General features: G+C 61.9%; 42 protein-coding genes and 3 pseudogenes (1 of these 45 running past the window's edge). 31 read left to right on the top strand and 14 right to left on the bottom strand.

Annotated elements, in window-relative coordinates; genetic code table 11:
• Positions 1 to 67 precede the first annotated feature (67 nt).
• Together groL and groES are read right to left on the bottom strand one after the other, a co-directional pair.
• Entirely contained in the window at positions 68 to 1,723 is a 1,656-nt protein-coding gene (groL, locus tag NKH80_RS24425; RefSeq protein ID WP_352649698.1) for a chaperonin GroEL, read from the bottom strand.
• Between the two features lie 62 nt (positions 1,724 to 1,785).
• Positions 1,786 to 2,082 (bottom strand): co-chaperone GroES, encoded by a 297-nt coding sequence (groES, locus tag NKH80_RS24420; RefSeq protein ID WP_006203049.1) that lies wholly within the window; start codon positions 2,080 to 2,082, stop codon positions 1,786 to 1,788.
• A 218-nt stretch (positions 2,083 to 2,300) separates the two neighbouring features.
• Between groES and NKH80_RS24415 the strand changes: the two genes are divergently transcribed.
• Entirely contained in the window at positions 2,301 to 3,236 is a 936-nt protein-coding gene (locus NKH80_RS24415) for a bifunctional helix-turn-helix transcriptional regulator/GNAT family N-acetyltransferase (protein WP_352703374.1), read from the top strand.
• A gap of 40 nt (positions 3,237 to 3,276) precedes the next feature.
• Here NKH80_RS24415 and NKH80_RS24410 read toward each other — a convergent pair whose 3' ends face one another.
• Together NKH80_RS24410 and NKH80_RS24405 are read right to left on the bottom strand one after the other, a co-directional pair.
• Entirely contained in the window at positions 3,277 to 3,681 is a 405-nt protein-coding gene (locus NKH80_RS24410) for a BBE domain-containing protein (RefSeq protein ID WP_352994044.1), read from the bottom strand.
• Positions 3,682 to 3,822: 141 nt separating this feature from the next.
• Entirely contained in the window at positions 3,823 to 4,665 is an 843-nt protein-coding gene (locus NKH80_RS24405) for an FAD-binding oxidoreductase (protein ID WP_352994041.1), read from the bottom strand.
• Positions 4,666 to 4,809: 144 nt separating this feature from the next.
• On the opposite strand from NKH80_RS24405, the gene NKH80_RS24400 reads away from it, so the two are divergent.
• The 5 genes and pseudogenes from NKH80_RS24400 (at position 4,810) to NKH80_RS24380 (ending at position 12,231) form a co-directional block, all read left to right on the top strand.
• Positions 4,810 to 5,718, top strand: a complete 909-nt coding sequence (locus tag NKH80_RS24400; protein ID WP_352703370.1) for a LysR substrate-binding domain-containing protein — start codon at positions 4,810 to 4,812, stop codon at positions 5,716 to 5,718.
• 156 nt (positions 5,719 to 5,874) lie between these two features.
• Positions 5,875 to 6,354, top strand: coding sequence for a MarR family winged helix-turn-helix transcriptional regulator (locus NKH80_RS24395; protein WP_352703393.1), 480 nt, complete (start codon positions 5,875 to 5,877; stop codon positions 6,352 to 6,354).
• Complete coding sequence (locus NKH80_RS24390) at positions 6,351 to 7,529, top strand: HlyD family secretion protein (RefSeq protein WP_352703368.1); 1,179 nt, start codon at positions 6,351 to 6,353, stop codon at positions 7,527 to 7,529. Before NKH80_RS24395 ends, NKH80_RS24390 begins: the two co-directional genes overlap by 4 nt.
• A gap of 304 nt (positions 7,530 to 7,833) precedes the next feature.
• A pseudogene (locus NKH80_RS24385) lies at positions 7,834 to 9,368 on the top strand (DHA2 family efflux MFS transporter permease subunit).
• Positions 9,369 to 9,543: 175 nt separating this feature from the next.
• Positions 9,544 to 12,231 (top strand): EAL domain-containing protein, encoded by a 2,688-nt coding sequence (locus NKH80_RS24380; RefSeq protein WP_352901447.1) that lies wholly within the window; start codon positions 9,544 to 9,546, stop codon positions 12,229 to 12,231.
• A 43-nt stretch (positions 12,232 to 12,274) separates the two neighbouring features.
• On the opposite strand, the gene NKH80_RS24375 is transcribed toward NKH80_RS24380, so the two are convergent.
• Complete coding sequence (locus NKH80_RS24375) at positions 12,275 to 12,790, bottom strand: CAP domain-containing protein (protein WP_352881544.1); 516 nt, start codon at positions 12,788 to 12,790, stop codon at positions 12,275 to 12,277.
• Positions 12,791 to 12,916: 126 nt separating this feature from the next.
• Positions 12,917 to 13,372: a MarR family winged helix-turn-helix transcriptional regulator gene (locus tag NKH80_RS24370; RefSeq protein WP_352508890.1), complete on the bottom strand. Its 456-nt coding sequence runs from the start codon at positions 13,370 to 13,372 to the stop codon at positions 12,917 to 12,919.
• A gap of 62 nt (positions 13,373 to 13,434) precedes the next feature.
• On the opposite strand from NKH80_RS24370, the gene NKH80_RS24365 reads away from it, so the two are divergent.
• Positions 13,435 to 13,749, top strand: coding sequence for an SgcJ/EcaC family oxidoreductase (locus NKH80_RS24365; RefSeq protein ID WP_352881547.1), 315 nt, complete (start codon positions 13,435 to 13,437; stop codon positions 13,747 to 13,749).
• 413 nt (positions 13,750 to 14,162) lie between these two features.
• On the opposite strand, the gene NKH80_RS24360 is transcribed toward NKH80_RS24365, so the two are convergent.
• A complete protein-coding gene (locus NKH80_RS24360) occupies positions 14,163 to 14,528 on the bottom strand; it encodes a winged helix-turn-helix transcriptional regulator (protein WP_352508892.1) in 366 nt (121 codons plus the stop codon).
• Between the two features lie 106 nt (positions 14,529 to 14,634).
• On the opposite strand from NKH80_RS24360, the gene NKH80_RS24355 reads away from it, so the two are divergent.
• Positions 14,635 to 15,339 (top strand): glutathione S-transferase family protein, encoded by a 705-nt coding sequence (locus NKH80_RS24355; protein WP_352508893.1) that lies wholly within the window; start codon positions 14,635 to 14,637, stop codon positions 15,337 to 15,339.
• 141 nt (positions 15,340 to 15,480) lie between these two features.
• Positions 15,481 to 16,305, top strand: a complete 825-nt coding sequence (locus NKH80_RS24350; protein WP_352508894.1) for a DUF2189 domain-containing protein — start codon at positions 15,481 to 15,483, stop codon at positions 16,303 to 16,305.
• 6 nt (positions 16,306 to 16,311) lie between these two features.
• Here the strand turns inward: NKH80_RS24350 and NKH80_RS24345 are convergent, their stop codons facing one another.
• Positions 16,312 to 16,944: a LysE family translocator gene (locus NKH80_RS24345; protein ID WP_254817423.1), complete on the bottom strand. Its 633-nt coding sequence runs from the start codon at positions 16,942 to 16,944 to the stop codon at positions 16,312 to 16,314.
• Between the two features lie 230 nt (positions 16,945 to 17,174).
• Here NKH80_RS24345 and NKH80_RS24340 point away from each other — a divergent pair, with 230 nt between their 5' ends.
• Both NKH80_RS24340 and NKH80_RS24335 read left to right on the top strand, forming a co-directional pair.
• Positions 17,175 to 18,035, top strand: a complete 861-nt coding sequence (locus tag NKH80_RS24340) for a TIGR01459 family HAD-type hydrolase (protein ID WP_352994034.1) — start codon at positions 17,175 to 17,177, stop codon at positions 18,033 to 18,035.
• 9 nt (positions 18,036 to 18,044) lie between these two features.
• A complete protein-coding gene (locus tag NKH80_RS24335; RefSeq protein WP_352994032.1) occupies positions 18,045 to 19,028 on the top strand; it encodes a bifunctional riboflavin kinase/FAD synthetase in 984 nt (327 codons plus the stop codon).
• 79 nt (positions 19,029 to 19,107) lie between these two features.
• Here the strand turns inward: NKH80_RS24335 and NKH80_RS24330 are convergent, their stop codons facing one another.
• A complete protein-coding gene (locus NKH80_RS24330; protein ID WP_254817426.1) occupies positions 19,108 to 19,662 on the bottom strand; it encodes an HdeD family acid-resistance protein in 555 nt (184 codons plus the stop codon).
• Positions 19,663 to 20,013: 351 nt separating this feature from the next.
• Here NKH80_RS24330 and NKH80_RS24325 point away from each other — a divergent pair.
• Together NKH80_RS24325 and NKH80_RS24320 are read left to right on the top strand one after the other, a co-directional pair.
• Positions 20,014 to 20,918 (top strand): annotated as a pseudogene (locus tag NKH80_RS24325) (alpha/beta hydrolase).
• 199 nt (positions 20,919 to 21,117) lie between these two features.
• Entirely contained in the window at positions 21,118 to 21,924 is an 807-nt protein-coding gene (locus NKH80_RS24320) for a MipA/OmpV family protein (RefSeq protein ID WP_502899876.1), read from the top strand.
• 16 nt (positions 21,925 to 21,940) lie between these two features.
• On the opposite strand, the gene NKH80_RS24315 is transcribed toward NKH80_RS24320, so the two are convergent.
• Positions 21,941 to 22,375, bottom strand: coding sequence for an RES family NAD+ phosphorylase (locus NKH80_RS24315; RefSeq protein ID WP_352479905.1), 435 nt, complete (start codon positions 22,373 to 22,375; stop codon positions 21,941 to 21,943).
• Between the two features lie 2 nt (positions 22,376 to 22,377).
• Positions 22,378 to 22,752: an Xre family toxin-antitoxin system antitoxin gene (locus tag NKH80_RS24310; protein ID WP_352479906.1), complete on the bottom strand. Its 375-nt coding sequence runs from the start codon at positions 22,750 to 22,752 to the stop codon at positions 22,378 to 22,380.
• 358 nt (positions 22,753 to 23,110) lie between these two features.
• Between NKH80_RS24310 and ileS the strand changes: the two genes are divergently transcribed.
• Positions 23,111 to 26,101 carry an isoleucine--tRNA ligase gene (gene ileS, locus NKH80_RS24305; RefSeq protein WP_352994028.1) on the top strand — a complete coding sequence of 997 codons (2,991 nt, stop codon included), beginning with the start codon at positions 23,111 to 23,113 and terminating at the stop codon, positions 26,099 to 26,101.
• A 195-nt stretch (positions 26,102 to 26,296) separates the two neighbouring features.
• Entirely contained in the window at positions 26,297 to 26,977 is a 681-nt protein-coding gene (locus tag NKH80_RS24300) for a hypothetical protein (RefSeq protein ID WP_352649680.1), read from the top strand.
• Positions 26,978 to 27,048: 71 nt separating this feature from the next.
• On the opposite strand, the gene NKH80_RS24295 is transcribed toward NKH80_RS24300, so the two are convergent.
• Positions 27,049 to 27,501 (bottom strand): nucleoside deaminase, encoded by a 453-nt coding sequence (locus NKH80_RS24295; protein ID WP_352739164.1) that lies wholly within the window; start codon positions 27,499 to 27,501, stop codon positions 27,049 to 27,051.
• A gap of 76 nt (positions 27,502 to 27,577) precedes the next feature.
• On the opposite strand from NKH80_RS24295, the gene NKH80_RS24290 reads away from it, so the two are divergent.
• From NKH80_RS24290 to NKH80_RS24270, 5 genes are all read left to right on the top strand, one after another.
• On the top strand, positions 27,578 to 29,500 hold the full coding sequence (locus NKH80_RS24290) for a pseudouridine synthase (RefSeq protein WP_352994025.1): 1,923 nt from the start codon (positions 27,578 to 27,580) through the stop codon (positions 29,498 to 29,500).
• Positions 29,481 to 30,035, top strand: coding sequence for a 16S rRNA (guanine(966)-N(2))-methyltransferase RsmD (gene rsmD / locus NKH80_RS24285; RefSeq protein WP_352994023.1), 555 nt, complete (start codon positions 29,481 to 29,483; stop codon positions 30,033 to 30,035). The genes NKH80_RS24290 and rsmD overlap by 20 nt, the downstream gene beginning before the upstream one ends.
• A 98-nt stretch (positions 30,036 to 30,133) precedes the next feature.
• Positions 30,134 to 31,498, top strand: coding sequence for a M16 family metallopeptidase (locus NKH80_RS24280; RefSeq protein WP_352994021.1), 1,365 nt, complete (start codon positions 30,134 to 30,136; stop codon positions 31,496 to 31,498).
• Positions 31,499 to 31,664: 166 nt separating this feature from the next.
• Complete coding sequence (locus NKH80_RS24275; protein WP_502900993.1) at positions 31,665 to 32,915, top strand: M16 family metallopeptidase; 1,251 nt, start codon at positions 31,665 to 31,667, stop codon at positions 32,913 to 32,915.
• Entirely contained in the window at positions 32,912 to 33,775 is an 864-nt protein-coding gene (locus NKH80_RS24270; RefSeq protein WP_352994016.1) for a patatin-like phospholipase family protein, read from the top strand. Before NKH80_RS24275 ends, NKH80_RS24270 begins: the two co-directional genes overlap by 4 nt.
• A 165-nt stretch (positions 33,776 to 33,940) precedes the next feature.
• On the opposite strand, the gene NKH80_RS24265 is transcribed toward NKH80_RS24270, so the two are convergent.
• Positions 33,941 to 34,477 carry a dihydrofolate reductase family protein gene (locus NKH80_RS24265; RefSeq protein WP_352994014.1) on the bottom strand — a complete coding sequence of 179 codons (537 nt, stop codon included), beginning with the start codon at positions 34,475 to 34,477 and terminating at the stop codon, positions 33,941 to 33,943.
• Positions 34,478 to 34,731: 254 nt separating this feature from the next.
• Positions 34,732 to 36,492 carry an adenylate/guanylate cyclase domain-containing protein gene (locus tag NKH80_RS24255; RefSeq protein ID WP_352994055.1) on the bottom strand — a complete coding sequence of 587 codons (1,761 nt, stop codon included), beginning with the start codon at positions 36,490 to 36,492 and terminating at the stop codon, positions 34,732 to 34,734.
• 498 nt (positions 36,493 to 36,990) lie between these two features.
• On the opposite strand from NKH80_RS24255, the gene NKH80_RS24250 reads away from it, so the two are divergent.
• From NKH80_RS24250 to NKH80_RS24200, 11 genes and pseudogenes are all read left to right on the top strand, one after another.
• A complete protein-coding gene (locus tag NKH80_RS24250; RefSeq protein ID WP_352823994.1) occupies positions 36,991 to 37,809 on the top strand; it encodes a DNA adenine methylase in 819 nt (272 codons plus the stop codon).
• Entirely contained in the window at positions 37,806 to 38,342 is a 537-nt protein-coding gene (locus tag NKH80_RS24245; RefSeq protein ID WP_352823993.1) for a hypothetical protein, read from the top strand. The genes NKH80_RS24250 and NKH80_RS24245 overlap by 4 nt, the downstream gene beginning before the upstream one ends.
• Positions 38,321 to 40,438 carry a DEAD/DEAH box helicase family protein gene (locus tag NKH80_RS24240; protein ID WP_352994010.1) on the top strand — a complete coding sequence of 706 codons (2,118 nt, stop codon included), beginning with the start codon at positions 38,321 to 38,323 and terminating at the stop codon, positions 40,436 to 40,438. The genes NKH80_RS24245 and NKH80_RS24240 overlap by 22 nt, the downstream gene beginning before the upstream one ends.
• Positions 40,439 to 40,618: 180 nt before the next feature.
• On the top strand, positions 40,619 to 42,547 hold the full coding sequence (locus NKH80_RS24235; RefSeq protein WP_352823991.1) for an AAA family ATPase: 1,929 nt from the start codon (positions 40,619 to 40,621) through the stop codon (positions 42,545 to 42,547).
• Between the two features lie 53 nt (positions 42,548 to 42,600).
• Positions 42,601 to 42,894 carry a hypothetical protein gene (locus NKH80_RS24230; RefSeq protein WP_352994007.1) on the top strand — a complete coding sequence of 98 codons (294 nt, stop codon included), beginning with the start codon at positions 42,601 to 42,603 and terminating at the stop codon, positions 42,892 to 42,894.
• A gap of 180 nt (positions 42,895 to 43,074) precedes the next feature.
• Positions 43,075 to 43,290: pseudogene (locus tag NKH80_RS24225) on the top strand (LacI family DNA-binding transcriptional regulator); the annotation flags it as partial.
• A 204-nt stretch (positions 43,291 to 43,494) separates the two neighbouring features.
• A complete protein-coding gene (locus NKH80_RS24220; protein ID WP_352994052.1) occupies positions 43,495 to 44,751 on the top strand; it encodes a DUF6600 domain-containing protein in 1,257 nt (418 codons plus the stop codon).
• Positions 44,752 to 44,960: 209 nt separating this feature from the next.
• On the top strand, positions 44,961 to 46,016 hold the full coding sequence (locus tag NKH80_RS24215; protein WP_352994004.1) for a LacI family DNA-binding transcriptional regulator: 1,056 nt from the start codon (positions 44,961 to 44,963) through the stop codon (positions 46,014 to 46,016).
• Between the two features lie 69 nt (positions 46,017 to 46,085).
• Positions 46,086 to 47,339, top strand: a complete 1,254-nt coding sequence (locus NKH80_RS24210) for an ABC transporter substrate-binding protein (RefSeq protein ID WP_352690737.1) — start codon at positions 46,086 to 46,088, stop codon at positions 47,337 to 47,339.
• Positions 47,340 to 47,634: 295 nt separating this feature from the next.
• On the top strand, positions 47,635 to 48,564 hold the full coding sequence (locus tag NKH80_RS24205) for a carbohydrate ABC transporter permease (RefSeq protein WP_352837649.1): 930 nt from the start codon (positions 47,635 to 47,637) through the stop codon (positions 48,562 to 48,564).
• A protein-coding gene (locus NKH80_RS24200) for a carbohydrate ABC transporter permease (protein ID WP_352617427.1) crosses the window boundary here: on the top strand, positions 48,564 to 49,184 show its 5' portion. 237 nt of this gene lie beyond the right edge of the window; the window shows 621 of its 858 coding nt (coding positions 1-621); it begins with the start codon at positions 48,564 to 48,566; its stop codon lies beyond the right edge, outside the window. Before NKH80_RS24205 ends, NKH80_RS24200 begins: the two co-directional genes overlap by 1 nt.

Raw genomic sequence — 49,184 nt, 5'->3', positions numbered from 1 at the left:
ATGCCGCCACTCAAGCCCGCTTGCGGGCTTGAGCAACGTGAGTTCATGGGCGTGCTTTATGGACTTCTTAGAAGTCCATGCCGCCCATGCCGCCCATGCCGCCGCCGCCCATGCCGCCAGGCATGCCGCCGCCAGCCGACTCCTTCTTCGGAGCCTCCGCGATCATGGCTTCGGTGGTGACCAGCAGGCCGGCGACCGAGGCCGCGTCCTGCAGAGCCGTGCGCACAACCTTGACCGGATCGACGATACCCATGGCGATCATGTCGCCATATTCGCCGGTCTGGGCGTTGTAGCCGAACGTCGCGCCCTTGTTCTCGAGGATCTTGCCGGCAACGATCGATGCTTCCGCACCGGCGTTGGACGCGATCTGGCGGGCCGGAGCCTGCAGCGCGCGACGCACGATAGCGATGCCCGCGGTCTGGTCGGAGTTGGCACCGGTTGCCTTGATGGTCAGCGAGGCGCGCAGCAGTGCGACGCCGCCGCCCGGAACGATGCCTTCTTCGACGGCCGCGCGGGTCGCGTTGAGGGCGTCATCGACGCGGTCCTTCTTTTCCTTGACTTCCACTTCGGTCGCACCGCCGACGCGGATCACGGCAACGCCGCCCGCCAGCTTGGCGAGACGTTCCTGCAGCTTCTCCTTGTCGTAGTCCGAGGTGGTCTCCTCGATCTGCTGCTTGATCTGGGCGACGCGGCCCTGGATCTCGGCCTTCTTGCCGGCGCCGTCGACGATGGTGGTGTTCTCCTTGGAGATCGACACCTTCTTGGCGCGGCCGAGCATGTTGAGGCCGACATTCTCGAGCTTGATGCCGAGGTCTTCGGAGATGACCTGGCCACCGGTGAGAATGGCGATGTCTTCCAGCATGGCCTTGCGGCGATCACCGAAGCCCGGCGCCTTGACGGCAGCGATCTTCAGGCCGCCACGCAGCTTGTTGACGACCAGCGTGGCAAGGGCCTCACCTTCGACGTCTTCGGAGATGATGACCAGCGGCTTCGAGGTCTGCACGACAGCCTCGAGGATCGGCAGCATGGCCTGCAGGTTGGAGAGCTTCTTCTCGTGGAGGAGGATGTAGGCGTCTTCCAGATCCGCAACCATCTTTTCGGCATTGGTGACGAAGTAGGGCGAGAGATAGCCGCGGTCGAACTGCATGCCTTCGACGACTTCGAGCTCGGTCTCGGCGGTCTTGGCCTCCTCGACGGTAATGACGCCCTCATTGCCGACCTTCTGCATCGCTTCAGCGATCATCGAACCGACCGAAGCATCGCCATTGCCGGCGATGGTGCCGACCTGGGCAACCTCTTCCGAGGTCTTGATCTTCTTGGCGTTCTTGATCAGCGTCGCGACGACGTCGGCGACGGCGAGGTCGATGCCGCGCTTGAGGTCCATCGGGTTCATGCCGGCGGCAACCGCCTTGTGGCCTTCCTGGACGATCGACTGCGCCAGAACGGTCGCGGTCGTGGTGCCGTCGCCGGCGATGTCGTTGGTCTTCGAAGCAACTTCGCGGACCATCTGCGCGCCCATGTTCTCGAACTTGTCTTCAAGCTCGATTTCCTTGGCGACGGTGACGCCGTCCTTGGTGATGCGCGGTGCGCCGAACGACTTGTCGATGACGACGTTGCGGCCCTTGGGACCGAGCGTGACCTTCACCGCGTCGGCGAGGATGTTGACGCCGCGCAGCATGCGCTCACGAGCGTCGCGGGAGAATTTTACGTCTTTGGCAGCCATTTTTAGCTCCTGGCAGGGGCTTGGATTAAGCCCGAAGATTTAAATGAGGGTGAGGCCGATATTCAGCCGATGATGCCCATAATGTCGGATTCCTTCATGATCAGAAGGTCTTCGCCATTGAGCTTGACTTCGGTGCCCGACCACTTGCCGAACAGGATGCGGTCGCCGGCCTTGACGTCCAGCGGGACGAGCTTGCCGGCCTCGTCGCGGGCGCCGGAACCGACGGCGATGATCTCGCCTTCCTGCGGCTTTTCCTTAGCCGTATCGGGGATGATGATCCCGCCCGCGGTCTTGGATTCGGATTCGACCCGACGAACGACCACGCGGTCATGAAGCGGGCGGAACTTCGACTTTGCCATTTTTTATTCCTCGATGAGAATGGTGAGAACAGTTCCTCCGTCCGGCGGCGCCGGACATGTGGTTAGCACTCATCTTGGGGGAGTGCTAACGTGGCGCTGAAATAGGCTGGCAACTCGCGCGAGTCAAGGCATCCGGTGAGCATCCTCAGGACAATTGCTTCAAACGGATACTTGACTAAGTCAACTAAATGGCTGATCTTGCCGGACAGGAGGATGCCATGACCATTCATCATCACCCAGGCAAGGAGCGGATCGACGCGGTGCGGGCCTTCAACCGCTTCTACACCCGCCAGATCGGGCTGCTCGACGAAGGGCTGCTGAAAAGCGACTTCTCGCTGACCGAAGCCCGGGTGCTCTATGAGCTGGCGCATCGCGATGGCCTGACCGCCACCGAGCTTGCGCGCGATCTCGGCCTCGATGCCGGTTATCTCAGCCGGCTGCTGAAGAAGTTCGAGGAGCGTGATCTGGTCGAGCGTGCCACGATCGAGGCGGATGCGCGGCGCTCGTCGATCGCGCTGACCAAGGCCGGGCGGCAGGCCTTCGCGCCGCTGAACCAGGGTTCGCACGAACAGGTCGCGGCTTTGCTCGAACGGCTTTCGGCTGCCGAACAGGACAGGCTGGTCAGGGCCATGCAGACGGTGCAGCGTCTGCTGGGCGGAAGTGCCGAGCCCAAAGTTCCCTATATGCTGCGGTCTCTGCAAGTCGGCGACATCGGCTGGATCATCCATCGCCAGGGCCTGCTCTACGCGCAGGAATATGGCTGGGACGAAACCTATGAAGCGCTGGTCGCCGAAATTCTCGGTGCCTTCGTCAAATCCTTTGATCCGAAATGGGAACGCAGCTGGATCGCCGAGCGGGAAGGGGAGGTCGTCGGCTCGGTCTTCGTCGTGCGCCAGTCGGACGCGGTGGCGAAGTTGCGCCTGCTCTATGTCGAGCCTTCGGCGCGCGGTCTCGGCATCGGCAGGCGGTTGGTCGAGGAATGCATCGGCTTTGCTCGAACCAAGGGTTACAGAACACTGACGCTGTGGACCAACGACGTCCTCACCTCGGCGCGCCGCATCTACGAGGCGGCCGGGTTCAAGCTGACCGACGAGGAGCGCCACCATTCCTTCGGCAAGGATCTGGTCGGCCAGAACTGGAATTTGGAGTTATAGCAGCGCCGCAGAATTTCGAGCATCGGCCTGCGGCGGTCGCTCAGGTCGCGGGCTTAATGTTTTGGTTCAAGCGAAAGAGATTGGTGGGGTCATACTTGTTTTTTAGCGCGGCCAGCCTCGGATAATTCTCGCCGTAAGCCGCCAGAACCCGATCAATGCCCTCTTCGCCGAGATTATTGGCGTAGACGCCGCCGGTCGAGAACGGTCTCATTGCATCCCACAGGTCACGCGCCCATCGGATGTGCGTTTCGTCGTCAGACGGATTGTCCCAGATCGATATCGGGAAGCAATCGTAAAGAGCATCTCGGTTGGCATAGGGCGTTCCGTCCATCGGTACTCGCGAGATGGCGCCGCCAACCTGCTGCAGGACCAGAAGCGACTCGCGGGGTGCGGTCATGTAAGCCGCAAGCATGGCATCGATCGCCTGATCTGCGATTTCGCGCATGAACTGCGCCTTCCAGTAGTAGCGCCGCCCGCGCGGAAAGAGGCTATCCCCGGCCGATTGGATTTGAACATAGGGGACAGGAGCAATCTGGCACTCAACCGGCGTGCCATATTCTCTCAGAGGTTGAATGATTTGCTGGCCCTAGTCGAGTGGGCCGATGTAGCACGCCGATATGCTGAAGAAGCGTTCGCCCGAGGGCGCCGTCACAAGTGCTGCATCCAGGCTCAGCTCATCCGGGGCGCCGCTCGAGAATGCATGATAGAACCGCATCGCATCGCGTGCCTCTTCGTAGCGGTATAGCATCGATCCCGCGATGAGGAGCGGACCCACGGGATGGAGCTTGTATTCGAAGGTCGTGACTATTCCGAAATTGCCGCCGCCGCCCCGGATGCCCCAGAACAAATCTGCATATTCGGCCGCGTTTGCCGTGAGCAACCGGCCGTCCGCCGTCACGATTTCGACAGCGACAAGGTTGTCGCAGCTCAGTCCATGTTTGCGGCCAAGCTTGCCGAACCCCCCGCCGAGTGTCAGTCCGGCTATGCCGGTATCCGCGTTGACACCCATGGTCGTCGCAAGACCATGGACCTGAGTGGCTGCGTCGAACTCGCCCAGGTTCAAGCCGGCTTCTGCGCGCGCAACACGGCGGATCGGGTCGACTTCGATCCGCTTCATGCGGGACACATCGATCACCACGCCGCCGTCGCATACCGAACTGCCGGCGACGTTATGGCCACCGGCGCGGACGGCGACGAGGAAGCCTTGCGATCGGGCGAAGTTGACCGCCGTGACGACATCGCTGGATTCGGCGCAATAGAACACAGCCGCCGGCCTCTTATCGACCATGCCATTCCAAACTCTGCGCGCCTGGTCATAGCCAGGGTCGTCCCGAAGGATCAGATCGCCGCGAATCGCCTGCCTGAGCCGAGCGATGTCCGGCGCCTGCAACGTCGGCTCGGAACCGTCCATAAGCTTGAACATGCTCATCGACCCTTCGTGATCCGGCACGGTTGGACAGGCCGCTTTCGTTCACCGACATGCGCCGGACCACAATGATCTCATGCGGCGCCATTCGCTGCAAAATCGAATATCTCAGTCGCTGGATGAGCTAAATTCATCTAAACTGCGTGGATGAGAAAACTTCCGCCGCTCGGATCGCTTCGCGCCTTCGAAGCCGCTGCCAGGCTGATGAGCTTCAGGAAGGCCGCGACGGAACTCGGAGTGACGCCGACGGCCATCAGCCACCAGATTCGATTGCTGGAGGAGGTCTGTGGGCAACTGCTGTTCCGGCGGCGCCCACGACCGCTCGTGCTCACAGGCGTGGGCGAACGGCTGTTCCCGGTAATTTGCAGCGGCTTCGACGCTTTCGCTGCGGCAATCGCATCAGCCTCGGCCGGTGTTGGCCAACGCCCGTTGCGCGTGACGAGCCCAAATGCATTTGCCAGCCGATGGCTTGTTCCGCGCCTGTCGAAGTGGCGCGAACAGCATCCGAACATTCCATTGGAGATCATCGGGACAGACGCCGTTCTGGACCTGCAAGCCGGTGACGCCGACGTTGCGATCCGCTATGCGCGCAGGATGCCGCGGGACGTTCCCGCGCAGGAAATTTTTCGGGACGCATTCTTTCCGGTATGCAGCCCGGATCTGTTCGCAGGAGGCGACCGACAGATCGAGCGCGCCGCCGATCTGCTGCAATACCCGCTCATCCATTTCAATTGGACGAACCGCGACCCGGAAGCGCCGACCTGGCAGCGATGGCTGGCGATCGCACGCTCGATCGATCCCAGCATCCCCAATGCGAACCGGGCATGGGACTTGAGTTTCCGCGAAGAGCTGCACGCGATTGACGCGGTAGCGGCAGGCCAAGGCATCGCTATCTGCAGCGATGTGGTCGTCAGTGGCGAACTCGAGGCTGGCAGGCTGGTCAAGGCACATGATCTCTCTCTGCCAGGCTATGGCTATTACCTTGCCGGCGTAGCCAATCACCCCCGACAAGCGCATGTCGAAGCCTTTTCCGCCTGGATGAGATCGATAGTCTGAGCATCTGAACGCCGATCTTCCGCATGCTCGTCACAAGCGCCCGGCGTAATAAATCGCTAACCACTATCGCCCTGCACTGACTGCAATGCACATTTGTCACCCTCTGGCACAATCGGGCTCCTTGAATTATGAGCACGCTTATTATATATGTCGCTCATGGTTTCCGACGGCATCGACAGATTGGGCTTTTTGATCCACGACGTGCAGCGCCTGATGCGCAAGCGCTTCGAGGCGCGCGCCAGTGGTTTCGGCCTTTCTTCGGCGCAATGGCGGCTTCTGGTACGTGTCGCCAAGGAGGCGGGTGTCGCGCAGGCGCGGCTTGCCGAGCTTCTCGAAATCGAGCCGATCAGCGTCTCGCGTCTTGTCGATCGAATGGAGGAGGGCGGCTGGATCGAGCGCCGTCCCGACGCAACCGACAGGCGAGTGCGCATGATTTTCCCGACCGCCAAGGCGAACGCGGCCTATGCCCACGTCAAGAGCCTTGCCGGCGAGGTCTATGAGGAATCGCTCGTCGGCGTTTCGCCGGAAGATCGCCGCGTCCTGGTCAAGGCGCTGGAGATAATGGTGCAGAATCTTGCAGATGGTGAGACGCCGCCCTCGGAAAAAGTGAAGAATACGGAAGGCGCAGCAACATGAACGCGGTAGCCAAACTAGATGAGAATGCGGCCAAGCTGGAGATGGAAGCTCCCGCGAAGCCGGCGGCAGCTCCGGTAACGGTCGCTCCGCAGGTAGCTCCGGCGCCGGTGGTGCCGAAGAAGAAGCGCCGTGCCGGCCGCTTCCTTTTGATGTTTGTGCTGCCCGCTGCGTTGATCGCCGCCGGCAGCTATGTCTGGGTGACCGGCGGCCGCTATCAGGAGACCGAGAACGCCAATCTGCAGCAGGCCAAGGTGTCGATAGCCGCCGATACGGCGGGCCGCATCGTTCAGGTCGACATTTTCGACAACCAGTCTGTCAAGCAGGGCGACGTGTTGTTCGCCATCGACCCCGAGCCCTATCGGATCGCGTTGGCCCAGGCCGACGCGGCGGTGGCCGGTGCGCGGCTCAATGTCGAGCAGCTGCGTGCGGCCTACAGCCAGGCGCTGGCGCAGGGGAAGTCTGACGAAAGCCAGGTCCAGTACGCGCAGTCGCAATATGACCGCGCCGCCGACCTTGCCCAGAAGGGCATCAACGCCAAGTCGTCGCTGGACGAAGCCAAGAACGACCTCGACAAGGCCAAGCAGCAGCTGGCCGTAGCCCAGCAGGGGATCGTCAGCGCCAAGGCGGCACTTGGCGGCAATCCCGACATCGAAACCGACAAGCATCCGACAGTAATGGCGGCGCTCGCCGCACGCGACAAGGCGGCCTACGATCTGGTCCAGACCAAGGTCAAGGCGCCTGCCGACGGCATCATCAGCCAGGCCGCTTCGTTCAAGGTCGGCCAGTATGTCGGTTCGGGCACGCCGCTGTTTTCGCTGGTCGAGACCGGCGACACCTGGGTCGACGCCAATTTCAAGGAAACCCAGCTCACCAACATGAAGCCAGGCCAGAAGGCCGAAATCGTAGTCGATACCTATCCGGGCAAGACCTTCGAAGCCACCGTCAAGGCGATCGGCGCCGGCACCGGGGCCGAGTTCTCGCTGCTGCCTGCGCAGAACGCCACCGGCAACTGGGTCAAGGTCACGCAGCGCATTCCGGTCCGCCTGGAATTGGCCGATGCCGACGCCAAGACGGCGCTGCGCACCGGCATGAGCGCGACGGTCACGGTGGACACCGGCGTTTCCCGCGGGCTGCCGAGCATTTTCCGCGGCGCCACGGCAGGCCAGGCCAAGTAAGGAGGCCGAACAGCGGCCGCATAGCAAACAGTGAGATGGATGCAGGATTGGTCCGAAGAAGGCGCAGGAAAAGTTGAATGCGTAAACGGACTGCGCTGTAGCCTGCCTGAGCAGACAACTCCGCGCAGGATCTTCGGTCCTCAGGTTTCCGGGCGGCGGGCGCCCGCTTGTCGAGACGCTCAGTTGATGTAACCCCCACATCGATGCTCGCGTCCCACCGCGATGAGGGTCTCTCTACGGCGAGGGCCTCGCCGTCCGGAAACCTAATGTACACGTTTTTGTTACCTGCTGGAAGTTTTACGTCATGAGCAGCCCAGAACCCTTTCGCGAAGTACCGCACCGCGGCCTGATCACAGTCGCGCTCATGCTTGCGACGATCATGCAGGCGCTCGACACGACGATCGCCAACGTTGCGCTGCCGACCATGACCGGCGATCTCGGCGCCTCCCCCGACAACATCAACTGGGTGCTGACCTCCTACATCGTTGCCGCGGCGATCATGACGCCGGTGACCGGCTGGCTGGCCGACCGCTTCGGTCGCAAGGAGCTGTTCCTGACGGCCGTGGTAGGCTTCACCGTCTTCTCCATGCTGTGCGGCATCGCCTGGAGCCTGGGGACCATCGTTTTATTCCGGCTCATGCAAGGCGTGTTCGGCGCCGCCATCGTGCCGCTGTCGCAAACCTTCCTGCTCGACATCAACCCTAGGGAACGCCACGGCCAAGCCATGGCCATCTGGGGCGCCGGCATCATGCTGGGACCGATCCTTGGCCCGACGCTGGGTGGCTGGCTGACCGAGAACTTCAACTGGCGCTGGGTGTTCTTCATCAACCTGCCGGTCGGCATCATCGCCTTCCTCGGCATGGCGGCGTATCTTCCCAGCGTCGCCCGGCGGGTGCGCAGCTTCGATTTCTTCGGCTTCACCATGCTCTCGCTCGTGTCGGCGCGCTGCAGCTGATGCTCGATCGCGGCGGCGAGGTCGACTGGTTTTCCTCGATCGAGATATGGATCGAGCTCGGTCTTTCCATCACCGGCTTCTGGGTGTTCACCATTCATACACTGACGGCCGAGCACCCCTTTATCGACCCGAAGATCTTCCTCGATCGCAATTTCGTCACCGGGCTGGCGTTCATCTTTGTCATGGGCGTGCTCATCTTGGCGAGCATGTCGCTGCTGCCGCCAATGCTGTCGACCATCTTCGGCTATCCGACCCTCACCATCGGCATTGTCCTGGGACCGCGCGGTGTCGGCACGATGATCGCGATGCTGTTCGTCGGGCGGATCATGCACAGGATCGATGCCAGGATCCTCGTCGTCATCGGCTTCCTGCTGACCGCGCAGTCGCTCTACACGATGTCCAGCTTCTCGCCGCACATGGACGACTGGCTGATCCTCAGTTCCGGCGTCATCCAGGGCCTGGGAATGGGCATGGTGTTCGTGCCGCTGTCGACTGTAGCCTTCGCCACGCTCGACGCACGCTTCCGCACCGATGCCACGGCGTTGTTCAGCCTGGTGCGCAACCTTGGCTCGTCGATCGGCGTGTCGGTGGTGACGGTTCTGCTGGTACGCAACACGCAGATCAACCATGCCGAGCTTTCGGCCTACATCAATCCGTTCAATCCCAACCTCTGGGCGGCATCGCCGGCAGCGGCGGGCGGCGATGCGACGGCGCTGTCACTGATGGATCGCATGGTCAATGTCCAGGCGATGATGATCTCCTACGTCAATGACTTCAAGCTGCTGATGATGATGACACTGCTTGCCGTCCCGTTTGTTTTCCTGCTGCGCAAGCCAAAGGCCGCACCGCCCGCCGGTGGGGCGCCTGCCGCGCATATGGACTAAGCCTCAGGGCTTACGGCAACCGCGACCGGCTCGAGGCTTCCGTTGGCTGTCCCGGTCGCGTCGGCGTTGAGCTGGGTTCACCTGCCATTAGTATATCCGGACCAATATGCACTCGCTTTTGGGTTGAAGGCGAGCCTCCATTGCTTGCCTCAAGCATCAGCGGGAGGAATTGTGTTTGGCCACGAAATCATCCAGGCAAACCGCCGAAGCGCCCGAGTCCGCCAATCTGACGACGCTGGCAAAACTGGCGACCACCTCGTACGAAGTCCTCGAGCGCGAACTTCGCTCCACGATTGCGGCGCTTCAGGACCAGGCATTGCGGTTCCAGACCGCGATAGAGAACATCTCGCAAGGCATCTGTTTCTTTGACGCCGATGAACGGCTGATCCTGTGCAACCGACGCTACGCGGAAATCTATCGCCTTGCACCGGAGCAATTGCAGCCGGGTGTGGCGCTGCGCGAAATCGTCGAGCGGCGCGTCGCTGTCGGGACCTCGGCAATGAATGCGGACGCCTATCTGGGGTTGGCCCGGGCGGTCAATTCGGGCACGGCTTCGGGGAACTGGACAGCTGAGCTCGCCGATGGCCGGACAATTCAGGTCTGCCATCAACCAATGCCTGACGGCGGCTGGGTGGCCACGCACGAGGACATCAGCGAGCTCAGCGCCAATCGCTTGGTCGTTGACGAGCGTATCTCCTTGCAGATGCTGATCGACCTGGTGCCTGACTACATGTGGGTGAAGGACACCGAGAGCCGCTTCGTCGTCGCGAACCGAGCCATTGCGTCCGACAGCGGTCGGGACAGTACGAGCGACATGATCGGTCTGAGCGACTTCGACCTTCATGCGCCGGAACTTGCGCAGAAATTTCGCTTCATCGAGCAGCAACTGATGCGCGACGGACAACCGATGATCGACGAGGAAGAGTTCGTCATCGATGCGTCAGGCACCGGCAAATGGTTCCTGTCGACGAAACTGCCGTTGCGCAACGTTCAAAACAACATTTTCGGCCTCGTCGGCATTGCCCGCGACATCACTGCGCGCAAGCAGGCCGAAATCCTGCGCGACGGGCAGGCGCATATCCTCGAGATGATCGCAAAGAGCGCTCCCCTCGAAGATGTGCTCGAGCGGCTCATGCGTCTGGTCGAATCCCAACTGGCGGGGATATTCGGTTCGGTCTTGCTGCTCGACAAGGATGGCAGCCACTTGCGTCACGCCGCCGCGCCCAGCCTGGCGAGAGACTACACCGACGCCGTCGACGGCGCCGCGGTCGGCCCCGGAGCAGGGTCTTGCGGAACCGCAGTCTATCGGCGCGAGCCGGTGATCGTCGCTGACATCATGCGCGATCCGCTTTGGCAGGATTATCGCGAACTCGCGCGGCCGCACGGTTTGCGTTCATGCTGGTCGACCCCGATCCTGTCGCATCAGGGCGCCGTGCTTGGCGTCTTTGCGATGTATTCGATGACGGTGCGCGAACCGACCGAGGCCGAGACTCGCCTCATCGATTTCACCACGCGCATCGCCGGGATCGCCATCGAACGCAAACAGGCCGAAGACCGGATCCACTTCATGGCCAACCATGACGTGCTGACCGGGCTTCCCAATCGCGCCTTGTTGGAGGATCGGCTTTCACAGGCGGTCTTGTACGCCCAGCGATACGATCGCTGGGTGACGGTGGTGTTCATCGATCTGGACAATTTCAAATTCGTCAACGACACGCTCGGCCACAATGCCGGCGACGAGCTTCTGAAGACCGTCGCTAGTCGCATGGTCGACTGCGTAAGGGCGACCGATACCGTCGTGCGGCTTGGCGGTGACGAATTTGTCATCGTGCTGTTCGACCAGCCGGCGAACGTTGATCTCGTTTCCGAGACGTTGCAAAAGCTCAGGGCTGCACTCGCCGAGCCGGTTCGGCTCGGAGCACATCTGGTGCGGGCGACGGCCAGCATCGGCATTGCCAATTATCCCAAGGATGGAACGGATCCCGATACGCTGCTGGCAAATGCCGATGCGGCCATGTATCGCGCCAAGGAGTTCGGCCGCGACAATTTCCAGTTTTACGCTCCCGAGTTCAACACCAGGGCGCATGAAAAATTCGTGCTTCAGGAAGAGTTGCGAAACGCCTTGGCGCGTTCGGAATTCACGCTGCTCTACCAGCCGCAGGTGGACCTTCGGTCAGGTCGGATTTTTGCGGTCGAGGCGCTGATACGCTGGAACCATCCAACGCTTGGCACGGTAATGCCGACGATGTTCATCCCGACCGCCGAGGAGACAGGTCTGATCGTACCGATCGGCGACTGGGTTCTGCATGAGGCGTGCCGGCAGAACAGAGCCTGGCAAGACGCTGGACTGCCGCCCTTGACCGTTTGCGTGAATGTGTCGGCGCGGCAATTCAGGGAGCGCAACCTGATCGATCGCATCGTCAGCGCGCTGAAGGACAGCCGCCTGGAGGCTAGGTATCTCGAGCTGGAGGTGACCGAGAGCCTTATCATGCAGGATATCGAGCTGGCGGTCGCCACCATGAACGCCCTGCAAAGCCTGGGTGTCCAGATCTCGATCGATGATTTCGGCACCGGCTATTCCAGCCTCAGCGCTCTCAAGACCTTTCCCGTGGCGCGGCTGAAGATCGACAAGTCCTTCATCAAGGATCTCGCCGCCGACGAGAACGATCAGGCTGTGGCCAGCGCGGTGATTTCATTGGGGCAAAATCTCAACCTGAGGGTCATCGCCGAGGGCGTTGAGACAGATGATCAGGTCGCTTTCCTGCGCAGGAACAATTGCGACGAAATGCAGGGCTATCATTTCAGCAGGCCGGTTTGCGCGCAGGACATCGAGGAATTGCTCGGCGGCGGCCGCAAAGGCTGACGGATCGGTCGCCAGCAGGCTTCCGCCGACCAAATGGCGGAAGTTATCTGCCGAGCACAAGGCACCAGTAGCGAAGCGTGCTGTCGCGGCCGTCGCGCACATAGGCGAGACCGAAGCGGGTGAAGCGCGGGTCGAGCATGTTGCGGCGGTGGCCTGGCGAATGCACCCAGATATCGAACAGCTTCTGCTGGTCGAAGCGGCCTTCGGCGATGTTTTCGGCGGCAGCGCCGGCAATGCCATTATCTTTGACGCGCGAGGCAAAGTCCTTGCCCCAGCCGGTGGTGTGGTTCATTCGGCCGCCGCGCGCCATATAGCCGGCCTGCTGCAGCGCTGCCTGCTCGAGCTGCGAATCGGGGACAAGCGGCCCGAGACCCGCCGATGCGCGGATGCCGGCCAGCGTGCCAGCGGCGGAGGCAGAGACACCGGCGCCTTCGCCGGTGGGCAGCACGGTGGCGCAGGCGACGAGCCCGGCAAGGGCGCCAAGGCCGGCAGCTCTGAGCAGCACGCGCCTGCTTAGGCTTGGTTGGGCCCCATAATTTTCGATTTTCGTAACGGTCATGCCCGCCTGACATAAGCGCGATCATGGCTTTTGCCGGGCGGGGCGGTGAAAATGCGTGATGATGGTTTCCGGCTCGATACCAGTCAGGCACGGACAGACAGTTTCTTTTGCCCCATCTCTGCGGCTTCACGAGCGCTGGCGAGGTATCCTCGGTTGCAAATTTTCTCTGGGGGATATCGCTTGCAGTGACGACCGGAGCGATTCGTACGCCTGAGCACCAAGCAGCCTCCGGTATTGGTCTTCGAGACGCTGATTGAAATCGTGGACGGTCCGGATCACCGCAAGCGCCGCGTCAGTTGCAACGATTAATTTGGCCCGTCGGTCGTTCGGATCATGCGAGCGCCGAACATAACCGAGGCGCTCCAGTTCATCGATCAACTCACCCATCGATGCTTTGCCAATGCCCGCACGCTCTGCGAGGACGCTGGGTCGGGTCCCCTCCGCGTCGATGTTGGCGAATAAAGCGCCGTGTTTGGGCTTGATTGCCGAATGGCCGCTCTCCCGGAGAACCTGGACCAAAGCGCTCGCCGACGATTGATAAGCATAGAGAAGCAGAGACTGCGTGTATGGCGGATTATCCATCTTTCCAAACTTATATGGTGCCCATATAGTATGGCAACCGAACTATATGACAGGAGGTCAGCATGGCTGCCGGCAACGTCCGAACTGAAGGGGTGGAAAGTGTCGCGCACAGGCTGATCGAAGCTTGGAATCGTCACGATGCTCGCGCCTTTGCCGCCGTATTCGCGGCAGATGCCGAATTTACAAACGTCTTCGGTATGCAGGCGACTGGACGTGACAAGATCGAGCAGTTCCATGCCCCAATTTTTGAGAAGATGTTCAAGCACAGCCACCTATCCGCGGAAAGCGTGCGGAACAGGCTTGTTCGCCCTGATGTTGCCACGCTCGACCTGCGGTGGTCCATGACTGGCGCACTCGATCCGATGGGAAACGAATGACCGCCTCGGCTCGGATTAATCAGCGTAGTGGCGACGCGGGATCACGATGAATGGTTGATTGCAACGATGCACAATATGGAACTTGGAGACGATCAAATGGCAAAGTCTCAGGAGAAACTTCAAGAGGATAAGTAGGCTCTTCATTCACGTCAGAGTCGAAAGCGACAGCCATCCAGCATGGTCAGCCGATCTGATCGGGCAATGAGATCGAACGGCGGGTCAGGTGAATCGGGATTGGCGAGCCATGCTACAGGAGTTGGTGCTGGATGGCCCGCGCCTTGCCCGGTTTGGCCGGCCACAATGGCGCGCCATATAAGCCGGTCGCTTGGTCTTGCGGGATCTAATGTATGAACGGCTTGGCGCGCGCTGGGCTCTCGCCGGCAGTTCTTTGCGGCGCGGTGATCGCCGGTCGGCTATTCCGCCGCCACGAGTTTGGTTTCCGGCGTCGATGAAACCCGGCCGGCCCGATCGTCTTCGGTATGTTCCCACCAGTCGCCCAGGGCGTCGATAAGCGGCACAAGCTTGAGGCCGGGCTCCGTGAGGTCGTAATCCACGTGTAGCGGATAGCCGACATGCGCCGTTCGCCGCACGATCCCGGCTTCCTCCAGCTTGCGCAGTTCCAGCGCCAGGATGCGGTGCGACACTGCCGGGTTGTCACGCCTCAAATCGCTGAAGCGCTTGGTACCATCCTTGAGATAATAGAGCAGCAAGGTGGGCCATCGACCGCTGAGCACACGCATGGTCTCCTCGATCGGGCAGCGTGAGACGACATCTTTCATGGCGGGGACCTGGTTACAGAATAGTGCCTAATTTACATGGGGCGACCAGCGTTTAGGGTCAAGTTTCGCTGCGCAGCGTGACCCCTAACATGGAAGAGACAAAGAAATGGAACCTATTCTCCTTTACGGCTTCCCGCTGGGAAGTTCGATGGGGCTTGTCGCTGCTTTTGAACGCCTCGGACAACCCTATCGCCTGTGTCGTGTCGACATGCTCACTGAGATGAAGAACGAGGCCTATGCCAGCATCAACGGCCGTCAGGAAACGCCGGTGTTGATCACGGACGAGGGCAGGGTACTCACCGAGACCATGGCGATTGCCGCCTGGCTCGAAGCCCGCGATACGCAACGCCGTATCAGCTTCGATCCTCGCTCGCCGGAGGCCGACCGGATGCACCAGCTGGTCGCCTTCATAAACACCGGCTTCACCGCCGCCTTCACCCCGCTCTGGGCGGCATATGAAATGGAGTCGGCCGAACCGGTGCTGCTGGCGACTTTACGTGATTTCGGCCGCAAGGTCGTTACCAACCGCCATAACCAGCTTGAGGCGATGATCCTCGACACGGATTTCCTGATCGGCGAGCGGCTGACGCTTGCCGACACCACGTTGATCGGCGTGGCGCGCTGGGCGGAATTCCACCAGGCGGTCGACGGCGCCGCTTACCCAAAGTTGGCGGCGCTACGCCGCCGCATCGAAGCCGATCCGGCCGTGCAATACGCGCTCGCTGTCGAGGCTGGCGAAAAGCTCGCCGGGTCAGGCGCTTGCTTCGGTCACTTGCCGCTGGCCGAGGTGATCGATCGCTTCGCGGCGTAACTGTTCGCTCAGCGCCCGGCGCCCTGGCGCCGGGCGCTGGCGACAAGCACGCCCAGATCGGCTATCATGTCACCGTTCTTGAAGTGGCAGCTGCAGGCGGCCATCCTGGCGGTGACCGCCCCGACACACGGGAGAAAGGTTATGGCCGGCTTTCATGTCATGGCTGATGCACGTGGAATGCATGTACAGCCCACGGTGCGCCGCATCAGCACCGAGGATCTGATTGATGCGCTCCGTCTCGGCGTCGAGGATTTCTGGGCCAAGCCGTCGCATTATGTGTTCCTGTGCCTGATCTATCCGGTGGTCGGCCTGATCCTGACGCAGTGGACCTCGGGCTCGAACGCCATCCAGCTCATCTATCCGCTGATGTCCGGCTTCGCTTTGGTCGGTCCGTTCGCGGCTATCGGCCTTTACGAAATCAGCCGCCGGCGCGAGTTCGGCATGGATACATCCTGGTGGCATGCGCTCGATGTGCGCCACTCGCCGGCGCTCCCCGCGATTGCAGTCATCGGTATCATGCTGCTGGTACTGTTCCTGCTCTGGCTGTTCACCGCGCAGTCGATCTACACCGGCCTGTACGGCAATCAGCCTCCGGCCTCTATTGCCGGCTTTATTCGCGAGGTGCTGACGACCAGCAAGGGCTGGAAGCTGATCCTGCTCGGCAACCTGGCCGGGTTCGCTTTCGCCGCGATCGTTCTGGCGACGACCGTCGTCGCCTTTCCGCTGCTGCTGGACCGCGATGTCGGCGCGGTCTCGGCAGTCGAGACGTCGGCGCGCGCCGTCCTGACAAACCCGCTACAGATGGCGCTGTGGGGCCTGATGGTCGCCGTGCTCCTGGTCATCGGCTCGATCCCGCTATTTGCCGGGCTTGCCGTCGTCATGCCCATCCTTGGCCACGCGACCTGGCATCTTTATCGCAGGGTGGTCGAACCGGAGCGGGCGGAGCAGGTCAGGCGGCCGATGTAGGACCGATCAGCGTTGCGCGTCGGTTGCCATCTTGACGGCCAGCGCGGTCAGCACCGTGCCCATCATCCAGCGCTGGATCACCATCCATAAGGGCCGCCCGGCGAGGAAAACCGCGATCGAGCCGGCCGTCACCGCGATGATGGCGTTGACGGTCAGGCTGATCGCGACCTGCGTGGCACCGAGCACCAGAAGCTGCGACAGCACGTGGCCCTTGCCGGGGCTGATGAATTGCGGCAGCAGCGACAGATAGAGCACTGCCACCTTCGGGTTGAGCAGGTTGGTCATCAGGCCCATCGCGAACAGCTTGCGCGGCCTGTCTTTCGGCAGTTCGCGGATCTGGAAGGGCGAGCGCCCGCCGGGCTTCACCGCTTGCCAGGCGAGCCACAGCAAATAGAGCGCGCCGGCAAGGCGCAGCACGTCATAAGCGAACGGCACGGCAAGCAGCAGCGCGGTGATGCCGAACGCCGCCGACAGCACATAGAACAAGAAACCGAGCGCCACGCCGCCCAGCGAGATCAGCCCGGCCTTCGGCCCCTGCGACAGCGAGCGCGAGATCAGATAGATCATGTTCGGGCCGGGCGTCAGCACCATGCCGAGGCAGACCAGCGCGAAGGCAAGGTGGTTGGCGGGTTCAGGCAAGAGCGCATCTCCGGATGGGGACACTCACCACATGCTTCCATCATCCGCAAGGGCATGAGGGCAGGAGCCTTTGCGCCAGCGCGCCGGGCCGCCTGCCTTAGTTCCCGGACGACAATCTTGCGGACACAACGAAAGCTGGTGACAGGGCGAAGCGCTTCGGTTAATCCGGGCCGGCCGCTACGGACCGTCGGTCGCGGCGCTTGCAAGCATCATGGTACAGGGACAACGGCATGGCGGATTCGCCCGACATCATCGGTTCGCTCGCAGACTTGTCGGGAGCCTATTCAGCCATACTATGCGACGTCTGGGGCGTCGTGCACAATGGCGAATGGCATTTCCCGGCGGCGGCTGCCGCGCTGATCGCTGCTCGCGCGGCGAAAATACCTGTCGTCCTGATCACCAACTCGCCGCGCCGCAGCGCCGACGTGGTGGCGCAGATGAACGCCATCGGCGTTCCTCCCGCTGCCTACGACCGTGTCGTAACATCCGGCGACGTTACCCGCGATCTGATCGCCGAAGGGCCGCGAAAGATCTTCCATATAGGCGCCGATCGGGATTTCACGCTCTATGAGGGCCTCGACGTCGAGCTCGTCGAGGAGTTCGAAGCATCCGGCGTGGTCTGCACCGGCCTGTTCGACGACGAGGTGGAGAAGCCGGAAGATTATGCCGATCTTCTGCGGCGGCTGCGTGCCAGGAACTTGCCCTTCATCTGCGCCAATCCCGACATCGTCGTCGAGCGAGGCGAACGCATGATCTGGTGCGCAGGCGCTTTGGCCCGCGAATACGCACAGCTTGGCGGACGCACGCTGATCGCCGGCAAGCCGTACGCGCCGGTCTATGACGTCGCCATGAAGGAGGTCGCCGTCATTCTCGGCCGCCCGGTCGAGCGTTCGCAAGTTCTGGCCATCGGCGACGGCATGATGACCGACATCAAGGGCGCGGCCGACAATGGCTTCGACGTGCTCTACGTATCGGGCGGCATCCATGCCCGCGATTACGGTGAGACGTTGCAGCCGGATCCGGCCAGGCTCGCGGCCTTTCTGGAAAAATACGGCTACAGGCCGGTCGCGGTGATTCCCAGACTGCAATAGGTTCAAGCCATGACGGCAATGTTCGAACGCATTTCCGCAACCGCACCGCTGCCGGCCCATCTGCGCGGCGGCGTAGTGGCTATCGGTAATTTCGACGGCGTCCACCGCGGCCACCAGGCGGTGCTCGAACGCGCGCGCGCCGAAGCGGAGCGTCGCGGCGTACCCGCCCTGGTGCTGACCTTCGTACCGCATCCGCGAAAGGTTTTCAGGCCGGACATGCCGTTGTTCGTGCTGACACCGCCGCCGATGAAGGCGCGGCTGTTGTCGCATCTGGGCTTTGCGGCGCTGGTCGAGCAGCCGTTCACACGCGAGTTCGCCTCCTTGTCGGCGGAGGCTTTCGTCACCGGCGTGCTCGAGCGCAAACTCGGCATAAGCCACGCCGTCACCGGCTTCGATTTCCATTTCGGCAAGGACCGCCAGGGCGGTCCGGCCTATCTGATGGCTGCCGGCGAGCGCCACGGCTTCGGCGTCACGCTAGTCGATGCGTTTCGCGACGAAAGCGCCGAGGTGGTGTCGTCGAGCCGCATACGCACGCTGCTGTGCGAGGGCAATGTGGCCGAGGCCGCCGGCTTGCTCGGCTACCGTTTCACCGTCGAGGCGGAGGTGATAGGCGGCCAGCAGCTCGGCCGGACACTCGGCTTTCCGACCGCAAACATGAGGCTTTCGCCGGAAGCCACCCTCAAGGAAGGGATTTATGCCGTCCGCTTCCGCCGCGCCGACGGTTCCCTTCATGATGGCGTCGCCAGCTTCGGCCGCCGGCCGACGGTCGACGACAATGGCGCGCCATTGCTGGAGACCTTCGTCTTCGACTTTTCCGGCGACCTCTATGGCGAGATTTGTGCCGTGTCCTTCTTCGGCTACCTGCGCTCGGAGGTGAAGTTCGACGGGCTTGACGCGCTGGTCGCCCAGATGAAGCGTGACGAGGCCGAGGCGAAGGCACTGCTCGCCGGCGTCAGGCCGCTTTCCGGGCTGGACGCGGCCATAGCTTTTTAGAGCATGGTCCCGAACCGAACGTCAGCGAAGGCAAAAAGTGGGAACCGGTTTTCCGACTAAGATCATGCTCAACCAGAATTTATCTCTTCAGCGCCAGGCCGACGGCAATGAAGGTCCAGCCTTGGAAAATCAGGTCGACGGCCAGGAACAGGCCGAGCACCCACACGCTGTTGAACGGCCAACCCATGGCGATGACCAGTCCCGCCAGCGCGCTGATGACGCCGGCCGTGACGACCCAGCCCCAGCCCGGCTGCGGCCGGTGGCTGTAGCCGACCCAGGCCCTGAGCACGCCTGAGGCAAGCAGCGCGACCGCCAGGAGGAATGTCAGCACCGCCGAGGCCAGCAGCGGATTGTAGAAGGCGAAGAACCCGGCGACGGCGTAGAGAAGGCCGCTGAGCAGCCAATAGAAGAAGCGTCCCCATGTCTTCACGCCGAAGGCATGGATGATCTCGACAATGCCGGCCATCAGCATCAGCCAGCCGACGACATAAACCGAGGCGACGGTTGCGATGAACAGATTGCCGAAAGCAATGCCGCCGAAGATGAGCAGCAGCACCCCGAGCGCAACGAACCATCCCCACTTCGCCCGCGTCTGGCCAATGGCGTCTTTCATGGCATCGCTGTGCACGGTCATTGCCCTTCTCCGTCAAGGTTGCCTAGCTTCTTTGTTCCGAAAGGTAGCGCCGATCGCCTTGCCCGTCCAGCGAGCAGGCTGTGAGCGCCACACTCCCGAGCGATCCGCTTGCCAGACCTTCGCTTTTTATCCGAAGCGGCCAAATACCAGATGGAATATTCGATCGTGTGCAGGGGTGGGCCAGCGCTAAAAGATGACAAGCGGGTTTACGGGCGACCCCCGTCGTCCCGTGTATTCGCCATGGCGCAAGTGAAACGAAAAATTGCCAGCGCTGGCATTGGCCCCTTTATCGATGACGTGCGGCTGCTGCTGTATACCGTTTTCTACGCTTGATGAGGCTGGGGAAGCAAAATGAGCGATATGGACGAACACCGCGATCTGCTGGAGATCAACGCCATCCGCAGGCTGTTGACGTCAAAACCACGAACGGTCCGCTGGGACGAACGCCGGGCACGGCTCGACGAAGTCGGTTCGGTCTGGCCGGTCGCGGAGGACATCCGATGCGAGCATGTGGTTTTCGATGGCCTCGAGGGAGAGTGGTCCCTGGCGCCTGGCAGTGACAGGGATAAGATTCTGCTCTTTTTCCACGGTGGCGGCTACTGCTCCGGCTCTCTTAAAAGTCACGTCGAATGGTGACCGAGGCAGGCCGGGCAATGGGAATGCGCACCCTCGCGATCGCCTATCGACGCGCGCCGGAACATCCTTTCCCTGCGCAACATGAAGACGCACTCACCGCATGGCGCTTTCTGAGGCGGCAGGGCATTGCGCCGGATCGCACCGTGGTTGGGGGAGACAGTGCGGGCGGCAACCTCACCCTGTGCCTGGTCAGTATATTGCGCACGGCAGGCGAGCGGTTGCCGCGATGTCTTTGGCTGTGTTCGCCCTGGACGGACCTTTCGATGTCCGGCGCGACACTATCAACAAAGGACGCAATCGACCCTATCATCCACCGGGCGTATTTGGGGGAACTGGCAACCGCCTATGTTCCCAATGGCGTTGATCGGCGCGATCCGCTGATCTCGCCTTTGTTCGCCGATCTGAGCGGATTTCCCCCAATGCTTATACAAGTCGGTTCGGCCGAGACGCTGTTGTCGGACGCAACTCGGCTCGCGGAAGCCGCTGGCGCGGCTGACGTCAAAGTACGTCTCGAAATTTGGCCGCATATGATTCACGCTTGGCCGGTTTGGAATGCGGGGCTGGGTGCCGGTCGGCGCGCTCTTCACAGCGCGGGCGTGTTTGCCCGCGAATATTTATAACCCCTGCCGAGGCAGCTGCTGGCGCATTCCAAACGTCTTGATCTGGAATCTTGGTGCGCCAGTATAATTCGCTGCAATGCGGAAAACAGCCCGGCCAATGCCGCCAACGTTACGGACATTAAGTCAAATTTTACCGAACTGGCGCCATGGCTTGGATAAAGGCTGATAGTGTTGGTCAACGCGTTCGACATATGGAGTAATGATGCGGTCTGTCCCGACGGTCTTGGCCGCATTCATGCTCGGCACCTGCGGCGTTGCCAAGGCAGGCGAGGGCACCTTCGGCTGGATGTCCGGAGACTGGTACCTGACGGTCGGCGCCACCGGCATGGTTGCCCCGAATTTCGAAGGCGGCAAAAAGTACCTGCTCAGCGCCTCGCCGATCATCTCGCTCGGCAAGGCTGGTCCCGCGGCGCGCTTCACCTCGCGCAACGACAATATCTCGTTGGCATTGATCGACGATGGCGGCATCCGAACCGGCCTGACAGGCAAGTTCCTGTTTTCCCGCGACGGTGGTGACGCCGACGAGTTGAAGGGCCTCGGCCCGGTGCGCTGGGGCGGCGAGGCTGGCGGCTTCTTCGAATTCTATCCTTTGGATTGGCTGCGTGCCCGCGCCGAATTGCGGCATGGCATTCGCGCCCATAACGGCTTTGTCGCCGACATCGCCGCCGACGCCTTTTACGATGTGACGCCCGATGTCAGGATTTCGGGCGGGCCGCGCGTTTCATTCGCCTCATCGGACTATTTCGACGCCTATTACGGCGTTGATGCCGAGGAGTCCCTGGCCTCGGGGCTCAGCGAATATCATCCCGGTGGCGGGGTGAAGTCGGCGGGCCTGGGCGGCGCGGTGACCTGGAAGGTGACCGAGCCGATGACGGCCAGTCTGTTCGGCGAATATTCCCGCCTGATGGGCCCGGCCGGCGATTCCAGCCTGGTCAAGGAGCGCGGCGATCGCAACCAGTTCACGATCGGCGTGTCGACAACCTACCGCTTCGATTTCTCGATGTGAGCGGGCGGGCGTCGGCTCATTTGATCAAACGGCTGTCGAACGGATAATGGTATAGGCCCGCAATCGTAATGCGTGACGCATCGTCATGGGTCGGGTTGAGCAGATAGTTGTTTGCCTTGCGCATTATGATCGAAGGAATTTTCATGAGCGCGTAACGATTGGCCGAGAGAAAGTCCGTGCCCTGTCGCCGGGTCGATTCCATGTCCTTGTCCCAGCCGTCCTGGATAACCGGTTCGGTCATTTCTATTCCGTCCGGAACGTCGATTTCGATAAGCTGGTAGGTTTCCGGAACGGTTTCGCGCGTCGCATGCACCAGTATCTCCAGCAGTGCCGTCGAAGGGTGGTCGGTGCAATAGACGATGGGCATTCCGCGCCTGTTCCATCTTCCATCAACGAGCGTTCCGCCACGACCCGAGAGATCCGCGAAACTGGAGATGCGCCAGATGCGCATCGTCAGGCAAGCATGCCAAAGTCGATACGGATAAGCTCTTCGGAAACGACGTGGGCGCCGGTCTCTGTCTCAAGGAGATCGATCGGCCTTGCACCATCCAATGCTATGATCTCGCTTCTCAGCCAACGCTGGGCTTTCTCATGGCTACCGAATACCCGATCCGCCTGCTCGGCGATGCGTTCAAGGCGCAGGGCGCGGTCGGATTCAGCTGGCGAAAGCGGCTCGGCATGTTCCTTGCGACGCGCCAGCGTGCGGCGGGGGGCAACGATACGATAGAGTTCTTCGCTACTGAAACCCAGACTGCGCAGATGATCGATCTTGTCCGTAGGGACGGAAAAGTCGCGTGTTGCGCGAATTGCCCTTGCTGCGACCGACATGAATTGTTTCCTTGGCACTGCAGGCCATTTGCCTACAAATGTATGCGCAATTGGCACCTAACGCAAGGAAGCATCAGAGTTCGGGCTTTTCAATATCGCCTGTCTCGGTTAAAAGCCCAGCCATGACGAGCTTTTCGCGCCTTCTCGCGACTGCGATACGAATTACAGGCCCGGTGTTCCGGGCGGCTTGACCGCCGCCGGGGCCGCCGGGAATCTTGCGCGCGGCCTCTCGCGCTTTTTCCAGATCATCAACGCATATCGCCCAAAAGTGGGTCCGGTTTTGGGAAGACGATATGCGTCAAAGCGAAGAACTTCAACGCCCGGCTCTTTTGCCGCCGGCAACGCATATGGCAGACGAATGACTGATACCGAGACCGCCGAGACGATCGACTATTCCAAAACGCTCTACCTGCCGCAGACGGATTTCCCGATGCGCGCCGGTTTGCCGGAAAAGGAACCGCTGCTGGTCAAGCGCTGGCAGGACATGGACCTTTACCGCAAGTTGCGCGAAGACGCAGCCGGCCGCGAAAAATACGTGCTGCACGACGGCCCGCCTTACGCCAATGGCAACATCCATATCGGCCACGCGCTGAACAAGATCCTCAAGGACGTCATCACCCGCTCGTTTCAGATGCGCGGCTATGACTCGAACTATGTACCCGGTTGGGATTGCCACGGCCTGCCGATTGAATGGAAGATCGAGGAGCAGTACCGCGCCAAGGGCAAGAACAAGGACGAGGTGCCGGTTAACGAGTTCCGGCAGGAATGCCGTGAGTTTGCGGCGCACTGGATCAAGGTGCAGGGTTCCGAATTCCAGCGCCTCGGCGTCGTCGGCGACTTCGACAATCCCTATACGACGATGGCTTTCCACGCCGAGGCGCGCATCGCCGGCGAGCTGCTGAAATTCGCCATGTCCGGCCAGCTCTATCGCGGCTCCAAGCCGGTGATGTGGAGCGTCGTCGAACGCACCGCGCTGGCCGAGGCGGAGGTCGAATACCAGGACTATGAGTCGGACACGATCTGGGCGAAGTTTCCGGTCGTCAGCCTCGCTCGCCAGGTCATCAACATCGAGGATGGACAGCCAGCCCTGGATCCCAAGCTGACGCAGACGTCGCTCGATCTGCTTGATGCCAGCGTCGTCATCTGGACGACGACGCCGTGGACAATCCCCGGCAACCGCGCCGTCAATTACTCGCCGCGCATCAACTATGGTCTCTATGAGGTTACGGCGGCCGAGAACGCCTTTGGTCCCCAGCCCGGCGAAAAGCTGATCTTTGCCGAGAAACTTGCAGACGACGCTGCCGCGAAGGCCAAGGTCACCCTGAATCGGCTTCGCAACGTTGGCGCCGAAGAGCTTGAAAATCTTACGCTTTCGCATCCCCTCAAAAGTCTGGGTGGCGGCTACGATTTTCCCGTGCCCATGCTCGCCGGCGATCATGTCACCGACGATGCCGGCACCGGATTCGTCCACACCGCGCCGGGACACGGCCGCGAAGACTTTGACGCCTGGATGGATGCCGCCTCTGACCTTCGCCAGCGCGGCATCGACACTGCGATCCCCTTCACCGTTGACGATGCCGGCTTCTTCACCAAGGACGCGCCGGGCTTCGGCCCGCACCGCGAGGGTGGAGCGGCGCGCGTCATCGACGACAATGGCAAGAAGGGCAACGCCAACCAGGCTGTCATCGACGAGCTGATCAAGCGCAACGCGCTGTTCGCGCGCGGCCGCCTGAAGCACTCCTATCCGCATTCCTGGCGCTCGAAGAAGCCGATCATCTTCCGCAACACGCCCCAATGGTTCGTCTATATGGACCAGGAGCTTGGCGACGGCACGACGCTGCGCGGCCGCGCGCTGAAAGCCATCGACGATACCCGCTTCGTGCCCGCCGCCGGCCAGAACCGCATCCGCGCGATGATCGAGGAGCGCCCCGACTGGGTGCTGTCGCGCCAGCGCGCCTGGGGCGTGCCGATCGCCGTCTTTGCCGATGCCGACGGCAACGTGCTGCGCGACGAGGCAGTCAACCAGCGCATCATGGACGCCTTCGAGAAAGAAGGCGCCGACGCCTGGTTCGCCGCCGGCGCCAAGGAGCGGTTCCTCGGCAATCACGATGCCTCGAAATGGCAGCAGGTCATGGACATCCTCGATGTCTGGTTCGATTCAGGCTCGACGCATGCCTTCACGCTTGAGGACCGGCCCGACCTGAAATGGCCGGCCGACCTCTATCTCGAAGGCTCCGATCAGCATCGCGGCTGGTTCCACTCCTCGCTGCTCGAAAGCTGCGGCACCAGGGGCAGGGCGCCCTATGACACCGTCGTCACCCATGGCTTCACCATGGATGAGGAGGGGCGGAAAATGTCGAAGTCGCTCGGCAACACCGTCGTGCCGCAGGACGTCATCAAGCAGTCCGGCGCCGACATCTTGCGGCTGTGGGTGGTGACGACCGATTATTGGGAAGACCAGCGGCTCGGCAAGAACGTGCTGCAGACCAATATCGACGCCTACCGCAAGCTGCGCAACACCATCCGCTGGATGCTGGGCACACTCGCCCATGACGACGGCGAGGAGGTGCCGCTGGACAAGATGCCGGAGCTGGAGCGGCTGATGCTGCACCGGCTCGCCGAACTCGATGAAGTCGTACGCTCGGGCTACGACGCGTTCGAATTCAAGCGCATCACCCGCGCGCTGCTCGACTTCATGGTGGTCGAGCTATCGGCCTTCTATTTCGACATCCGCAAGGACGCGCTTTACTGCGAAGCGCCTTCCAGCGTGAAGCGCAAGGCTTCCGTGCAGGTGGTGCGCCATCTCTTCGACTGCCTGGTGAAATGGCTGGCGCCGATGCTGCCCTTCACTATGGAAGAGGCTTGGCTCGACCGTCATCCGGATGCGGTCTCCGTGCATCTCGACCAGTTCCCGAAAATCCCGGCGGACTGGAAGGACGAGGCGCTGGCGGAGAAGTGGCGCAAGGTGCGGCAGGTCCGCCGTGTCGTCACCGGCGCGCTGGAAATCGCCCGCGCGCAGAAGGTCATCGGCTCTTCGCTGGAAGCGGTGCCGGTCGTCACCCTCGACGATGCCGCGCTCGAAGCGTCGATCGCCGATGTCGATATGGCCGAGATGGCGATCACCAGCGATCTGGTAATCGTGCACGGCAAGGCGTCGGCGGGCAGCTTTACCCTCGACGACATCAAGGGCGTCGCCGTGGTCGTCGAGAAGGCGGAGGACCGTGGCCTGGTGAAGTGCGCGCGCTCCTGGCGCTACACCGCCGATGTCGGCTCAGATCCGGAATTCCCGGATGTTTCGGCCCGTGACGCCGCTGTCCTGCATGAACTCAAGGCTTTGAGCCGCCTCTAAGGCGGTGCACAAATGCCACGGCGGGCGGCCGATCGGCCCCGGCGCGTTGCCCTTAACGAGTGGTTGAGGTAAACACGCGAAACTCCGGACGACAAATTGTCGCCGGAATTCCGTCGGAAGAGCATAGGCGACGGGGACCGGACCTTTCTTTGGCCGGCGGCAATCGAGAGGCTGTCTACAGTGGGACTTTTTGGCATGACCGAGAGAACTTACGCGCGCGTTGCGCTGCTGGCGCCGCTTGTCGTATCGGGCCTTGCCTTGTCCGGCTGCATGGGCTCGCCCACTTACGGGACCGACAAGCCTGCTGCCTCGCAGCTTGCCGACGACCTCACGGGGGCTTTTTCCTTCGCACCCAAGCGCAAGAACAACATCGACTACAAGCCGCGCCCCACGCTGGTGAAGCCAGGGCCGGGGCAGAAGGAAGTCTTGCCGCCGCCCCAGGAAAGCATCGAAACGGCAAGTGCTGAATGGCCCGAATCGCCGGAGCAGCGCCGTGCCCGCCTGCGCGCCGATGCCACCCTGCATCAGGACGACCCGGCCTACCAGGCGCAGATTGTCGATGACGTGCAGACCGACCCGGTGGCCGTCAAGGCCGCGATGGCGCAGTCGGCTTCGAGCCATCCGCCGGCCTGGACTCCAGCGGATTCGGACAAGGGCCGCGCCGCGGAAGTCAAGCGCCGTCTGGCTGAAGGCAAACAGGGCGACCCGACCACCCGCAGATATCTGAGCGAGCCGCCGGTGCAATACCGCGCCGCCGCCCCCACCGCGCCGGTGGATGACCTCGGCGAGGATGAGTACAAGAAGGAACGCCGCCTCAAGAAGGAGGCGGCCGCCAAGAGCAAGAGCGGCGGCATGTTCGACTGGCTGCCCTGGTAGCCTGACAGCGCCAGAGACGTTCTTGCCTGGATTGGCTGACTTGGATTTGGACCGTCTGCCGGACCAGAAAATCAGGGTCCGCGTCGCTCGCGAAAAAAGTCTTTCAGCAGCACTGCTGCAGCGTTCTCGGCCATGCCCGGATAGATGTCGGGCACATGGTGGCAGGTCGGTGACGTGAAGAAGCGAACGCCGTTGACCACTGCGCCGCCCTTCTCGTCGGCAGCGCCGAAATAGAGCCGGCGCAACCTGGCGAAGGAGATGGCGCCGGCGCACATGGCGCACGGCTCCAGCGTCACATAGAGATCGTGGCCGCTGAGCCGCTCGCTGGAAAGCTTGCGGCAGGCTTCGCGGATTGCCAGCATCTCGGCATGAGCGGTGGGATCGGCGAACTCGCGGGTGCGGTTGCCGGCACTCGCAACGACCGTATCGCCGCCGACGACGACCGCGCCAACCGGCACCTCGCCACGCTGGGCGGCGGCTTCGGCCTCTTTCAGCGCCAGCGCCATGAAATCCTGCCGCCTCACGCGGTTTCCATTCCGATTATCTCCTCGCCACTAGAGCGCGATCCTGTTACTACCCGCGCAAACGAGCAAAGGCCACATGGACGACAAAAATAAGAAATTCCCGCGCAAGGCCGGCCCGAAGCCGGCAGGGCCGCGCGGTCGCGATAGCGCTCCCGGCAAGGGCGGCAAGCCGTCCTTCGGCGCCAAAAGAACCTACACTCCGCGCGGCGATCGGCCGGCGGCCGAAGGCGAACGGCCGAAGCACGACTTCAAAGGCGACCGGCCATTCAGCAAAGGGCCGCGTCCGGAAGGCAAGCCTTATGAACAGCGCGAGGGTCCACGCAAGCCGTACGCACCGCGCGGCGACCGGCCAGCGGCGACTGAAGGCGAACCGCCGAAGCGCGACTTCAAGGGCGGCGACCGGCCGTTCAGCAAAGGGCCGCGTCCGGAAGGCAAGCCTTATGAACAGCGCGAGGGCCCACGCAAGCCGTACGCACCGCGCGGCGACCGGCCGGCCGCTGCCGAAGGCGAGCACGGTGAAAGGCGCTTCGACCGTCCCAAGCGTGACTTCGGCGATCGTCCTAAGCGTGATTTTGGCGGCGATCGGCCGCAAGGTGCACAAACGGCACGGGCGGCGTCGGACGGCGGCTTCAGGCCGCGCCCGCGTCGCGTCGAGGTAACGGAAGAAGCCGGCGAACGCATTGCCAAGCGGCTGGCGCGTGCCGGCCTGGCCTCGCGCCGCGACGCCGAGGAACTGATTGCGGCCGGTCGCGTCAAGGTCAATGGCAAGGTGTTGTCCTCGCCGGCCTTCAACGTGATGCCCGGCGACATCATCCATCTCGACGGCATGGAGATCCCGCCGATCGAGCGCACCAGGCTGTTCCTGTTCCACAAACCGGCCGGCGTGGTCACCACCAACCGCGATCCCGAAGGCCGCAAGACCGTCTTCGATGTGCTGCCCCCCGGGCTGCCGCGGCTGATGACCATCGGCCGGCTCGACATCAACACCGAAGGCCTCCTGCTGCTCACCAATGATGGCGGCCTGTCGCGCGTCCTCGAACTGCCGGCCACCGGCTGGCTCAGGCGCTACCGCGTGCGCGTCCACGGCAAAGTCGAGGAAAGCGCGCTTGCTGGCCTGCGCGAAGGCCTTGCCGTCGACGGCATCTTTTATGGCGCCATCGAAGCGACGCTCGACCGCGAGCAGGGCTCGAACGCCTGGCTGACACTCGGCCTACGCGAAGGCAAGAACCGCGAGGTCAGGAACATCCTGGGCTCGCTCGGTCTCGACGTGACGCGGCTGATCCGCATTTCCTACGGGCCGTTCCAGCTTGATGATTTGCCGGAAGGTCATGTGCTGGAGATCAAGGGCCGCGTGCTGCGCGACCAACTCGGCGAGCGTCTGGTGGAAGAGTCCGGCGCCAATTTCGACGCCGATATCGCCAAGCCGTTTTCCAACAAGCCGGTCAGGCGTGAGCGGGAGGAGGAGCCCGAGCGGCCGAAATTCACCCGCGACGGCGAACGCCGGCCGATCGGCGAGGGCGGCCTGATCAAGAACCGCAAGCGTCGCGAAGGCAGCCGCGACGAAGCGCTCGGCAAGCTGTCGACAAGCCCCGACAGGAGCTTTGGGCCGAAAAAGAGCTTTGGCGAGCGTGGCCCCAGACCTGAACGCAGCGACTTCGGGGACAAACCCCGTGGCGACAAGCCGCGTGGCGGCTTCGGTGGGAAGAAGTCCGAACGCGAGCAGCGGCCGATCGAGCCGCCGGGCCAGCGCAAGGCCAATGTCTGGATGGCGCCGGGCGCACGGCCGATCGGCAAGGGCAGGGCGGAGGCAGACGCCGCCAAGGCGGCAGAAAACAAGGCGCGCAAGGCCTCGTTCAAGCCGTCTTACGGCAAGCCCGGCGGCAAGCCGCAAGGCGGCGGTGCAAAGCCGTTCGGCAAGCCGCGCGGCGAACGTCCGGACAGCGGTCGCGACCGGCCGCGTGGCGGCCCGAAGGGAAGCAATGCGGATCGTCGGCGGTGAGTTTCGCGGGCGTCCGCTGGCGACGCCCCGCACCTTTGCCATCCGCCCGACGACCGACCGCACGCGTGAGGCGGTCTTCAACGTGCTGGCGCATCGCTTTCCCGAAAAACTGGACGGCGCGCGCGTGCTCGACCTGTTCGCCGGCACCGGCGCGCTCGGCCTCGAAGCGCTGTCGCGCGCCGCCTCCTACGCTGTCTTCATCGAGGAATCCGCCGAGGGGCGCGGCCTGATCCGCACCAATGTCGAGGCCTTCGGCCTCACCGGCCGCACCAAGATATTCCGCCGCGACGCGACGGCCCTGGGCGAGGCGGGCACCATCGCCGCATTCGGCCTGGTCTTTGCCGATCCGCCCTATGGCAAAGGGCTTGGCGAACGCGCCTTGCGCTCGGCCAAGGCCGGCGGCTGGCTCGCCCCCGGCGCGCTCTGCGTCGTCGAGGAAGCGACGGCGGCGCCGTTCGAGGCAGGGCCGGGCTTCTCGGTTGTCGACGAGCGCAACTATGGCGAGACGGTCATCCGGTTTATCGAGGCCGCCTGAGTTCGGTGTCCGCGATGGCGCCTTCAAAATGACGCACAATTCGCTTTGCCTCGACCAGCAACCCCGCCTATCGTCCGACCACCAAACCGGAGCCATCTATGACATTTCAGGCTGAATGGCTGCGCGGAACGCTCTTGGGGCTGGCTCTGGTGATGGCCGCGCCGGCTCTGGCGGGCAACAATCCCGACGACGGCGTCGTGACCGATTTCCTGCTCGACAACGGCATGGAGGTCGTCGTCATCCCCGATCACCGCGCCCCGATCGTCACCCATATGGTCTGGTACAAGATCGGCAGCGCCGACGAGCCGCCGGGCAAGTCCGGCATCGCCCATTTCTTCGAGCATCTGATGTTCAAGGCGACCAGCAACCATGCGGCGGGCGAGCTCGACCGCGCCGTCGCCGCCATCGGCGGCTCGGACAACGCCTTTACCTCCTACGACTACACCGCCTTTCACGAGACGGTGGTGCCGCAGGCGCTCGGTGAGATGATGGGCTTCGAGGCTGACCGCATGCGCAATCTCATCCTCAACGACGATGTCATCAAGACCGAGCGCGACGTCATCCTCGAGGAGCGCCGCTCTCGCATCGACTCCAATCCGCAGGCGGTGCTCGACGAGGAAGTCGACGCCACGCTGTGGCAGAACCAGCCCTACCGCATCCCGGTCATCGGCTGGATGCAGGAGATGGAGAAGCTGAACCGCACCGACGCGATGGCCTTCTACAACAAATACTATACACCCAATAACGCCGTGCTGGTGGTGGCGGGCGATGTCGAGCCGGAAACGGTCAAGGCGCTGGCCGAAAAGACCTATGGCAAGGTCGCGCGCGGCCCGGATCTGCCGCCGCGCATCCGCCCGGTCGAGCCGGAACAGAACACCAGGCGTACGGTGACGCTGACCGACGGGCGCGTCAGCGTGCCGAGCTTTACCACGCAATGGGTGGTCCCGTCCTATCACACGGCAAAGCCGGGCGAGGCCGAAGCGCTCGACGTGCTGTCCGAAATCCTCGGCGGCGGCAACCGCAGCCGGCTCTACCAGGAGCTTGTCGTCAGGCAAGGCATCGCCGCGGCGGCCGGCGCCTTCTTCCAGGGCACCATGCTCGACGACACCAATTTCACCGTCTACGGCGCGCCGCGCGGCGATGCCAAGCTTGCCGACGTCGAGGCCGCGGTCGACGCCGAGATCGCCCGCATCGCCAAAGACGGCGTCACCAGCGACGAGCTGGAAAAATCCAAGGACCGTTTCGTCCGCTCGATGATCTTCGCCCGCGACAAGCAGGAGGACATGGCCAACATCTATGGCTCGACGCTCGCCACCGGCGGCAACGTCCAGGACGTTCAGCAATGGCCGGACCGCATCCGCAAGGTCACCGCCGACCAGGTCAAGGAAGTCGCTGCCCGCTATCTCAATCTCGACCACGCAACGACCGGCTATCTTCTGCCGCAAACCCAAGCTGGGAATTGATGTGATGATGAGCCAGCATGGTCCCGCTCTGCCTTCTCCCCTCGCGGGCTCCTCCCCTTCTCCCACAAAGGGAGAAGGGAAGCGCCAGCACGCCGGCCCGCTTCTAGCAACCCTCATACTCTCCCTCGTCTTCCTCGTCCTGCCGGCGCTTTCCGCCCGTGCTGCCATGAACATCCAGGAGGTGACCTCGTCGAAGGGCATTACCGCCTGGCTGGTGGAGGATTATTCGGTGCCGATCGTCGCCATCCGCTTCGTTTTCGATGGCGGCGCGACGCAGGATCCGCCCGGTAAGGAAGGGCTTGCCAATCTGATGAGCGGCCTGTTCGACGAAGGTGCCGGCAACCTCGACAGCGAGGCCTTCCAGATCAAGCTCGACGAGGTCGGCGCCGAGATGAGCTTCGATGCGCAGCGCGATGGCATTTACGGTTCGATGCGCATGCTGGCCGACCAGCGCGACGGCGCCTTCGACCTGCTGCGCGTGGCGGTCAACCAGCCGCGCTTCGACCAGGTGCCGATCGACCGCATCCGCGCGCAAATCCTGTCCGGCATCATCGCCAGCGAGCGCGATCCCGATACGCTCGCCCAACGCAAATGGCTGGACGCGATCTACGGCAGGCATCCCTATGCGCGGCCCGACCAGGGCACCAGGCAGAGCATCGCGACGATCACGCCGGCCGATCTCAGCGCCTTCCACAAGGCAAATTTCGCCCGCGACGGCCTGCATGTCGCGGTGGTCGGCGCCATCGATGCCGAGACGCTGAAGCAGAAGCTCGACCTGGTGTTCGGCAGCTTGCCGGAAAAGCAGGCGCTGACGCCCGTTCCCGACATCGACCTGAAGCTTGGTCAGCAGCTCGAGGTCGTGTACGACCAGCCGCAGGCCTCGCTGCAACTCGCCTATCCCGGGGTGAAGCGGAATGCGCCGGACTTCTTCGCCGCGGTGCTGATGAACGAGATCCTCGGCGGCGGCACCTTCACCTCGCGGCTGTTCGACGAGGTGCGCGAAAAGCGCGGCCTAGCCTACAGCGTCAGCTCCGACCTCGTCGACCACCAGCATTCCGAGGCGCTGTCCATCACCACCTCGACCCGCGCCGACAGGGCGGCCGAGACGCTGGCCGTGGTACGCGACGTGGTCAAGCGTATGGCCGAGGAGGGGCCGACCGAAGCCGAGCTGGCGGCGACCAAGAAATACATGATCGGCGCCTATGCCATCAACAATCTGAATTCCTCGGGCGCGATCGCCTCAACGCTGGTCGAGATCCAGCTCGGCAAGCTCGGCATCGACTACATGCAGCGCCGCGCCGCCCTGATCAACGCTGTGACGCAGGACCAGGTGAAAGCGGTGGCGAAAAAGCTGCTCTCCGCCGAGCCGGCCGTCATGGTGGTCGGGCCGAAGCTGGGCGCGGCCAACAAGGGATGAGCCCTAGCTTCGGCATCGCCTTTGGCGGCGGCGGCGCGCGCGGGCTGGCGCATATCCATGTTATCGAGGCGCTTGACGAGTTGGGCATCAGGCCGGCGGCAATCGCCGGCTCGTCGATCGGCGCCATCATGGGCGCCGGCATGGCCTCTGGTATGACCGGCAAGGACATCCACGACTATGCGCGCTCGATCCTCGGCCGGCGCGCCGAGGTGGCGACGCGCATGTGGCGGGCGCGGCCCGGCACTTTTGCCGAGGCAATGCACGGCGGCCTGCGGGTCAGCCAGTTCAATGTCGAGCGCATCCTCAAGGCGTTCCTGCCCGATGCCATTCCCGAGACCTTCGCCGAACTCAAAATACCGCTGAAGGTGACGGCAACGGATTTTTATGGCCACAAGCTCGCGGTGTTGGCCGAAGGCGAACTGCCTTCGGCGCTGGCCGCCTCGGCGGCGATTCCGGCGGTGTTCCGCCCGGTGATGCGCGACGGCAGGATGCTGATCGACGGCGGCATCTACAATCCTGTGCCATTCGACCTGATCGAGCTCGACGCCGACATCATCATTGCCGTCGACGTGGTCGGCGCGCCGACCGAGGCGGGCCGCAAATTCCCGACCTCCGTCGACCTGATGTTCGGCGCCACGCAGCTGATGATGCAGTCGATCATCGCCAGCAAGCTGAACCAGAGCCGGCCCGACATATTGGTCCGGCCGGCGGTGTCGAAATACCGGGTGCTCGACTTCATGAAGATCGAGGCGCTGATGGCCGAGACGGTTGCGATCAAGGACGAGCTGAAGCGCGAGGTGGAGCAGGCGCTGAAGGCGAGGGAAGACGCTGCGGTCGAGGGCAGGCAGCGGACGGTGTAGGGAAGCTGCCAATCTCCCCCCTTGAGGGGGAGATGTCGCCGAAGGCGACAGAGGGGGTCGTCTCGCGTAATGCGCCACTGCCGCAAGAGAGGAGTGCCGCGCCCGGTCGAACCGACCCCCTCTGCCCTGCCGGGCATCTCCCCCTCGAGGGGGGAGATTGGCTGATCACGCCATCCCGGCCGCATACTCCAGCGCCACCACGCCGTTGCTGAATTGCGTGGCCGAGATCAGCTCGAGCGGCAATTGCGCGCCGGGCGGGAACAGCAGCTTGCCCTGGCCGACGGCACCGGGGTAGCTGAGCAGCCTGATGCGGTCGACCAGGCCGTTGCGCAGCAATTCCTGCGCAACGCTGAGGCTGCCATGCACATAGATGTTGCCGCCGCTGCCTTGCTTCAGCCCTCTGACCGCTTCCGGCAACGCGCCCTGCAGCAGCTCGGCCGGCTGCCAGTCGAGCGCCGTCAAGCTGGTCGAGGCGATATATTTCGGCAGCGCGTTGAACCGGTCGGCGAAATCTCCGGTCTCCTTGGGCCACGAGCCGGCAAAGATCTCATAGGTCGTGCGTCCCAAAAGCATGGCGCCGCTGTCGGCAAGCTCGTCGTCCTTGAACTTTTGCATCTCATCGTTCCAGGCCACGCTCGGCAGCTTCTCGACCTCGGCAATGCCATCGACGCTGATGAATTCGGTGATGATGAGTTTTCTCATGGCGGGTTCCTTCTGTCGGGACGGCCGTGCGGGTCTTGTGCGAACTGTACCGTCACCTAGCGCGGCGTTTTTTCAGGGGGAGGGCTTTCCCTGTTCAGATTCGATCTGCAATGACCGCCCCCGCTGAGTAATACCAGTTTCCTGGCCAGTATCCGCGCCACGTCGAAGCATGCGTGGGCGACTGGATCATCTACTATGAGCCCAGCAAGGTAGAAGAGAGCCGTAGCTATTTCGCTGTGGCTAAGTCCAACAGCTTATCGACGATCGTGCGGGTCACGGGCTGCCTGCAGGCTGGCAATACCGGCTTTCAGCAGTCCTTCGCGGATGTGCTGCACATCGGACTCCTGGGCATAGTGCAGGGTCGCGATGAATGAATCGAGGTCGAATTGGGGATCGAGCGTTCTGATCTTGCCGAGATGCGCCGCGGCCGCGATTTCGTCGCCCAGCCAGCCGTAGCAGGCAGCGGCGAAGGCGTGCTGAGCCGCGTCCATGGTTGACAGATGCATGAAAGCTTCGATCGCCTCGCCATACTGGCGCGCGGCGAAATGCGCCTTTCCCAGATGGCTCCAGAACCTCTCCGGGTGGTGCGGGTTCAACTGCATGGCCTTGCGGATCCATTCAATTCCCTCTTCCGGCCTCCCGAGCCACGTCAATAACTCGCCTTGCTGCACCACCACGAGGTCGTAATTGGGATTGAGGGCCAGCGCCCGCTCTTGATGGTAGCGCGCTGTGGTCAGCTCATTGTTGTTCACATTCACTGCCGCGAGAATGCGGTGGACATCGGCATCGTTGTTGTCCAGCGCCAGCGCCCTGTCCAGCGCCGCCATGATGCTGCTCCAGATGGCATCCCTGTCTTCGCACCAGTTATGGACCCAGGCCTGGCCAAGAATGCAGGCCCGCCAGGCATGGGCATGGGCATAATCGGGGTCGAGCGCGACGGCCCTTTCTATCAAGGTTCGCGCGCGTTCATTATCCGCAATTGTGCTTCGGTGATGCAGCACCTTGGCAGCAAGCACACATTCATACGCGGCCATGTTTGCAGGTTTCGCCCGCGCGAGCTGGTCGCGCTGAGCCGCCTCGACACGACCGGGCAGCGTGGCTGCGATCGCCGCCGTCACCTCATCCTGAATCGCGAATATGTCGACCAGCTTCCGGTCATACTTGTCTGCCCAGATATGAGCGTCATTCGCCGTGTCGATGAGCTGAACCGTCACGCGCACCCTCTCGCCGATCTTGCGGACGCTTCCCTCCACCAGATATTGAACCTCGAGTTTCTCGGCCACCTCGCGCACATTCACGGCGCGGTTCTTGTAGACGAAGCTGGAATTGCGCGAGATGACGAACAACTCATGGTGGCGGGACAGTTCGGTGATGATGTCCTCGGTCAGTCCGTCCGCGAAAAATTCCTGCTCGGGGTCGCCGCTCATGTTGGTGAATGGCAGCACCACTATCGAAGGTTTCGAGATGGATCGCTTTGCCTCGACCTCCGGCAGGACAGGGCTGTCAAGCCCGATGCGATAGAGGCGAACCGGGCGGCTGATGTTTTTCAACGTCTTCTCGCCCAGGTCCTCCATGGCAATTTCGAGACGGTCGGCAATTTGCGTCGCCACCGCTGCGGTCACGCAGATGCCGCCGACGTCGGCGAGTTGCTCGATGCGCGAGGCAATATTGACGCCGTCGCCGAAAATGTCCTCATCGTCGAAAATGATGTCGCCGAGATTTATGCCGATCCTGAACTCGATACGCCGTTCTTGCGGCACATCCGAATTGCGCCGTTTCATGCGCTGTTGGATTTCCACGGCGCATTTCACGGCATCGGTCACGCTCTGGAACTCAACGAGCATGCCGTCTCCGGTGGTCTTGATGATCCGGCCCTTGTTCTTGGCAATGGCGGGATCGACCAGTTCTATGCGATGGGTCCGAAGGCGTGCGAGCGTGCCGGATTCGTCGGCCTCCATTAGCCGGCTGTAGCCCGCCATATCGGCAGCCAGAATTGCGGCTAGTCTCTGTTCCATCGCTGAACCAAAAACCAAGCCTACGCTTCCTGGGCCGCCAAATCCAGCAATTTGGGCTTGTGGCTGAAGTCCTCCTACTGCAGCAGCAAGAAAGGGCGGATCAGAACCCTCCGCCTGGTGGCTGCCGATCGCATCAATGGCGGGAGGCGCGGCGCCGAGCTCGTCGAGGCGACATATTTCGGCAGCGCGTTGAACCGGTCGGCAAAGTCGCCGGTTTCCTTGAGCCACGAGCCGGCAAAGATCTCGTAGGTCGTAGGCTTCGTGAAAATTAGCTCGGGATTTGTCATTTTTGGCCGATGGCAGAGGCAAGCGTCGACTTGGTGGTCCGCTAGAAAACAGAACGGGGTTAGTCCCCAGGCACTTGTCCCCCGCGTGCACTTTAGCGCCAAGGTGGTAAGCTCCAAAACTGAGTCGGAGCACTGGTGGAGGGGTCATGGGGCAGACAAGCAAAGTTTTTGATCGAGAGCGCTCGCCGTCTGTCAAGGCCGGCGGTCTGCGGTGACGAAACCGATCAAGTCCCTCCGACCCTTCTTCAGCTACTACGGCGGAAAGTGGCGTGATGCGGTTCGTCTCTATCCGAAGCCGGAGCACGAAACGATCATCGAACCATTTGCGGGGTCAGCCGGATATAGCCTAAGGTATCCGGACAGGGCGGTGATTCTGTACGAGATTGACCCAGTTATAGTCGCGGTCTGGCGTTTCCTGATCTCTGCTACACCAAAAGACATCTTGGCAATTCCAGACCTTCCTCTTGATGGGACTTGTGACGACCTAAAGGTTTCTCAAGAGGCCAAGTGGTTAGTCGGTTTCTGGCTCAATCGTGGCACTGCCAGTCCACGCAAATCTCCGTCAAAATGGATGCGCGACAAGATTCGTCCTGGATCGTTTTGGGGCGAAAGAGTGCGAAACACGATCGCGACCCAAGTCGAAAATATTCGCCACTGGAAGGTATACAATAGCGGCTATGTTGAGTGTCCCGAAAACTCAGAGGCTACCTGGTTCATCGATCCACCCTATCGCGAGGCGGGCCGGCACTATCGCTTCGGCTCGGAAATCATCGACTATTCCGCGCTGGCAACTTGGTGCCGAAATCGGTCTGGGCAAGTTATTGTTTGTGAAAATGCGGGAGCAGACTGGTTGCCTTTTCGAGATCTAGGATCAACTAAGACCACTCGAGCAGACCGTCGCTCAAAAGAGGTCTATTGGCTAAGTAAGTTCGACAAAGACTTGAATTCCATTGATGAGAACGCAATCATTGATGCAGGTACAAATGGGACCGTAGACAACGGGGTGCCACAGGAGAAGAACGCCGCATGACCGCCCGAGCGGTGCACTTGCATAGAGCGTTGTTAAAAGCCCTGGGTGGCCGGGTGCATTGGACCAGTCCTACCAACGAAAAGCCACTAATCTTAGACTTACGTGAACCAGAGTCCCTGCGTCTGAGGGTCTATATGTACAGCCTAGTTGGCGGCGCTGGCGAACGGGCTCGGCGCGAATACAAAATCGTGCTGCGGGTTCGGGATCAGGCGGTGGGCCAGTATGGTTCGTTCGATCATTCCGACGGTCGGTTCACCACTGTAGTCGGCTATGATGCAGACTTGGACGTCTTTGTGTTTTGGGACGCTAGCCTGCATCCTCGATTTAAGAATGGCGGTAACTTGCAGGTGCGGGATCAGGTCGTCCGCAAAGCTGCCGTCTATGGGACCGCCGAGCAGGTGCGGTACCTGACGAACGGCGCCAAGGAAGCAGTGTTGGTCTGCCAAAGCCCGGACTTGTGGCGAACTCTTGAGACAAGGATAACCACTACTGGCGGGATCGAGGAAGGTGAATGTTTGACCTTTCTCAACTGAATTTGAAAACCTCTTATCATAAGGGTCGCGATGATATTGCGCGCGACTTCTATTTACCTTGCATGATGCAAGCGACCCATTTTGATCGAGCTGTAGGCTATTTTCGGAGCACAGTCTTCATCATTGCTTGGCCGGCATTAAAGGGCTTCATAGAGCGTGGCGGTAAGATCCAAATCCTATGTTCGCAGATTCTAGCTGATGCCGATGTCGATGCTTTGGAGGCTGGCTATGCGGCACGGGTCGACGAGGTAATCGGAAGGCGGTTGCTCGAACAGGTTACATCTTTGCTGCAGAATGAAGAACTCTGCGAGCCAGCCAAGATTTTGGCGGGACTGGTCGCCCGCGGTCTTCTTGACCTTCAGGTGGCAATTCTACGAGAGAACGACCTGCTTTCCGCCAAGGGACGCATATTTCATGATAAACTAGGTATTTTCCGCGACGCGATTGGTCATCGGGTGATATTCAAGGGCTCTATGAACGAGACTTGGACGGGTCTCGCTTCGGACGGAAATTTAGAGTCGGTTGACGTTGCCGTAAGTTGGCTCGGCCTTCGTGACCTTGAGCGATGCAATGTTGAGGAAGGCTATTTCAGTGATCTTTGGCAACGAAAATACCCTGGGCTCTGTGTTCGCCCCTTTCCGGAGGTGGCGCGCGCTGAACTGACCAGCGCCGCGCCCGACGATTTCGAACGAGCATTCGATGATTTTCTCCAGAAAACCACCTCAACAGAACCTGCGGATCCCCGCGGCCGGGTTCTGAAACCACACCAAGCACTCGGCTTGACCTCTTGGGCAGCCAATGGCCGCCGAGGCATTCTCGCGTTCGCCACTGGGGCAGGTAAGACCTTCACAGCAATCACCGCCATTCGCGAAGCTTTGAGAGAACATCGAAATGTAGTGCTAGTGATCGTCCCGGATCAGACTCTCTTTGGCCAATGGGAAAAGGAAATCCGCGAGACTACCGCGGACCTCACTCCACGGATCCTGCGCGCGGGCGCCGGACATAGCGGCTGGCGTGCGACATTGCGTCAGTGGACGACGCCCAGCGAGCAGCTGCGTATCGTGCTGGCTACCGTCCAAACCGCATCGAGTGATGAATTTCGCGGCCAGCTTGATGGCGGGGCGCATCTTATGATCGTTGTAGACGAAGTGCATCGCTTGGGATCGCGGAAACATCGGAAACTAATGGACGATGCCAACTTCGGGCCACGGCTTGGGCTGAGTGCGACGCCTGAGCGTTATGGTGATGCTGATGGAACTGCTGCAATCATGACTTTTTTCGGCGGCGTCCTGCGGCCACGTTACACGCTTCCCGACGCTATTCGCGATGGAGTTTTGACACCCTACTTCTACCGGCCCCACGCCCTGCGTCTAGAGCCAGATGAGCAGGATGCTTGGGCGAAGTTGAGCCGGGAGATCGTACGGATACAAGCGCGAATTCGCGCCAATGACAGAACGCCCGGTTTGGCCGAGAAGGCGCAAAATCTGCTGATCCGCAGGGCGCGCCTAATTAAGCAGGCGCGCGCCAAGGTGCAACTGGCCGTCCGCGTGATTAGCCAGGGCTACGTGGTCGGCGAACGATGGCTGATCTACTGTGACGACAGCACACAACTTAACACTGTCAACGCCAACTTGGCAGCCGCGGGCATTTCGACCTTGGCGTATCATTCCGCGATGGAAGGTGATCGAGATCAAACGCTAAGGTGGTTGGCTAAGCGCGGTGGCATTGTTACAGCTATCAAGTGCTTGGACGAAGGCGTGGACATCCCCTCTGTGACTCACGCCCTAATCCTGGCTTCATCCAAGAACCCGCGGGAGTTTGTGCAGCGCCGTGGCCGCGTACTTCGTAAGGCCGAGGGCAAGGCGCTAGCGTACATCCATGACGCCATCGTCCTTCCATCTAGGCTGGACTCGGACGAAGACAGTGATGAGCGAAGGTCAGATCCAATAACATCCGGAGAGCTGGCTAGGGCGATCGAATTTGCCACATATGCGTCCAACCCCGCGTCAGCGACCGACCTACAACAAATTGCAGTACAAGCAGGACTCGACTGGCACGCACTTATGAGGCTTGGGGTGGAAGATGCGGAAGACTGATCTGGAAGACATTCGCTCGGTGATCCATCGGATTCGTGCAGATCGCTTTTCTCATCTGGACGAGCAGTTTCTCGACGCCGTTTTGGACGCTGAGGCACGTACATTGGAGGACGACGCTGGCGCGGTCCAATTGATCCGGCGCGCTGTGGACACTGCGCTAGCAAAGATGGGCTAAAGCAGATGCTGCTGCTTAAGAAACTGGAAATCGAAGGATTTGGGCCGTTTGCGGACAAGCAAGTCCTGTTGTTTCCGGCAAAGCCCGGTGTACTGGTTGTCTATGGCGAGAACATGCGGGGCAAGACTACCCTTTTGAACGCTATCCGATACGCGTTTTTCGGCAAAGTGTTAGGGAGGGGGCGGCGTGAACGACTAGTCCATAGCTTATCCAATCGCGAGCGAGCATCGGCGGGCAAGTTCGGCTTCAATGTCGCTTTGGAATTCGAGTTCGATGGTCAAGCCTTCGAGCTCTATCGCGGGCATGAAGCACGTGGCCCAAGCCCCATCAATGACGGCGACTATCGCTCTGAGGTACTCCTTCGGCGAGGTGGCCAGGTGGTAAGCCAGCAGGAGCAAGACCGGCTTCTTGGTCAAATTTTTCCGGAGGACATTTCACGGTTTTTTCTTTTCGATGGCGAGCTTCTCCAAGAGTATGAGGAGTTGATCATCAACGAGAGTGAGGTTGGACCTCAGATTTCAAGCGCGATCGAAAGAATTCTTGGCGTGCCGATCCTCAAGGCGGGACGCCGCCACCTTCTTGGGTTGGCGGACGAGGCCGACAGGCAGGCCGCTACGGAGGCGTCTCGACATCAAGAAACTCAGAGCTTGGGCAACGCGCTTCAGGCGGCTATTACGCTGCGCAAGGCTCAACAAGATGAACTCGTCCGACTAAAGGACAATCTCGCAGACCTCACTCGACAAAAGGGCGAAATCGACGCCAAGCTCGCGGCTGATCGACGAGCCGCTGATCTCATGAACCGTCGCCAGGATGCGCTCAATCGCGCTGCTGCAGCGGCGACGAGGCAAGTGGATTTGCGATTGGACATCAAACGCGCCATGAGCGATGCGTGGCGGACGGTTTTGCACGAGCCCATTCGTAAGGCCAGGGAACAAGCACAGATCAACTTGCAGTCGCAGATCGAGGCCTTAAAAGTCGAGCTGCGCCGCGCGGCCGTTGAGCGAAGTCATTGTGACATCTGTGAACAGGATGTTGCCCCAGCCCTGCGGTCGAGGCTGCTCGCGACATTGGGCGACACGGGAGCAGCGCGGCCTGCAGACCAAGCGTCGATCCGCTTGGGGGCCGTAGGCGGGTTCAGGGATTTCGATGTGTCCGGCGAAGTACGTCAATTGGTCCGGCAAATTCAAGATATGGCAGTGGTGGAACAACACGAGCGCGAAGAAGCGAAAGATCTTCTCTCTTCGCTGGCCGATACGGACCAAGCGTCCGTCCGCAGTACCCAAGCAACTTACGTCGAAGTCATCGAACAAATTGCGATCGTCAAGCAGGGTATCGAGAAGCAGGCGGCCCAGCTCGAGCAGCAGGAGACGCGCGTCGATGGATTGCGTCGAAAATTACAGAACACCGCTCGAGCTGATGTTATGGCTGTAGAGGCTCGAGCCAAGCTCTTGCGAGACAGTGCCGCCGTGTTCGACGATGCGGTAGAAGCATACAAGACGGAATTGCGAAAACGTGTTGAGGCCAGCGCCACTGAACTGTTTCTAGCAATGACCACCGAGAAGACTGACTTTGCTGGCCTGAGAATTAACAATGACTATGGCCTGACGATCATACATAGGGATGGTCGTCCCGAGGACGCGCGTTCTGCGGGAGCCGAACACGTCGTCGCCTTGGCGTTGATGGGTGCGTTGCAGCAAAATGCCCCGTTGCGCGGCCCCATAGTGATGGACTCGCCCTTTGGCCGTCTTGACGATGGCCACACGTCCAACGTCGTGAGCGGTCTCCATAAGATGGCCGATCAAGTTGTTCTTCTTGTCTATGAAGCAGAAGTTGGCCGTCAGCGTGCCCGGGAGCTTTTGGGCTCTCGGCTGGTTGCTGAGTACGAGCTCGAACGCGTGAACAGCCGGCGTACCAACATAAGAGAGATTCGCTGATTATGGATCAAGACCGGCGTAGCATTGGCCTTTCGGCCGAATCTCAACGCCTCATGGAAGAGATTCTGAACAAAGACTGGTTCAATGAAGCTCAAGAAGCGGCCCGCTTCTCCATGGCCTATGCGATCAAAGCAGGTGTCACCCCTGGTGCGACGCCGGGCGTGGACACTCGTTGGGCGAGCGGACTATTTGACCCGACCGGCGAGATCGTATCCCTTGTGAATGCGCTCTATCCAGAAGTGACAACTCCAGTGCGTGCGATCGAAAAATTCGTCAACGAAGGCCTGCGATTGGTGCACGAACGATTGGTTATCCGAGGCGAAACACCCGCGGATTTGCTGGGCTGAAGTCATCGCCGACGTAACATACTTTGATGGCATATCTCTTGCCATCCTCGCACCCTTCCCCTAATCGCCCATTGGCGAAAACCTGTTCCCAATCGCCCCGCCGTCGCTGACCTCACCATTTCAGCACCCGCAGGCCCCTAAGAGAAAAGCTTTTCCCACCGGGAGATCGATATCCAAATCATGGCGTCCGACGCCCAGCCAACGCCCGCCAAACAGCCGGTCACCCTCCGCGAGGTAGCCACATCGTCGGCGTCAGCCTCGCCACCGCCTCGAAAGCCCTGAACGGGCGGATGACCGCCGAGACGCGGACCCGGATTCGCGAGACGGCGCAGCGGCTTGGCTTTCGCCCGAACAGCCTGGCGCAGAGCCTGTTGCGGCGGCTCCTTTACCGTCGGGCCCGCTGACCAACGACCTATCGCCGCGCCTTCGGCGCGCATTTGTGACGGTCACCGCCTTCATGAAGCAACTCTGATCCCAAATGTCATCGTGCGATGCCAAGCCGCTGCGGGAGCGGACGCGGATAGCATCGGCGAAATGGAACAATCCGGCAGCCGGCGGGTTTGTACGATGAAGGGCGATCTGTTTCGGAGGAAGATTACGATGAAACGCGTCCTTGCCCAACATGCGGTGCGACTGATGCTCGGCGCCGCCTGCCTGCTCACAGTTGTCGAGATTCCCAACCCAATTGCGCCGTTGTCGCTTGTGTCCGAGGCAAGGGCTGCCACCACCGTTTCGATCAGCACATTCTACGAAGACCTGTCTTCCTATGGTGATTGGGTCTCGTATCACGGAGCGACCGTCTTCGTGCCGGTTGATGTGCCTGACGACTGGCGTCCGTATACGCTTGGACATTGGGTCTATACCGAGCAGTACGGCTGGCTCTGGGTGTCCGACGAGCCATTCGGCTGGGCAACGTACCATTACGGCCGGTGGGGCTATGCCGACGATATCGGCTGGTATTGGGTTCCGGGAACTCGCTGGGCGCCAGCATGGGTGAGTTGGCGTCGTGACAGGGAGCACATGATTTGGGCTCCGCTGCCGCCGCGCCGCGACCCGGATTTGATTTCGATCGAGGTGACCTTCGACACGACGCCGGATTACTACTGGGTTGTGGTCCCCACCCGCGAATTCCTTGCCGCGGACGTTTCTACCGTCGTTATCCGGGATGAGCCGGAGTTTGTCCGCATCGTCGAGGCGGCCGAGCCGGCCGGCGACGTGACGATCCGGAACAACGTCGTGATCAACAAAGTCATTGATGTCGATGTGATCGAAAAGGAGACGAACCAGAAGGTGACTGCCGTCAAGGTCAGCAAGACCGACGCGCCCGAGCAGTCCGGCAAACTGGAAAAAGATACGGTCGCTGTCTTTGAGGGCGAGGTGAAAGCCGACCCTAAGGCCAAACCAGCTAAGCTCAAAGACATCGAGGAGGTGAAGCAGGTTCAGGCCGGCCGGAAATCGAAACCGACCGAAGGTGCTGCATCGACCGAGCAGGCCAAGCCCGAAGAAACCGCCAAGCCTGAGAAGCCGAAGGCCGGCGAGCAGCCCGCCGCCGAACAGCAGCAGGCCGAGCCGGAACAGGCGGCCAAGCCTGAGAAGCAGAAGACCAAGAAGCAGCCCGCCGCCGAGCAACAGCAGGGCGAGCCCGAACAGGCGGCCAAGCCTGAGAAGCCGAAGTCCAAGAAGCAGCCCGCCGCCGAGCAGCAGCAGGCCGAGCCGGAACAGGCGGCCAAGCCTGAGAAGCGGAAGGCCAAGGAGCAGCCCGCCGAGCAGCAGCAAGCCGAGCCGGAACAGGCGGCCAAGCCCAAGCCGGAGAAGCAGAAAAACAAGGCGTGCGATCCGCAGACTGAGAGTTGCTAGCCGTACGGTTAGACTGCGGCACCGCGATTATTCGATCGCGGTGCCGCTGAGCGGCCATTCCCCCTTGCCATCCCCACATCCTTCGTCCTAATCTCTCCCTTGAGAAAACCTTTTCCCAACTCCCCTCGCATCCGCTGACATCACCAATCAGCACCCTGAGGGGCCATAAGAGAAAAGCTTTTCCCACCTGGGAGGATCATATCCAAATCATGGCGTCCGATGCGCAGCCAACGCCCGCCAAGCAGCCCGTCACCTTGCGTGAGGTGGCAGCCCTTGCCGGCGTCAGCGTTGCCACCGCCTCCAAGGCGCTGAATGGGCAGGGGCGGATGACCGCCGAGACGCGGACCCGCATTCGCGAGACGGCGCAGCGGCTTGGCTTTCGCCCGAACAGCCTGGCGCAGAGCCTGCTCAGGCGGCGCTCCTTTACCGTCGGGCTTTTGACCAACGATACCTATGGCCGCTTTTCGCTGCCGCTGATGGCCGGCGTTTCCGATGCGCTGGTCGATGCCGGCGTCTCGGTGTTTTTGTGCAATGTCGAGGACGACCCGCGCCTTGCCCAGCTGCATGTCGATGCCATGCTCGACAAGCGCGTCGACGGCATCATCGCCAGCGGCAAGCGCATCGACCGCCATCTGCCGGTCGATCTCGCCAATCTCGGCATTCCGGCGATCTATGCCTTCACCGAGCCCGATCCAAACGCCATCGCTTTCGTGTCCGACGATGCCGGCGGGGCGCGCCTGGCGGTCGAGCACTTTTGCCGGCTCGGGCGGCGGCGCATCGCCCATGTCAGCGGTCCCGCGAGCTTTGCCGTGGTGCATGCCCGCGCCGAGGCTTATCGCGCGGTGCTGGCCGAGAACGGCCTGCCGGTCATGGAGCCGCTGCTTGGCCACTGGTCGGAGGCTTGGGGGCATGAGGCGGTCAAGACACTGTTCGACGGTGAGGGGTTTGACGGCACGCGCGAAAAACCGGACGCGGTGTTTTGCGGCAACGACCAGATCGCGCGCGGCGTCATCGACGCCTTGCGCGAACGCGGTATCGGCGTGCCGGACGAGGTCGGCGTCATCGGCTTCGACAATTGGCAGATCGTCGCCGCGGCGACCCGGCCGCCGCTGACCTCGGTCGACATGAATCTCGCAGCACTTGGCCGCGAGGCCGGCCTTGCCTTGCTTTCGCTCGTCGGCGGCGAACCCGCTGTGCCGGGCATCAGAAAACTGCCGTGCCGGCTGGTGGTGCGTCAGTCATGCGGCCGTCCGCCGGACGGCTGAAACGAAACGGGCCGTGTCGATTGCAAAGCGCTGGGGCGCGGTCGAGTTAAAACCATGTGGAGGAGAAGCATGAGAACCACCATTACCGGGCTCGCCATCGCAGCGAGCATTTTGGGCACGCTGGCGACAGTCGGTCCGGCCGCCGCCGACACCGCCAACATCTGGGTGCGCGCCGACGGCTCGAACTTCATGCCGCGCATCGTCGACGCCTTCAACAAGGGGCATCAGAACCAGATCAAGCTGGACATAATCCCCAATGCCGAAATCATCCCGAAATACGGCGCCGCCGCCGCCGGCGGCACCGCGCCGGATGCACTCTCGCTCGACCTGATCTACACGCCGTCCTTCGCCGCCGCCGGCCAGCTGGAGGACATCACCGACTGGGCGAAATCGCTGCCCTATTTCGCCAGCCTGTCGCCGGCGCATGTCAAGACCGGCACCTATAAGGGCCGCATCTACGGGCTGCCGTTCTCGGCGGATTCCTCGGTACTGATCTGGAACAAGAAGCTGTTCAAGCAGGCCGGCCTCGACCCGGAAAAGGGCCCGACCAACTGGGCCGAGATCGAGAGCGACGCCGAAAAGGTCAACGCGCTCGGCGGCGACATCAAGGGCTTCTACTTCTCCGGCAATTGCGGCGGCTGCAACATCTTCACCTTCACGCCGCTGATCTGGGCCTCGGGCGGCGACATCCTGACGGAGGACGGCTCCAAGGCGACGCTCGACACGCCGCAGATGCGCGGCGCCATCGACCTCTACCGTTCGATGGTCAAGAAGGACCTGGTGCCTTCAGGCGCGCAGACCGACACCGGCTCCAACTTCTTTGCCGCCTTCGCCACCGGCAATATCGGCATCTCGCCGTCCGGCGCCTTCGCTATCGGCGCACTGAACACGCAATATCCCGATATCGACTACGGCATCACCTTCCTGCCCGGCAAGGACGGCGGCTGGTCGTCGTTTGCCGGCGGCGACAATTTCGTCGTCACCAAAGGCACCACCAAGGTTGCGGTGGTGAAGGAGTTCCTCGATTTCGCCTATTCGCTCGAAGGCCAGACCATCCTGGCGAAATACGGCAGCCTGCCGGTGCGCGGCGACATCGCCAATGAGGCGCTGAAAGATCTCGACCCGCGCTACAAGGTTGCCGCCGAAGCCATGGCCAAGGGCCGCACGCCCTATTCGGTGGTGTTCAACGACCTGATCAACTCGGCCAACGGTCCGTGGAACCAGATGATGAACGAAGTCTTCTTCGGTGAAGACGTCGACGGCGCCATCGCCAATGCGCAGGAGACCATGCAGTCGATCATCGATTCGGCGCCGCAGAAGTAAGCGCCGGCGCCCACCTCCCCCTCGAGGGGAGGTCGGACCGCAGGTCCGGGTGGGGTCGTTGCGGCAGTGCTCGACAGAAAGAAACGTCGGCGCTCTTCGCGGAGGACCCCACCCCCGGGAGCCCCTTAACCTCCCCCTCGAGGGGAGGTCGGACCGCAGGTCCGGGTGGGGTCGTTGCGGCAGTGCTCGACGCTCTTTTGATGTCGGCGCGCTTCGCGGAGGACCCCACCCCCGGCCTTCGGCCGGACCCTCCCCTCAAGGGGGAGGGGGACGTCCCGCCAATGGAAAAACAGGCATGACCACCATCACAGCAACCACCGCCGCGCCAGCGCGCGCATACAAACAGGTTGGCGCCGGCCGCCGGCAGTGGATCGGCCTGCTCTATGTCGCGCCGGCCGTTGCGCTTGTCGTCGTCTTCTTCATCGTGCCGCTTTGCATGACCGCCTGGATGTCGCTGCACAACTGGCCGCTGATGGGCGCGCATAGCTTTATCGGCCTCGACAATTACTGGGCGATCCTGCGCGACACCCGCTTCTGGAACGCGCTGAAGTTCACCGGCTACTACACGGTGGTGGTGACTATCGCGATCTTCGCCGTCGCCTTCCCGCTGGCGCTGTTCATCGAAAGGCCGCGGCAGCTGACCGGCTTCTACCGCACGTCCTTCTTCATGCCGGCGGTGATCGGCTTCGCTTCGGCCAGCCTGCTCTGGTCATGGCTGCTCAATGTCGATTCCGGCCTGTTCAGCCCGGCCGCCTTCGAGCTTGGCCTGACCGAGAAGAAATTCAACCTTTTGGCGACCTTCCAGCCGGCCTTCTGGTCGATCATCGCCATGGTGGTGTGGAAGGTGGCGGGCTTCACCATGATCATCCTGATGACCGGCCTGCAATCGATCCCGCCGGATCTGCAGGAAGCGGCGATGATCGACGGGGCAGGGCCATTCGCGCGGTTCCGGGCGATTACCTTGCCCTTGATGCGCCGCACGCTGGCGCTGGCGCTGATCCTGTCGGTGGCCGGCTCGATCCTCGCCTTCGACCAGTTCTACATCATCCTGCGCGGCGGCCCGCGCAACCAGACGCTGACCGCCGTCTACTGGATCTTCAACCAGTCCTTCGTGTCGTTCAAGCTCGGCTATGGCGCGGCACTTTCGATGGTCCTGCTGGTCATCCTGGTGGCGCTCAGCCTCATCCAGCTGCGGCTGCTGCGCAATCCCGAGGGGGTCGACTGATGGCGCAGGCAAGGAGCCGCAAACGCCGCATCGGCATGCAGATTGCCGAGCACTCGACCGGCATCATCGCGTCGATACTGTTCCTGGCGCCGATCGCCTGGACGGTGCTTTCGGCGTTCAAGCCGGCGCAGGAAGCGCGCCAGCCGCCGCTGCCGCCGTGGCCGACAACCGGTTTTTCGCTCGAGAACTACGCCACGCTCAACACCTTCGGCGATGGCCTCTGGCTGCCGGCGCAAAACAGCATCTATGTCTCGGTGATGACGGTGGTGCTGTCGGTGATCGTCAGCGTGCTCGCCGGCTACGGTTTCTCGCGCTTCCGCTTTCCGCTGAAGAACCTGCTGTTCGTCGTCATCCTGTCGACGATCATGATCCCGTTCCAGTCGATCCTGACGCCGATCTTCCTGGTGCTGACAAAAATCGGCCTGCACAACACGCTGACCGGGCTGGTCTGCGTCTACGTCACGCTGCAGCTGCCGTTCTCGATCTTCATGATGCGCAACGCCTTCGACGCGGTGCCGCGCGAGATCGAGGAGGCCGCCCGCATGGACGGCGCCAACAATGTCACCATGCTGTTGAGGGTGATGCTGCCGCTGGTCTGGCCGGGCATCGTCACCATCGCG

It is taken from the genome of Mesorhizobium sp. M0904, from assembly GCF_040319475.1.
Lineage (GTDB): Bacteria > Pseudomonadota > Alphaproteobacteria > Rhizobiales > Rhizobiaceae > Mesorhizobium.
Note: the sequence above shows the minus strand (reverse complement) of the source record. Positions and strands in the feature narration are given on the sequence as shown.

Coding starts and splice junctions, on each gene's coding strand:
- NKH80_RS24300 (WP_352649680.1), top strand. CDS start 26,297: ATGACCGAGAGAACTTACGCGCGCGTTGCGCTGCTGGCGCCGCTTGTC.
- NKH80_RS24365 (WP_352881547.1), top strand. CDS start 13,435: ATGGCTGCCGGCAACGTCCGAACTGAAGGGGTGGAAAGTGTCGCGCAC.
- NKH80_RS24320 (WP_502899876.1), top strand. CDS start 21,118: ATGATGCGGTCTGTCCCGACGGTCTTGGCCGCATTCATGCTCGGCACC.
- NKH80_RS24245 (WP_352823993.1), top strand. CDS start 37,806: ATGACCGCCCGAGCGGTGCACTTGCATAGAGCGTTGTTAAAAGCCCTG.
- NKH80_RS24280 (WP_352994021.1), top strand. CDS start 30,134: ATGACATTTCAGGCTGAATGGCTGCGCGGAACGCTCTTGGGGCTGGCT.
- NKH80_RS24395 (WP_352703393.1), top strand. CDS start 5,875: ATGGTTTCCGACGGCATCGACAGATTGGGCTTTTTGATCCACGACGTG.
- NKH80_RS24215 (WP_352994004.1), top strand. CDS start 44,961: ATGGCGTCCGATGCGCAGCCAACGCCCGCCAAGCAGCCCGTCACCTTG.
- NKH80_RS24405 (WP_352994041.1), bottom strand. CDS start 4,665: ATGAGCATGTTCAAGCTTATGGACGGTTCCGAGCCGACGTTGCAGGCG.
- NKH80_RS24205 (WP_352837649.1), top strand. CDS start 47,635: ATGACCACCATCACAGCAACCACCGCCGCGCCAGCGCGCGCATACAAA.
- NKH80_RS24210 (WP_352690737.1), top strand. CDS start 46,086: ATGAGAACCACCATTACCGGGCTCGCCATCGCAGCGAGCATTTTGGGC.
- NKH80_RS24275 (WP_502900993.1), top strand. CDS start 31,665: ATGAACATCCAGGAGGTGACCTCGTCGAAGGGCATTACCGCCTGGCTG.
- NKH80_RS24235 (WP_352823991.1), top strand. CDS start 40,619: ATGCTGCTGCTTAAGAAACTGGAAATCGAAGGATTTGGGCCGTTTGCG.
- groL (WP_352649698.1), bottom strand. CDS start 1,723: ATGGCTGCCAAAGACGTAAAATTCTCCCGCGACGCTCGTGAGCGCATG.
- NKH80_RS24315 (WP_352479905.1), bottom strand. CDS start 22,375: ATGCGCATCTGGCGCATCTCCAGTTTCGCGGATCTCTCGGGTCGTGGC.
- NKH80_RS24355 (WP_352508893.1), top strand. CDS start 14,635: ATGGAACCTATTCTCCTTTACGGCTTCCCGCTGGGAAGTTCGATGGGG.
- NKH80_RS24360 (WP_352508892.1), bottom strand. CDS start 14,528: ATGAAAGATGTCGTCTCACGCTGCCCGATCGAGGAGACCATGCGTGTG.
- NKH80_RS24390 (WP_352703368.1), top strand. CDS start 6,351: ATGAACGCGGTAGCCAAACTAGATGAGAATGCGGCCAAGCTGGAGATG.
- NKH80_RS24310 (WP_352479906.1), bottom strand. CDS start 22,752: ATGTCGGTCGCAGCAAGGGCAATTCGCGCAACACGCGACTTTTCCGTC.
- NKH80_RS24335 (WP_352994032.1), top strand. CDS start 18,045: ATGACGGCAATGTTCGAACGCATTTCCGCAACCGCACCGCTGCCGGCC.
- ileS (WP_352994028.1), top strand. CDS start 23,111: ATGACTGATACCGAGACCGCCGAGACGATCGACTATTCCAAAACGCTC.
- NKH80_RS24415 (WP_352703374.1), top strand. CDS start 2,301: ATGACCATTCATCATCACCCAGGCAAGGAGCGGATCGACGCGGTGCGG.
- NKH80_RS24340 (WP_352994034.1), top strand. CDS start 17,175: ATGGCGGATTCGCCCGACATCATCGGTTCGCTCGCAGACTTGTCGGGA.
- NKH80_RS24230 (WP_352994007.1), top strand. CDS start 42,601: ATGGAAGAGATTCTGAACAAAGACTGGTTCAATGAAGCTCAAGAAGCG.
- NKH80_RS24270 (WP_352994016.1), top strand. CDS start 32,912: ATGAGCCCTAGCTTCGGCATCGCCTTTGGCGGCGGCGGCGCGCGCGGG.
- NKH80_RS24375 (WP_352881544.1), bottom strand. CDS start 12,790: ATGACCGTTACGAAAATCGAAAATTATGGGGCCCAACCAAGCCTAAGC.
- NKH80_RS24350 (WP_352508894.1), top strand. CDS start 15,481: ATGGCCGGCTTTCATGTCATGGCTGATGCACGTGGAATGCATGTACAG.
- NKH80_RS24400 (WP_352703370.1), top strand. CDS start 4,810: ATGAGAAAACTTCCGCCGCTCGGATCGCTTCGCGCCTTCGAAGCCGCT.
- NKH80_RS24240 (WP_352994010.1), top strand. CDS start 38,321: ATGTTTGACCTTTCTCAACTGAATTTGAAAACCTCTTATCATAAGGGT.
- NKH80_RS24370 (WP_352508890.1), bottom strand. CDS start 13,372: ATGGATAATCCGCCATACACGCAGTCTCTGCTTCTCTATGCTTATCAA.
- NKH80_RS24255 (WP_352994055.1), bottom strand. CDS start 36,492: ATGGAACAGAGACTAGCCGCAATTCTGGCTGCCGATATGGCGGGCTAC.
- NKH80_RS24265 (WP_352994014.1), bottom strand. CDS start 34,477: ATGAGAAAACTCATCATCACCGAATTCATCAGCGTCGATGGCATTGCC.
- NKH80_RS24290 (WP_352994025.1), top strand. CDS start 27,578: ATGGACGACAAAAATAAGAAATTCCCGCGCAAGGCCGGCCCGAAGCCG.
- rsmD (WP_352994023.1), top strand. CDS start 29,481: ATGCGGATCGTCGGCGGTGAGTTTCGCGGGCGTCCGCTGGCGACGCCC.
- NKH80_RS24330 (WP_254817426.1), bottom strand. CDS start 19,662: ATGACCGTGCACAGCGATGCCATGAAAGACGCCATTGGCCAGACGCGG.
- groES (WP_006203049.1), bottom strand. CDS start 2,082: ATGGCAAAGTCGAAGTTCCGCCCGCTTCATGACCGCGTGGTCGTTCGT.
- NKH80_RS24410 (WP_352994044.1), bottom strand. CDS start 3,681: ATGCGCGAAATCGCAGATCAGGCGATCGATGCCATGCTTGCGGCTTAC.
- NKH80_RS24220 (WP_352994052.1), top strand. CDS start 43,495: ATGAAACGCGTCCTTGCCCAACATGCGGTGCGACTGATGCTCGGCGCC.